The following is a 56,464-nucleotide window of genomic DNA, read 5'->3' on the forward strand; positions in this document are numbered from 1 at the left end:
CCAAAGGAAATCTTCAGTAGGCATCTATTGGCTATGGAAAACCAAAGCGTGTAGATTTTCGAACAGCGTTGCATTCAATCTGGAACTAGCATGCAAAGCTGGAATGTCCTGTTTCTGAAAAGCCAGCGTGCCGGGATCAGTTCGGCGGCCTACTGACCGGCCACACGGATGGCGAGCACCGCGCAAGCTTCCCGGGCTAAAGCCCTCTCAGCATTTGATTGATCCAACGGCGACGTGTCCAGACGCAAATTGACCCCATACCGACGAGCTGTATCAGTAAGAAGCGCATTTCGCTTTTGGACGAAGAGCGCCGACGACAGGTTCCACCACACATATCGGAAACAAGAGAATTCCGCTCGGCACGATGCGCGGTCCTGCCGGCGGGCAGATTGCCAGCATCCCGATTGCGGCTTCCAACAGACATACGAAGAGTAAGAACTTGACGGCAAGTCTCTCGCGTTTCAGCGTCACCAATGCCGATATCAACGAGGTCAGCGAGTTCTACGGGCGGACGATCGCGCCCGTGACCCTCCATGCCCCCTCGGCTGACGCTTCCGTTTCCGTCGATCGCCTGCACGTCAAGGCCGGTCCTTACGACCTCTGGAGCGACATCAACCGTCACGATCTCGAGGTTTCGTTTGTCGCACCGACGGAGTCGCTGTGCATCCTCACGCCTCTCACGGGCGCGCTCGCGGTGGCCGCCAGGGGCGTTCGATTGGCGGCCGTGCCCGGTTCGCTCGTCGCAACGGATTTCCAGCCGGCGGATTCGATCTTTCTCCAGGGTAACTGCGGGCACCTCGGCCTCGCCTTCGCCCGCTCCGCGGTGGTCCGTGAGTTGAGCGAGTTGCTGGATGCGCCCGTACTTCAGGATTTCGAAGTCGTCGGAGAGATCGACGCCGGCAAGGCACGCGACGTTATCAAGCTCGCCACCTTCATCTGGGCGCGACTGGCAGACCTTTCGACCGGCACCCCGCCCGATTCATTGATCAGAGGCCTTTTCCGTGCGGCACTCGTCACCCTCCTGGAGATATTCCCGCATCGATATTCCGACCAACTCGTGCGGCCAGTCTCGCCGGCGGCGCCAAGGCATGTGAAGCGAGCGATCGAATTCATGATGGCCAATATTTCGTCGCAGATGGGCATCGGCGAGATTGCCAGGAATGCCGGTACGAGCACCCGTTCGCTACAGGTCGCCTTCCAGAAGTTCAGGGGATGCTCCCCTCTTGAATACTTGCGGAAGGCTCGCCTGGAGGAAGTCAGGCGGGAGATTTCGGAAGCCTCCGACGGCAACACCATTGCCGCGATCGCCCGCAAATGGGGTTTCACCCACATGGGACGCTTCTCTTCTATCTATAGGGAAGCGTTCGGAGAGCTTCCGACTGAAACGTTGCAGGAGGCGAAGGCTGCGCGCGGACGCATCTCGTCTGTCCGCGACGATGGCCGTGGCGCGTAACCGCTGAAGACCCCTTCCCTGTCCGGCTTCCCCGGTCCGCGCGTCGGCGCCGCGAACATGTGTGCGCATCAGGTTGTGATCCGCGCCGGCGGACTGCTGCACTGACCTCCGGAAGGTGCGATCGATATCCACATAGGTATTTTCATATCCATTCTGCGAAGCCGTTTTGCGCTAGATCAATCCGATTAAGGATTTCTTCAGGGGGCTGGCGAAAATTGGACCACGCAAACTGTAGTAATAATTTGCAGAGCCTAATGTAAGTATTGAAGAAAATAGAAATTCCGTTCCGATTTTGAAATAACCTGAGCACTTTGTTCCGCTTCGTGGATCGGTCGGCAGATCGGCCGATCCACGAAGGGAACCCCAGCCGCCAACGTTGAGCACGCGAGATCCATCGCGGGCGTGGCATGATGCCGCCGGAGCCAGTTGCGCTCGTCGTCAACACAGATCCCGTGGCCTTTTCCCCCTTTATCGCCGGTGCTGCCGTCATTCAGACGGCATCGTTCGACCGTAACAACAATCTATGCGTGTATCTTCCAGAAGATAGCGCCCTTGGCCATTTGGATCGGCGACCTCATTCGCTGACCCACAAAGCATTGAAGAGAGCATGGAAAGCAAAGCAGAGCACTCGACTATCCCATCGCAGGAAACGGGCGAAGTGATCCCCCTTTCTGGCCGGCTTACACTGCGCGATGCCCGCGCCATCTGCGCGAGACTGCGCGAGGCCATGGCGGGCTCCAACCGCATAACGATCGATATCCAGGATTTGAAGAGCCTCGACGTCGCCGTCGTGCAGCTCCTGCTTGCGGCGCGCAAGAGCGCCGAACAGCAGCACAAGTCCCTGTCGATTTCCCCCCTCCCCTCCGAGGCGCTGCAGACGATCCTCATCGAATCCGGGCTGGCTGGTCACGGAGGCGACGACGGTGAACGACGCGATGCGTTCGGGTTGGCATCGAACTTCAAAGAAAGGCAGGACGCATGAGCAAGACCATCCTAACCATCGACGACTCCGCCTCCGTGAGACAGCTGGTCGAAATGACTCTGACAAGTGCCGGCTACAAGGTAATCGAGGCCGCTGACGGCGCCGATGGCTATGCCAAAGCGACGGCAAACCAGGTCGACGCCGTCGTCACCGACCTGAACATGCCGGTGATGAACGGCATCGACTTCATCCGCAAATACCGTGCCCATCCGGGCTCCGTCGGCGTCCCGGTCATCTTCCTGACGACGGAATCGGATGGAGAGCTCAAGCGGCAGGCCAAGGACGCCGGTGCGACAGGCTGGATCGTCAAGCCGTTCATGCCCGACCAACTCCTGTCGGTCATCCGAAAGGTTGCCGGCTGATGCTGTCCAACGATCCCGTCGAAACATTCCGCCAGGAGGCGCGCGACCTGCTTGAGCAGCTCGAGCAGTCCCTGCTCGACCTCGGTCAGTCGCCGAAGGATACCGACCTGGTCAACAGCGCCTTCCGCGCCCTGCATACGCTCAAAGGCTCGGGGGCCATGTTCGGGTTCACCGAAGTCGCAGGCTTCGTCCACGCCTTCGAAACCGCCTTCGATCGCGTCCGCAAGGGCGAGACCGCCATCACGGCCCCGCTGATCGCCGTCGCGCTCGCCGCGAAGGACCACGTCAGCGAGCTCATTGCCGAGCCCGGTCAACATGCAGCCAAGGGGTCTCCGATCTTGGCACGGCTGGAGGAAATCGTCAGCAACGTCCCGGCTGCGAACCGCAATGCCGCACAAACGGCTCTGATGGAGACGGAACCCTCTGCCTCCTCTTCCCTTCGCCTTTGGCACATCCGCTTCCGGCTGCCCGAGGATGCGCTTGCGCTCGGCGCCAATCCCCTCCTGCTGATCGACGAACTGCGTGGTCTCGGTGAATGCGTGGTGACCGCCAACGCCGACGCCGTTCCGCCGGTCGAGGTGATCGACCCGGAGGTCTGTTACCTCGCCTGGGATGTGAAACTGACCACCGCCGCCCCGCGGGACGCCATCGACGACGTCTTCATCTTCCTCAAGGATGGGATGGATCTGTCGATCGAGGCTCTCGGGGCCGATATGGAAAAGGCGAGCGACAAAGAAGAGGCGGCACCGGCGTCCGACGCGACCACGGCACCGCCGACTACAGCCGCGAAGGAGGTCGTCGCGCCTGCTGCCGCCAGATTAGCGCGCACGACGGAGGCTCGCGAAACAGCAAGCTCCTCGCTGCGCGTGCCCGCCGAACGTCTCGACGAGTTGATGGACCGTGTCGGCGAACTGGTGATCGCCCAGGCGCGGCTGTCGCAGCTCGCCGACGCCAGTAACGACGTCAACCTGAAGACCATCGCCGAGGAACTGGAACGGCTCTCGTCCGGCCTGCGCGACACGACGATGGGAATCCGGATGGTGCCGATCGGAACGCTGTTCGGCCGCTTCCGGCGGCTCGTCCACGATCTTTCGCGCGACCTTGGCAAGGAGGTGGAATTCCTCACCACGGGCGAGGAGACAGAGCTCGACAAGACGATGATCGAACGGCTTGCCGACCCGCTGGTTCACATCATCCGCAATGCGGTCGACCACGGCCTGGAAAGGCCCGACCGCCGCAGTGCGTCTGGCAAGCCGGCTGTCGGGCGGGTTCGCCTTGCCGCGAGCCACACCGGAGCGGAGGTCGCGATTTCGATCACCGACGACGGCGCGGGCCTGAATGCGGAACGCATCCGCGCCAAGGCCGAGGAAGCGGGTCTCCTTGCGCCGGACGCGAAACTTCCCGAACAGGATCTCTTCCGGTTCATCTTCCATCCCGGCTTTTCGACGGCGAGGGAGATCACCTCCGTGTCCGGCCGCGGCGTCGGCATGGACGTGGTGAAGCGGACGATCGACATGCTCCGCGGATCGATCGACGTCGCCTCGAAGCCGGGCGAGGGAACGACGGTCACGCTGAGGCTGCCGCTCACGCTCGCCATCATCGAAGGCATGCTGGTGCGTGTCGGCAACGGCCGCTACTGCATTCCCCTCTCTGCGGTCGAGGAATGCGTCGAACTGCCGATCACGGCGGAAACCGTCGGAAAGGGCCGAAGCCTTCTCAACATCCGCGGCTCGCTGGTTCCGTTCCTCAGACTGCGCGAGCTGTTCAGGACCGAGGCTCCGCCGGATCTTCACCAGAAGGTCGTCATCGTCGCCGTCGGAGAACAGCGGGTCGGTCTTGTCGTCGACCAGATCCTCGGCAACAACCAGACGGTCATCAAGTCGCTGTCGAAGCTGCACGCCGACGTCGAAACCTTCTCCGGCGCCACGATCCTCGGAGACGGCACGGTGGCCCTGATCCTCGACGTCACCCATCTCGTGCGGTTCGGCCAGAGCTTCGAGAACCGCCTCAGGGCAGCGCAAGCGGGGAGAGCGGCATGAAGAGTGCAGCTGTAAACGCCAGCGGCGAACGTTCGCGGATACCCACCACCTCGATGCAGGCGCTGACGCTCGGACTGCAGGGCGAGCTCTTCGCCATCGAAGCCGAGAGCGTGCGCGAGATCCTCGATGTCGTGCCGATCACCGAAGTGCCGAACGCACGACCCTTCGTCAGTGGACTGATCAACGTCCGCGGCCGCGTGGTCCCGCTCGCCGACCTCCGCGTCATGTTCGGCATGGATCGGCCGCCGCCGGACCTCGATACCCGCATCGTCGTCATCGAGATCAATCTCGACGGCGAACCGACCATCGCCGCCATCCTGGCCGACAGGGTGCATGACGTCACCGACATCGAGTCGGCCTCGATCGAGGAAGCGCCGAAGGTCGGCATGCGGTGGCGTCCCGAATACGTTCGGGGCATCGGCAAACGCGAGGACGAGTTCATCATCATCCCCGATATGGAAAGAATTTTTGGATCCGAGGGTCGCAAGGTCCTCGAACTCGAATTGGAAGAAGGAAAAACTCTATGAGATTGACACTGAAAGTTAAATTGGGTGCGGTATTTACTACCGTCGTCTTGTTGTCGGCCGGGGGTATGTTCCTGGGCATCAACAACCTCGCAACCCTTCGTGGCACCTATGACGGATTGATCGACAACCAAATTGCGCGCATCAGATTTGCCAACCAGATCGATGCGACCGCAGTGCGTATCGACAGGGACGAAAAGCAGCTCGTTCTCGCATCCGACAAGAGCGAAGTGGCAAAGCTGTCGGCGTCCATCGAGCAGAACAAGAAGACGCTCGATGAGCTCGTTGCCAAGATCTACGATCTGTCTGGCGCCGAGGGCAGGTCCAATATCGACTCCTTCAAGGAGCCATGGGCCAAGTTCCTCGAGGCTGATGTCAAGGTGCAGGAATTTGCCGCGCTTCAGTCCATCGAGCAGGCAAACAGTCTCTTGCAGGACGAAGCCCTCAAGGCCTACAATAACATGGTTAGCCAGGTGGATGAGCTGAGGCAGAGCCTTGAGAGCGCCGCGGCTGTGTCGACGGACAACATCGCGATGAACCGGTACATCGCTTTGACCGACATGTCTGACTTGATCTTGCGCATTCGTGCCAACACTCTGAAAGTCCTGACCGACCGGGCCGATCCTGAGGCCCAGAAAAACGACGCCGCTAAAGTGGACACCCGCATCGGTGACCTCGAGGCGCATATCGCCAAGGCCGATGGCTTGCTGGTCGGTGCGGACTACGCGGCGTTCCAGGATATCAAGACGAGCGTTGGAGCCTGGTTGCCCCTGGTCAAGGAAGCCGTATCGAAGGGCCTCGAAAACGGGGGCTATCAGGCCGCTGTGGCGAGTGCGCAGGGAGCTGACTCCCGGCGTGCGGCCATGGCCATCCTCAACGACATGACCACCCGGCTACGCGATGACGTCAATCAGGGCCAGGCCGATTCCGCGGCAGCCTATGAAACGGCGCGCATGACGCTGATCGGGGCGCTTGCTCTCATCACCCTGATCGCAGCGGCTTCAGCAACCTGGATCGTGCTCAACATTTCCCGCGGGGTCACCAGTGCAGTCAACCTTGCCCGTGCGGTCGCCGACGGTGATCTGAACGCGACGGCCACCGTCAAGTCGAACGACGAGATCAAGGACCTAGTCGACGCCCTCAACCAGATGGTCGGCAAGCTCAAGGAAGTGGTCGGCGAAGTGGTCTCCGCCACTCGCAACGTGGCTGCCGGCAGCCAGGAACTGTCGGCTGCGGCCGAGCAGTTGAGCCAGGGCGCGGTCGAACAGTCGTCCTCGACAGAGGAAGCTTCGGCATCCGTCGAACAGATGGCCGCCAACATCAAGCAGAACGCCGACAATGCCGGCCAGACGCAGGCGATCGCCCGCCAGGCTGCCGTCGACGCCGAGACCTCCGGCAAGGCCGTGGGCGAAGCCGTCAAGGCCATGGAAACGATCGCCGAGAAGATCCTGATCGTCCAGGAAATCGCTCGCCAGACCGACCTGCTCGCCCTCAACGCTGCCGTCGAGGCGGCCCGGGCCGGCGAACACGGTCGCGGCTTTGCAGTCGTCGCGTCCGAAGTCCGCAAGCTCGCCGAACGCAGCCAGGCTGCCGCCCAGGAAATCTCCGGCCTTTCCGGCGATACCGTCAAGGCGGCCCAGTCGGCAGGCGAGATGCTCTCGAAGCTGGTCCCCGACATCCAGAAGACCGCGGAACTCGTCGCAGAAATCTCGGCGGCCTCCAACGAACAGAACGCCGGCGCCAGCCAGATCAACGCAGCGATCCAGCAGCTCGACAAGGTGACCCAGCAGAACACCTCCGCCGCCGAGGAAATGTCCTCGACTTCGGAAGAGCTCGCCACCCAGGCCGAGCAGCTGCAGTCCTCGATCAGCTACTTCCGCCTCGATGAGACGGCAGGCTCCTCCGCCCGCGCCGTGCGCCAGATGCAGCATGCGGCTCCGGAACATTCGGTTGCCGGTCTGCAGAAGAAGGTGAAGGCAGCCGCCCCGCAGCTCGCCGCGACCCGGCAGTCGAAATCGAACGGCGGCTTCGCCTTCGATCTCGGGGACGCCGGAGACAAGCTCGACGCGGAATTCAAGCGCTCGGCCTGATCCGCTCCGCCACCTTTCCGCCCGATGCCGACGGCACGGGCGGCCGCCTCTCCCCCCTTCTTTGCCAGTCTTTGGGGGGAGAGGCCGGACCGACGAACGACTTACACGAAAGAAGCGTGCCCCATGGCTGACATACGGCAATACGTGACCCTCGGCATCGCCGGCGAACTTCTCGGTGTGCCGGTGGAGCGGGTCAGAGAGATCCTCGAAGTTCATCCGATTTCGCGACTTCCCCACGCTCCGCCTCATCTTCTCGGAATGATCGATGTGCGCGGCCAGGGTGTGCCGGTCGTCGACCTGCGCCTGAAGCTCGGCTTTGAGAAGAGCGACGACACGCCCGACACCCGCATCATCGTGCTCAACGTTCCGGTCGGCGAGCGCGAACTTACCTTCGGCCTCAAGACGGACCGGGTCTTCGAGGTCAGCATTCTCGATGAAGAGCAGCTCGACGCCCCGCCGGAGATCGGCGTCAAATGGCGCTCCGAATTCATCGCCGGGATTGGCCGCCGAAACGGCAATTTCGTCACGGTTCTGGACCTCGGGCGCCTTTTCAGCTCGGGCGAGGCGATGCTGATTTCACCGCCCGCGCACGCCGCCTGAGGGCGTTTTCCCGCACCACTGGCCGCGAGCCGCTTGCGGCCGCCGCCGATCCCATCCCACTCCCACGAAATCGGACCTCCTGATGTCTCAAGCCTTACTTCGCGTTACAGAAACACCGGCCCGGACAGGACAGGACCGCCTCAGCGACGCCGATTTCAGCCGTATCGCGACGCTGATCGGCGGCCATGTCGGCATCAAGCTGCCGCCGGCCAAACGGCTGATGGTGGAGGGTCGCCTGCGCAAGCGCATGCGCAGCCTCAATTGCGCATCGCTCACCGACTACTGCCGGTACCTGTTCCACGAGAACGGCCTCGAAAACGAACTGGTTCACGTCATCGACGCCGTCACGACGAACAAGACCGACTTCTTTCGCGAAAACGAGCACTTCGTCCTGCTGCGACAGAAGCTGATACCGTCTCTGACGGCACGCCGCCCCGCGGGCGCGAAGCCGCGTCTGAAGCTGTGGAGCGCCGCAAGTTCAAACGGCGCGGAAGCCTATACCATCGCCATGGTACTGGCCGACATGGTCGAACGCGGCGACGATTTCCAGTTCGCCATTCTCGGCACGGACATCTCGACGGAAATGCTCGCGGCGGGTAGGCAGGCCACCTACCCTTCAGAGATGATCGCGCCCGTGCCGCTCGACATGCAGGAGCGCTATCTCATGCGCGGACGGACCACCTCCTGGCATGGGGAGGTCCGCATCGTTCCCGAGCTCCGGCGGCTCGTGCGCTTCCAGCGCCTCAACCTCATGGAAGAAACCTATCCCGTCGACCGCGACGTCGATGTGATATTCCTGCGTAATGTTTTGATCTATTTCGATAAACCAACGCAAGAAGCGGTGGTGTCGCGGCTTGTGGGCCATCTGCGCCCCGGCGGTTTCCTGATCCTCGGCCACTCCGAATCGATGATCGGCACGAACCTGCAGCTCAAGCAGTGGGCGCCGGGCGTCTTCGAAAACACGTCAGGACTGAGGTAACATTCCGTGCCCGGCTTATCCCCCAGCAACCCGGCGGCAAAGATCCGCGTGCTGATCGTGGACGACTCCGCCGCGGTACGCCAAGCCCTTGCCGACATCATCAGCAGTACGCCCGATCTCGAGGTGATGGCAACCGCATCCGATCCCTACGTGGCGGTCGAGCGCATGCGCCATCAGGTTCCCGACGTCATTTTCCTTGACGTCGAGATGCCGCGCATGGACGGGCTCACTTTCCTGCGCAAGATCATGAGCCAGCGGCCGATCCCCGTCGTCATCTGTTCGTCACTGACGGAGGAGGGCTCGGACACCCTCGTACAGGCGCTCGAAGCCGGAGCCGTCGACGTCATCACCAAGCCGCGATACGACACCGCTCATGCCCTTGCCGAGTCGCAGATGCGGATCTGCGACGTCGCGCGTGCCGCGGCGCACTCCCGCATCGGTAACCGCCGTCGCCCCGCCCCGCCCGTGAAGGCCGAGGCGAAGCTCAGCGCCGACGCCATTCTGCCCGCCATGGCTCCGGTGCGCGCGAACGGCGTGCTGACCGACAGGATCATCTGCATCGGAGCCTCGACCGGCGGGACCGAGGCGTTGCGGCAGCTGCTTGGCGAGCTCCCTGCCGATTCCCCGGGGATCGTCATCGTCCAGCACATGCCGGAAAAGTTCACGGCCGCCTTCGCGCGACGCCTCGACAGCCTTTGCGCCATCTCCGTCAAGGAGGCCGCCCATGGCGACGCTGTCGTCGCCGGCCAGGCGCTCATAGCGCCCGGTAATCGCCACATGCTGCTCGAGCGCGTCGGCAAGCACTATCGCGTGACGATCAAGGATGGCCCGCACGTCTCCCGCCACCGCCCCTCCGTCGACGTCCTTTTCCGCTCCGCCGCCCAGAGCGCCGGGGCGAACGCGACCGGTGTCCTTCTGACGGGCATGGGGGACGACGGCGCCCACGGGCTCCTGGAGATGCGGACCGCAGGTGCCCTGACCATCGCCCAGGACGAGGCGAGCTGTGTCGTCTTCGGCATGCCCAAGGAAGCAATCGCACTCGGCGGCGTCCAGCGGGTCCTGCCGCTCGACCGCATTGCCGACGACATCATCAACGGGACCCGTCCCAGATCCGCGGCAGGCGCAGCATGAGACATTACAATACCGCCATCGCACTCCGGCCAAAGCCGGACGAACCGGGTGCGGGCCACCTGGCGGGCCGGCTCATCGACCTCGCGCGTGAGCTCGCCGAGCCAAGAAAGGTGATCGAAAAGACCTTCCTCGAAATGGGCGAGCATCTAGGCACCTGCGCCGGCCTGCTGAACGAGATCTCGAACCTCCACCAGGCGATGCCGGCCGAACTCGAAAGCGCCGATTTTCTTGCCGCGGCAGCGAGTCTCGAAACGGTACGGGAGCAGCTGGGCGAACTCACCGCCTCACATGCGGACGAACAGGAGCAAATCGCGCAGCTCACGGCCATGGCGACCAGCCTGGACACGCCTGTCGCAGGGCTTCGCAATGCCGTTCGCGCGATCCGCTTCGTCGCCGTGAACGCGCGCATCGCCGCCGCCGGCATCTTGAGCGACCAGGTGGATCTCGGCGCCTTCACGATCGACATGGTCGAACTCGCGCAGAGCGTGGAAAGCGCGATCACGACGCTCGGCCAGGCGCACCGGAGATTTGCCGAGACGCTCTCGGAAGCGCATCTCGCGAACGCCGCACTCGCGCGGCGCCACGGCGCCACCACGGGCACCATCTCCGGCCGGATTCGCGAGCATCTGGCAACCATCGTCGAACACCGCACGAGCGCACAGGCGCGGGCACAGGAACATGCGTCGCTGACGCTGCAGATCAGAAGCCGGATCGGCGCGGCGATCGCCGGATTGCAGACGGGCGACGTCACTCGCCAGCGCATCGAGCATGTCGAGCAGGCGCTGGCCCTCCTTGCCGGACGTCTGCCCGATGTTCCTGGTGCGGACGCAACCTTCGCGGCGGTCTGCAATTTGCAGGTGAGCCAGCTTGACGAGACCATGGCGGATTTCTCCCAGAAGATCGGCGACATCATCCATTCGCTCCGGCAGCTTTCCCTCGATGCCTCGTCGGTGCTCCACTCCGGCAGCGAGGAAGCGGAGATACTTCTGTCGTCCGGCGGAACGGCGTTGCACGGCATGGTCGACGACCTGCGGGAAATCTCTTCCCTGTTCAGGGATTTCCGGGACACCCGCGACAAGACCGAGGCGGCCGTCAACCACGTCGCCGAGGCCCTCGAGGCCATGCTCGACCGCGTTCGCGCGATCACGGACATCGAGCACCAGATCCATCTTCTCAGTCTCAACACCGCCATCCAGTGCGGCAAGCTCGGAGCGGAAGGCCACGCGCTCCGCGTCATCACCCACGATCTCCGTGAACTGGCGGGGCAGACGGCGACCGCCGCGGGAACAATCGTCACCGCGCTCGACGGCGCAGGCGATATCGCGCGGGCCCTGATGACGGCCCGCTCAACGGGCCCGGCCGAGGGCATCGCGGCGATCGAGCAGGACGCCAACGCGGCGATTGGCCTCTTCGAAGCGGTCATCGAGCGCTTGAGCGAGCGGGCAACCGGCATGGCGGCAAGCGGTCCGCGAGCACTCCATGAACTCGGTGCCGCCGCCGAAAGCGCCGTCGAACGCCAGGACTTCGCCGACCGCTGGAGCAATGCACGCAAGGAACTGGCGGTGCTTGCGTCCTCGGCCGTCGCACAGGATGGGGGACAGGACCTTGACGCCGATTTCCTTTGCCAATTGCGCGCGAGCTACACGATGGAGGCGGAACGCCGGATCTATGACGGGCTCTTTGGCCATATCGCCGGAGAAAATCGTTGCGAACCGGCACAGGCGGAAGCGGCGGGTGAACTCGATGACATCCTGTTTTGAAGCGGCAGTCATCCATCCCGAAGGCGGATCGCAAGGCCGAAGCGGCAGGAGCGGCTCCGGCGCGATCTCTTCGAGATTACTGACGGCGATAGCCGGAAATTGACGGTCCGGTGCCGGGGGGAGCAAGCGTCATGACCAAATGCCAAACCATGTCCGCGAATGCCTGTGGGTGCGACACAGCCGCCGCCCCGCCGACGTGCAGGGACGTCAGCAGTCTCGCCAGATGCCTCGGCGACTACGCGCGCCTTCTGGGCGAGCGGACGCTGGAGCTGGACGCGGCATCCTGTCCGGGTCTTCCATTCCAGGAGCAGCTCGCCTCGTTGGCCGATATGATGTCGGCCGCCCTTTTCGCCGCCCGCATAGGGGACGACGGAGAGCTCTCCTGCGTCTACGCAAGCGAGAAGATCGCGGACGCCATCGGTCCCTTGCCGAAGGATGTCGGGCGGGTTGCCGAGCTCTTGTTCGCCCGGTGCCATCCGGACGATCAGCCGGTGATGCGGGCTTGCCTGACGGCATCCGCCCGCAGCCTCGATCCCTGCAGCACGGAAATACGCATCCTGCATCCCGGCAAGGGTGAGAGACAGCTCGAAATCAAGGCTGTCCCCCAACGCCAGCCCGACGGCACCGTTCTCTGGATCGGCATGATGCGTGACCTGACTGAAACCCGGAAGATCACACGGGAGCTGGATGAGACAAACGCCCGGCTCCTGAGCGTACTGCGCACCATTCCCGATATGGTCTGGCTGAAGGACAAGTCCGGGATGTACAAGATGTGCAATCACGCCTTCGAGCGACGAAGCTGCAAGACCGAGGCGGAAATCATCGGCAGGAGTGACTTCGATCTCTACGAACCGGAGCTCGCGGCTTCCTTCGTGCAGAAGGATCGGGAGGCGACCGAAGCCGGCAAGGTGTGCATAAATGAAGAGTGGGTGACCTATCCAGAAACCGGCGAGGAGAGGCTCATCGAGACCCGCAAGGTGCCGATCCTCGACTCGGTCGGAGCCGCGATTGGCGTGCTCGGCCTTGCCCGCGATGTTACTGAACGCAAGCGTATCGAGGAGATGCTCGCCAAGCGTGAGCAGGAATTCCGCACGCTCGTCGAACACTCTTCGGACCCGATCCTGCGCTACGGGCCCGACCTGCGCTGCCGGTACGCCAATCCCGCGGCCGGCGCCTTGCTCCGAAATCAGGCGGACGGCCTCCTTGGTCTCCGGCCTTCGCAACTGCTCGTCCGCGAGAACGGGGAAATCTTCGAACGGTTCCTTTCGGATGTGCTGACGACCGGCGGCGAGCAGGAATTCGAGGCCGTCTGGAAGGACGACGCGGGCAACCGTTTCTGCCATCTCGTCAAACTGACCCCCGAATTCAACACGGAGGGCAAGGTGACGAGCGTGCTCGCCGTCGGCCGCGACATCAGCGAGCTTCACACCTCCCGCCAGAAGATCCGGCAGATCGCCTATTACGATCAGCTCACGCGATTGCCCAATCGGGCACTGTTCAACGAACGCTTGCGCCGAATGATCTCGGATGCGGCGATCTCCGGGCAGATGGCCGGTGTGATGGTGATCGATCTCGACCGCTTCAAGGCGGTCAATGACACCATGGGGCATCCCGCGGGCGACGCCCTGCTGCACGAGGTGGCACAAAGGCTCTCCTCCTGTGTGCGCGCCGCCGACACGGTAGCCCGGTTGGGAGGAGACGAGTTCGCCATCCTCGTGCCGGATATCCGCTGCAGGGACGATCTCGAACAGATTGCCGAGCGCATCCTGCGCAAATGCGACAAGCGTTTCGTCGTGCAGGGGAAGGAAGTCTTCGTATCGTGCAGCGTCGGCATCGCGATGTCGCCCGACCACGGCACCGAACCGGACGAGCTGGTGCAGTATGCGGATACCGCCCTCTATTCGGCGAAGGGCAACGGCCGAAACGCCTTCCGTTTCTATACGAAGGACCTGACCGCCCACGCCCGCGAGCGCCTGATGCTGGAACTGGATCTCCGTCATGCCGTGCGGAGAGGCGAGATGTGCCTGCACTATCAGCCGAAGGTGTGCCTGAAGAACGGCCGGAGGTCCGGCGCCGAGGCTCTGTTGCGATGGAACCATCCCCGCCTCGGCATGATCTCACCGGACCGGTTCATGGCAGTGGCGGAAGACACCGGCCTCATCGTCGACATCGGCGCGTGGGTGCTCCGCGAGGCCTGCTTCGCGGCGGCGGAATGGAACGGACCCGACAGGCCGGTCCAGAAGGTGGCGGTCAATCTGTCAGTGCGGCAATTCCAGACCCGCGGGCTGCTGGCGCTGGCCGAAAGCGTTCTCGAGGAGACGCGTTGCCGCGCGGAATGGATCGAACTAGAGATCACCGAAAGCCTGCTGCTGGAGGAGCATGAGCACGTTCTGGAAACGCTGACCGCACTCAGGAAAATGGGGTTCACCATCGCCATCGACGATTTCGGTACGGGCTACTCGGCGCTCAGCTATCTCACCCGGTTCCCGATCGACGTCCTGAAGATCGACCGTTCGTTCGTCTCTCGCATGACGAGCGACGGGCGTTCGATGAACCTGTTGAAAGCCATTCTCTCCCTCGCCCACAGTCTCTATCTCGAGGTCGTGGCCGAAGGCGTCGAAACCTCTGAGCAGGCTGAGCTCCTCAGGAACTTCCACTGCCGGCTGGCGCAAGGTTACCTGTTCAGCCGTCCTGTATCGAAGGATGTGTTCGAAGCGCTCCCCGACGGCTTCCCGCTCGCGAAGTAGCCGGTACGGTCACAGACCTACCAGCGAAGAAGCCGCCGGCCGAGAAGCGCGCCTGCAAGGATGACGATCGCGATTGCCAGCATGTACCAGGTGGCGCCGAAGAGCGGGCTGTCGTCCGGGCAGTGCCAGGCATAGATCGCCGCCGCGATCGAGCCTGAGGCGAGGCCCGCAGCAGCACCCGCGAAGGTCGGATTGTCGGGCGCGCCCCGCTTGAGTGCGGCCATCAGGCCGACCAGCGGAGCGGCAGAAAGCACCGGGATGAAGAAGAGGCAGAAGGCGGCGTTCTCACCGATCAGTTTCCGGCCCCAGGTGCTCGCCGGCGATATGTAGAGCTCGGCGCCGACGGCGCCTGCGAGCAGGAAGAGAGGCAGAAGCAACGCCGACAGCTGCACGCCGAGCGAGGCGCCCGGCCGGCCGACGCGGAAGACGAGCACCGTCGAAAGGGCGGCGAGCAGCAAGGTCATGCCGATCTTGAAGGCGACCCGCGCGGTCTCGATCGCGGTTGCAATATCGTCGCGGAGACCGATCGTGGCGAGCATCAGCAGAAGCGAAACGCAGATCCCCGCGGCAACCGCCAGCCACACGGCGCGACCGAGCGGGCGGACGCTCGGCGCGTCCGCCGCGATCAGGGAGATGAGTTCACTCGTCTTCATCGACACCACTCCGGTATAGTTTCGCCAGCGTCTTGAGCGCCCGGTGGAGGGCGACGCGCACGGCCCCTTCCGACATATCGAGCCGGCCTGCCATCTCGCGGGCATCCTTCCCCTGGAGCGACAGGCGCACGATTTCGTCCTGGGGCGGCCGCAACCTGGCAATCAGCCGTTCCGCATCGCCGAGGTCGGTCGTTGCGTCGGCAGTCTCGTTTGCGGTCAGAATGTCCACCACGTGCTCGATCGGCACATTCGTTCGCCTGCCCCGCCGCCTCAGGGCGTCGATCAGCTTGTTGCGGACGATCGCCGAAAGCCACGGACCGATCGGCCGGTCCGGATCCCATGTGCCGCGCTTCAGGTGCACGGCGAGCAACACTTCCTGCACCACATCCTCCGCCTCGCCCTTCGGCGCGCCGAACCGGTCGCATCCGTTGAGCGCCAGCGCCCTGAGATGCGGGGTCACGCCCGTCAGGAACGCCTGATAGGCGCGGCCGTCGCCGGCGATCGCTGCCCGCATCCATTCGGCCCATTGCTCTTCTCTTGCTCTGGTCGACAAGCCTTCTCATTCCCCCTACGCAGCGGCTCGCGCCTTTATTACAGATCGGAAGAGAAAATTCGTCAAATTTCCTCTCGTCCCGGTCAACTTCCCGTGCTTCGCCGGAAAATTTCCTCCCTCACGAAAAAAACGGCACCCTCCTGTAACAATGCGACGAACCGCACCGTAGTCCCTTTCGCAGCCGATCCTCGGCAAGCACCCTCAAAGGAGACAGATCCATGAACAAGTCTATCGTAACACTTGCACTGACCGGCGCGATTGCCTCCGCCATCGCATCGATCGCCGTACCGGCCTCCGCCGCCGAAACCAAGGAGAAGTGCTACGGCGTTGCGCTCAAGGGCCAGAACGACTGCGCCGCCGGCAAGCACGACTGCGCCGGCCATCAGACGATCGACTACGACAAGGCATCCTTCAAGCTCGTGCCGGCCGGCACCTGCACGACGATCAAGACGCCCGCCGGCATGGGTTCCGTCACCCCGGCCTGATGAACGTCCCGACGTCTCCAACAATCTACGACAAGGAAGTCCCGATATGAATCTGCTTACCCCCACGCTTCTTGCAGCCTCCGTCGCCGCCGCCATTGCTGCCGCGTCCGCTGCACCGGCCGCGGCCGCCGCCGACGCGAAGGAGAAATGCTACGGCGTCGCCCTCAAGGGCCAGAACGACTGCGCCGCCGGCCCCGGCACCACCTGTGCCGGAACATCCAAGGTCGACTACCAGCAGAATGCCTGGAAGCTGGTGCCTGCCGGAACCTGCGAGACGATCAACACGCCCGGTGGTCACGGCACACTGACCCAGGGCCCTGCACCCGTCTGAGCCGAGCCTCCCTGTCCCTCGCCGTCATGCACGAAGGCACCGGCGAGGGACGGGTACCGTCGCTACAAAAGGAGACCGACCGATGCGAGCCTCACGACTACCGCCCCGCCCCGGCGTCGGCTTCAAGCCGGAGCACTTTCACGACATCGACGCCGCCCGGCAGCCTCTGGGCTTCTTCGAGGTCCATGCCGAGAACTACATGGGCGCCGGCGGGCCGCCGCATGCCCGCCTCGGCAAGCTCAGGGCCGATTACGCCCTGTCGATCCACGGCGTGGGCCTGTCGATCGGTGCAACGCAGCCGCTCGACCGCGATCACCTCGCACGGCTCACGACGCTCTGCGACCGCTACGAACCGGAGAGTTTCTCCGAACATCTCGCCTGGTCGAGCCACGGCGAGAATTTCTACAACGATCTCCTTCCCCTCCCCTACACGGACGCGACGCTCGCGACCGTCGCCGAACACGTCTCGCAGGTACAGGAAGCACTCGGGCGCCAGATGCTGCTCGAAAACCCGGCGACCTATCTTCTGTTCGAGGAGAGCACGATCGAGGAGACGGCGTTCCTCGCCGAAGTGGTCCGCCGCACGGGTTGCGGTCTCCTGCTCGACATCAACAACGTCTTCGTCGCCGCAACCAACCACAATCTCGATGCGCGGGACTACCTCGACCGATTTCCGCTCGCCCATGTGCGCGAGATTCATCTGAGCGGCCATTCCGCGACCGTCGACGACCATGGCGCCCCGCTGTTGATCGACAGCCACGACACGCCGGTCCATGACCCGGTCTGGGCCCTCTACGCGCGGACGATCGCCCGCACCGGACCCGTCGCGACCCTCATCGAATGGGACAACGACGTGCCGGACTGGGCAACCCTGCGCGCCGAAGCGGAAGCGGCGGGGTGCATCCTCGATCACGCCGCGCTCGCCAGAGCGTCGTGAGGTTGCCATGAGGTCACAAGCCATCTTCTCGGCCGCGCTGGTCTCGACCGATCCCTCCGCTCCCGACGGGCTGACGGCCTGGAACGGCGCGCCGGACCGCCGCTTCGGCGTCTACCGCAACAATGTCATGGTCGGATTGACCGCGGCCCTGCAGGGCCGGTTCCCGGTCGTGGAGAAGCTTGTCGGCGCGGATTTCTTCGCCGCCATGGCGCGCGCGTTCATCGCCGCTCATCCACCCCTGAGCCCGCTTCTGCTCGCCTACGGCGACGACTTGCCGGCCTTCATCGAAGATTTCGAACCGGCGGCATCGCTGCCCTATCTCGCCGATGTCGCGCGGCTGGAGATCGCCCGCTCCCGCGCCTATCACGCGGCGGATGCCGAGCCTCTCGATCCGGCCACACTGGCAGCAGTCCCGCCGGAAAGGCTGGTGTCACTGCGTTTCCGCCCTCACCCGTCGCTCGCGATCCTGCGCTCGTCCCATCCGGTCGTCACCATCTGGACGATGAACGTGGGAGAGGCCGAACCCGCGCCGATCACCGTCTGGCGTGGCGAGGATGCTGTCGTCGTCCGGCCGGAAATGCTCGTCGAAGTACGGCGATTGCCGCCCGGCGGCGCCGTCTTCCTGCAGAGCCTTGCCGACGGCGCCCCGCTCGGCGAAGCGGCGGTCCGGGCTCTGGAAGCAAGCGCTGATTTCGATCTTCCTGCCAATCTCGCCGGCCTCTTCGAAGCCGGTCTTTTCACGGCCATAGAGGCCCCGGAGGAATTGCCATGACATTCGTCGCATCTGCCGTCGCGCTCCATGCGCGGGCGGTCTCTCTCGCCGAGATGATCCCCCACTCCTTCCTTGCCCTCCTCGCCAGGGTCTCGATCGCTGCGGTCTTCTGGCAATCGGGCCAGACCAAGGTCGACGGCTGGATGGTCACCGACAGCGCCGTCTACCTCTTCGAGAACGAATACCGGCTGCCGCTGATCGACCCCTGGCTCGCCGCCCATCTTGCAGCGGCGGCGGAGCATTTCTTTCCCCTGCTCTTGGTCGTCGGCTTCCTCAGTCGTCTGTCGGCACTCGCGCTTCTCGCGATGACGACGGTCATCCAGATCTTCGTCTATCCCGGCGCCTGGCCGACGCATGGAACATGGGCGGTCTGCCTGCTGGTGATCGTCATCCGCGGCCCGGGCGTCGTTTCGCTGGACCACTTGCTCGGGCGATGGTGGCACGGAAGTGCCGTGCCGCCGGCGATGGCAGGCAATCGGCCTCACATGCGCTGAGAGCCAGGGACACGAGAAATGGATCGCCAGCTCACATGACGAGCAGGCGCAGACCTGCCGCCAGCAGGCCGATCCCCGCCACCCGCGAGAGCAGCCGCCCCGCCGGCATGAGCTTCTCCGCGAGGGCGAAGACGGCGAGCGCCGCGATCCACACGAGATTCATCACGCCGCCGACGAAGAGGAGAGCCATCAGCGCCCAGCAGCAGCCGAGGCAATAGACCCCGTGCGTGGCGCCCATCTTGAAGGCTCCGGTCGCGCCGCGGCGAAATCCGCCGAAACGCTGAATGAACAGCAGGGGCGACTGGCATTGCGACAGGCAGGCGTGCTTCAGCGGCAGCCACTGGTAAAGCCCGGCTGCGACCAGGATCACGCCGCCCAGAACGTTGTTCGTGCTCGCCATGTCCGGACTGAGCAGAGCCAGCCGTTCGAGCGCCCATTGGGCCGTCGTTGCCGCGAGAGCAAACCCGCTCCACACCGCCAGGTATCCGGTCACGAACCAGCCGGCTGCGGCAAAGGGCTTGGCAGACGCGGCGGCCATCCTGCCCGTGCGTGCGTAGATGAGGATCATCGGCGCCGCCGACGGCGTCATCATGCCGATCATCATCACCGTCCACATGGCGAACATCAAAGCGAAATCGCCGGCCGTCCACGCCTGCTGCGCGGGCGCCATCGCCATCTCGAAGCCGTTCGAGATCATGCGATAGCCCATCATGTCCATGCCGCCCATGGTCATGCCCGCGGCAAGCCGCAGGATATAGGCCCATGCGAGCACGGTAAGGGCGGCGATGGACGTCGCGATGATCAGTCCATCGCGCCGCAGCACGGCCTCGAGCGGCGTATCCGTCGTCGTGTTCAATGAACGACACCGCTTTCGGTCATGTTCAACCGCGAGAAGTGCGCGTGCGAGTCATTCAGCGAAAGCGCCACAGGTCCCTTTGTCTCGCCCCAGCCTCGCCCGACCTCGCACACATCGTACTCGAAGCCCTGCGGCAGGTTGATCCGCGCACGATGCGCGTCACCGGTGACAGGGTTGCGGATCGGTTCTCCGCGCGCCTCGACCCAGCCCGGAACGGCCACTCTCGCGGTGCGACCGTCGACGTCGATCTCGAAATCGATCTTCGCGAAAACAGGTTCGTGGACCTTTTCAAAAGTCGCCGAAAAGACCTGGAAAAAGGTGGCGCCGGGCTCGGTGTCCAGACCGCTCATGATGCGCAAAAGCGCTTCTCGCTGCTCGGGCGATGCGCGCTCGTCGACGATGGGCACGACCTGCCCCCTTCCCTCGTGAATGGCGCCGGGCCACGAGGCAATGATGCCGATCCTCAGTCCGCCGAGCTTCGTATTCCCGTGATATCCCTCTTCGATATCGACAAAGCCGACAGCGTCACAGCCGCCTTTGGTGGGACGAGAATTGAACTGGCACGGACACCCGTAATCACAGTTGCAGTGGATGAATTCGCGGCCTTTGATGGCCCATTTTGTCTCGGTCATTGTCGCCTCCCTTTCTTGATTTACATGTTCTGGCGGACCGCTCCCCTGCCGGTATGGTGTATGGCGTTGAACTGGCCATAGGTGTCCTTGAGATCCAATGGGATCGGATCGGACGCTGGTTCGTCGATCGTGCTCGACGGGACGCGCAACACGCTCCCACGCCGGTTGGCAGGTTTTTGCAGCAAACGAGAAGTCTACACCTTTCGCGGTGGTCGCAGAAGTCACCCGAAAGCATTAGCTAATATATGCTGCAATTGACTTCATGCTGCTGGCAAGCCGCCGTACCTGCTCCTGATCAGTGTGCGCACAATCCTGACTGCATCCACCCTCCCGCACCGGAAGCGTCGAACGTCACCAGTGATGCGGTGCTGCGACCGTGCCGCACCGCCGCTCGGGCTTGCCGGGAACCAGCATTCCGGCCTCACGGGCCGCGGTCATGAAGGAACAGCGCGCGAGGCCCGCCAGTTGCTCCGTTTCGAGCGATTGGCCGCACCAGAGCACGGCGCGGCGATAGGCAACGCCATGCCGTGTCGGCCATTCGGATTCGAGGAAGTCGAGAGCGTCGTAGGGGTGACGGAAGCTTCGTTTCAGCCCGCATTGCATTCTGATTTCGACGGGCTTCGTCCAGTAGAGATCGTAGATGCTCATCTTGTCCTCCGGTTCGCGAGGACTGTCGTGGAGGCAAAGACGAGTCGTCGCTTTGACCGCGATCAAACGCAAGCGCTCCGGCAAAAGACGTCGGGTGGCCCGTCAGGACTCGAAGGCCGGCATTTCGGGCATTTTGACACGCTCTGCGTCACGCCGCCGCAACCAGTCGGCAGTCGCGCGGCCCGCCTCGGACGCCGCCTGCCCTATCGTGTGGCCCAGCAGCAGATAGTGCAGGAGCGCGCCGCTGAAGCTGTCGCCGGCGCCGATGGTATCGGCCGTCGTCACCGCGTCGGTCAGGCGGACTTCGGTCGTCTGCCGCCCGTCGTGAATGGTGATGCTGTTCGGGCCGTCGGTCAGCAGCAGATTGTTCAGCCGTTCGCCGGCAATTCCCCGCGCCCGCTCCCAGATCGCGTCGAGGCGCTCGCCCGGGAAGTCCGCGATCGAGCCGACCATGACGTCCGCAGGACGCGGCGTCACTGAGCGCAGCGGAAACTGCGACACGACGAGCGGCGCCTGCCTAAGCGCGGTGATCAGGGTGTCCGGCAATTGCGTCCCGTTGACGTAGAAGGCATCCCCCGGGAGCGGTTCGGAGAGCTCGACGGTCCGCGCCGCCTTGTGGACGCTTCCGAGGATCGTGCGCTCGCCCGCCGGATCGAGGAGGATTTCGGCGAACTCGGTCCTGCCTTCCGTCAACGTCACGTGATCGGTGACGAAGCCGAGTGCCGCGAGCTCCCGCAGCGCATCGAGGCCGTGCGCGTCACGCGCAAGCGAGGCGACCAGCGTCACCCGGTGCCCGAACTCGATCAGCCGCCGTCCGGTATAATAGCCGCCGCCCCCGAGGCGCAGGCTGCGGTCGCTGAAGGAAATCCGCCCGCCGGGGCGCAACGGCTCAGTGATCCGCCAGATGTGGTCGTGGTTCACGTTGCCGACGACGACGATGTCCATCAGGCGTTCCTCGGTCTTGTCGATTCCCGCAGGATGAGCTCGACCGGCCAGAGTTCGTGGATGTCGGTCGCCTCCCGCCCGCCGAGCATCTGAAGCAGGAGATCGGCGACCCGCGTGCCCGCCGCCCGGATCGATGAGCGGGTGGTCGAGAGCGACGGCGCCATGTTGTCGGCGGTGAGATAGGGAAAGACGTCGTCGTGGGCGATGACGGAGATGTCCTCGCCGACCCTCAGGTTCAGCGAGCGTGCGGCACGATAGACGCCGAGCGCCGTCATCATCGAGCCGGCGACGAAGGCGGTCGGGCGCGGCGTCTGCTCGAGCGCGGAGCGGGCGAAGCGGAAGCCGACTTCGTCGGTGAAGATGCCGTGCGACACGAGCTTGGGATCGAAGGCGATCCCCCGCGCCTCGAGCGCCTTTCGGTAGCCGGCGTCACGGTGGATCGTGAAGGTAAGGCCCTCGCGACCGTTGATCATGGCGATCCGCCGGTGCCCGAGGTCGAGCAGGTGCTCGGTCGCCCGGCGCACGGCCCCCTCGTTGTCGATGTCGAGCCAGGCGTGCGGCACGGTCGTTTCCGACCGGCCATGCACGATGAAGGGCATCTGCATCTTGTGCAGCAGGGCGATGCGCTCGTCCTTTGGCCGCGGCGCGTGGACGATCACCGCGTCGACACGCCGGCTTTCCGCCAGCCGCCGGAAGACCTGCAGCTCGCTCTGCAGGTCCTGTTCGGCCATCGGCGTCACCAGGATGTCGATATCCTCGTCGCTCAGCCGTTCCGCGATCCCGCTCATGAATTCGGTGAACTGGTATTCGCCTGTCTTGCTCATGACGACGCCGATCGCGCCAACCCTGCCCGTGGCAAGCCTGACGGCGTTGATGTTGGGGCGGTAGCCGAGCCGGGCCGCCTCCTCGACGACGCGGGCGCGGGTTTCCTCGTTCACCTCCGGATAGCCGCCGAGCGCCCGGCTGACGGTGGTCGGCGAAAGCCCTATGTGTTCGGCAAATTCCTTGAGCTTCATTCCGCGGCGGGTTCCTCCGGAGATATCGGGTCGGCGCCGCTCGCATCGGCGTCCGTGAAAGGGCTTATCCCACGCTCCCGCGGCCCCATGCAAGATGGCGGCAGCAAGGAATCGAAAGCGGTTACAAAAACCCATACAAATAGAAGGGGATGGACTTTTGCATCGCATCGCCCATGGACGACGCCATACTTCTCTGAGCGAGTAAATCCGCCTAAAATCAATTGTTTGACACTCCGATGCAGCAACAGCGCTTCCCTCATTTGACTCCAGTCATGTTTTTTGCCACAGTCGCGAGACCAAAGCGCTTTCAATTTTGCTGAGATACAGCCTTGGCATCTGGTTTTTCTGGGAGGAGAAACGCATGAAGAAGCTGTTGAGTGCCGCCGTGGTTGCAGCCATGGCGCTATGCGGTGCCGCGCAGGCCGCCGACGTCACGGTTGCGGCCCATTCCACCGGCAAGAATCTCGATTTCCTGCAGAAGCTCTTCGGGGAGTTCGAGCAGCAGACCGGCCACAAGGTCACGCTGGTGACCATGCCGCCCTCGAGTTCGGAACAGTTCGCGCAGTTCCGCCTGTGGCTCGCCGCCGGCAACTCCGACGTCGACGTCTACCAGACCGACGTCGTCTGGGCGCCACAGCTCGCTGACCAGTTCATCGACCTCAAGCCGGCGGCGAGCGACATTGTCGACCAGTTCTTCCCGTCGATCATCGCCTCGCAGACCGTCGATGGCCGGCTCGTCGCCATGCCGATGTTTACCGACGCGCCGGCGCTCTACTACCGCAAGGACCTTCTGGAGAAATACGGGAAGGCCGTTCCGAAGACCTGGGAGGAACTCGCCGCCACCGCGAAGGAAATCCAGGACAAGGAACGCGCGGCGGGCCGGAAGGACATGTGGGGCTTCGTCTTCCAGGCGAATGCCTATGAAGGCCTCACCTGCGATGCGCTCGAATGGATCAAGTCCTCCGGCGGCGGCCAGATCGTCGAGCCGGACGGCACGATTTCCGTCAACAACGAGAGGGCGGCGGCCGCACTCGAACAGGCGAAATCGTGGATCGGCACCATTTCGCCGCCCGGCGTCCTCTCCTACCAGGAGGAGGAGGCCCGTGGCGTCTGGCAGACCGGCAATGCGGTCTTCATGCGCAACTGGCCCTACGCCTACGCCCTCGGCAACGGCGACGACAGCGCGGTGAAGGGCAAGTTCGACGTTGCCCCGCTGCCGGTGGCAGCCGTCGGTGACAAGCCCTCCTCCACCCTCGGCGGCTGGAACCTCGCCGTCTCGAAATATTCCCACGAACAGGAGGCGGCGATTGCGCTCGTCAAGTTCCTGACCTCGGCGGAGGTGCAGAAGCGCCGCGCGGTCGAGAATTCGTTTCTTCCGACCTTGAAGGCCCTTTACGACGACCCGGACATCGCGGCGGCCCAGCCCTTCATGCCGAACTGGAAGCCGATCTTCCAGGATGCCGTGCCGCGGCCGTCGGCGGCCACCAAGATGAAGTACAACGAAGTCTCCTCGCGGTTCTGGAGCGCGGTCCACAACACGTTGTCGGGATCGGGCTCGGCGGCCGAAAATCTCGAATTGCTCGAGGTCGAACTGACGGAACTGAAGGGCAGTTCCTGGTGATCCGCGGGCTGGGCGGCCGTCCCCGCCGCCCAGCCTGACTTTGGCTGTTCCCGAGGATCGCTCATGACCAATCTCACGCTCGACCGCCCCGCGCTGCATCGACCCGCCAGGGCTGCCGCCGGTTCCGATCTCAGCGCCCAGCGCATCCGTTCCGCATGGACCTTTCTTGCGCCGACGCTTCTGGTGCTTGCCCTCGTCGCTGGCTGGCCGCTGATCCGGACCATTTCCTTCAGCTTCACCAATGCCACCCTGACCAATCTCGGCGCGGCGGAATTCGTCGGCTTCGACAATTACCTGAGCTGGACCACCCTGAAGAGCGGTCGCACCATCTATCGCGGACTGCTCGTCGATCCCGCATGGTGGGGCGCGGTCTGGAACACGTTGCGCTTCACGCTGATCTCCGTCACCGTCGAAACGATGCTCGGCCTCGTCGTCGCCCTCGTCCTCAACGCGCGCTTTCCCGGACGCGGGATCGTCCGCGCGGCCATCCTCATTCCCTGGGCCATCCCGACGATCGTCTCGGCGAAGATGTGGGCCTGGATGCTCAACGACCAGTTCGGCATTCTCAACGAGATCTTCCTGAGCCTCGGCCTGATCAGCCAGAAGATCGCCTGGACCGCCGATCCGCAGACGGCCATGGTCGCCGTGCTGATCGTCGACGTCTGGAAGACGACGCCGTTCATGGCGCTCCTCATTCTCGCCGGCCTGCAGATGGTGCCGCAGGACATCTACGAGGCCGCGAAGATCGACGGCGTTCATCCGGTCAAGGTGTTCTGGCGCATCACGCTACCGCTCATCCGCCCCGCGCTGATGGTCGCCGTCATCTTCCGCATGCTCGACGCGATGCGGATCTTCGACCTCATCTACGTGCTGACGCCGAACAACGCCCGCACCAAGACCATGTCGGTCATGGCGCGCGAGAACCTCTTCGAGTTCGACAAGTTCGCCTACGGCGCGGCCGCCTCGACCATGCTCTTCCTGATCATCGCGACGATCACCGTGCTCTACATCCGTTTCGGTCGCGTCAATCTGTCGGGAGGTGAACGCTGATGCCCACCATCGTCCGGCAATCCGCCTTCTATGCCCTCGTCGCGATCATCGTCGTGGTCTCGGTCTTTCCGTTCTACTATGCCGTCATCACCAGCCTCAAACCCGGCAGTTCCCTCTTCGACGTCAGCTACTGGCCGCGATCCATCACGTTGTCCAACTATGTCGCCGTGCTGTCGCGCGGCAGCTTCCTGCGCAATCTCGGCAATTCGCTGCTGCTCTCGACACTGGTGGTGATGATCTCGCTGCTGCTCGCCATCACCGCGGCCTACGCGCTTGCGAGGGTGCGGTTCCGTGGGCGCGGCCTGCTTCTGCTGACCATCCTCGGCGTTTCGATGTTCCCGCAGATCGCCGTACTCGCCGGTCTCTTCGAGCTCGTCCGCTGGTTCGGGGTGTTCAACACGCCGATCGCGCTCATCTTCTCCTACATGATCTTCACCCTGCCCTTCACGGTCTGGGTGCTCACCACCTTCATGCGGGAACTGCCGATCGAGATCGAGGAGGCTGCGATCGTCGACGGCGCCTCGTCATGGGTGATCGTCACGCAGGTCTTCATGCCGCTGATGTGGCCGGCCCTTGTTACCACCGGCCTTCTCGCCTTCATCGCGGCCTGGAACGAATTCCTGTTCGCTTTGACCTTCACCTCGTCCGACAGCCAGCGCACCGTCCCGGTCGCCATCGCGATGCTGTCGGGCGACAGCCAGTTCGAAATTCCCTGGGGCAGCATCATGGCCGCCTCGGTCATCGTCACCCTGCCGCTGGTCGTTCTCGTGCTGATCTTCCAGCGGCGGATCATATCCGGCCTCACCGCCGGCGGCGTCAAGGGATAGGAGGAGAACCCATGGCCCACATCCAGCTTGCCGATGTCCGCAAGTCCTTCGGCGCGCTCGAAGTCATCAAAGGTGTCGACCTGGAGGTCCGCTCCGGCGAATTCATGGTCTTCGTCGGCCCCTCTGGCTGCGGCAAGTCCACCCTGCTGCGCCTGATCGCCGGGCTCGAGGATATCAGCTCGGGCACACTCGCCTTCGACGGCGAGGAGATGAACCGCCTGCCGCCGGCCAGACGCGGCATCGCCATGGTCTTCCAGTCCTACGCGCTCTATCCGCACATGACCGTGTTCGACAACATGGCATTCGGCATGAAGCTCGCCGGCCAGGACAAGGCCGAGCGGGACCGGAGGGTGCGCGACGCCGCCGAGATGCTGCAGCTGACGCCCTATCTCGAGCGGCTGCCACGCCAGCTTTCCGGCGGTCAGCGCCAGCGAGTGGCGATCGGCCGGGCGATCGTGCGCGATCCCCGCGTCTTCCTGTTCGACGAGCCGCTCTCCAATCTCGATGCGGCGTTGCGGGTCGCAACCCGCCTCGAAATCGCCAAGCTCCATCGTAGTATGCACGGCACGACGATGATCTACGTCACCCACGACCAGGTGGAAGCGATGACGCTCGCCGACCGCATCTGCGTGCTGCGCGACGGCGTGGTCGAACAGATCGGCACGCCGCTCGAACTCTACGAGAGACCGAATTCGCTCTTCGTCGCCGGCTTCATCGGCTCGCCGAAGATGAACTTCCTTTCGGGGCCTCTTTCGGAGGACTTCGGCGTCCACACGATCGGCATCCGCGCGGAGCACCTGTCCCTCGGCGAAGAGGGCCGCTGGCGGGGATCGGTCGTCCATTCGGAGATGCTCGGTTCCGACAGCTATGTCTATGTCGACATTGGCGCCGCCGAGCCGCTGGTCGTGCGGCAGGAGGGCACCCTCACCCCGAAACCGGGCGAGACCGTCGCGGTATCGCCGCAGGAGACCGAGTTGCACCGGTTCGACAGCAACGGTCGCGCCCTTCACCGCAACCTCATGAAGGGTGCCGCCTGAACGGCAGATAGAGCAATGCGGGGCGCCGTGGCGGTGTTCCGGGAACAAGGAGAAGTCACGTGACGATCAGGACAGTTGTCTGGGGAGAGAATATCCATGAGCGCGTCAACGAGGTGGTGCGCTCGATCTACCCGGACGGAATGCATACGACCATTGCCGCGGCGCTGAACGCGGACGACGCGATCACCGCGTCCACGGCGACCCTGCAGGAACCAGAGCACGGGCTGACCGAGGCGCGGCTTGAGGAAACGGACGTGCTCGTCTGGTGGGGGCACAAGGATCACGGCGCGGTGGAGGACGAAGTGGTCGAGCGCGTTGCCAGGCGCGTATGGGAAGGCATGGGGCTCATCGTCCTGCATTCCGGACACTTTTCCAAGCCGTTCAAGCGGCTGATGGGCACGCCCTGCGCCCTGAAATGGCGCGAAGCAGGCGAGCGCGAGCGCATCTGGACGGTCAATCCGGGCCATCCGATCGCCGCCGGCGTCCCGGAAAACTTCGTGCTGGAGAACGAGGAGATGTACGGCGAGTTCTTCTCCGTGCCGGAGCCGCTGGAAACGGTCTTCATCTCGTGGTTCGCCGGCGGCGAGGTCTTCCGTTCGGGTCTCACCTGGCGGCGCGGTGCCGGCAACATCTTCTACTTCCGGCCCGGTCACGAAACCTACCCCACCTATCACGACGCGACGGTGCAGAAGGTGATTCAAAACGCCGTCCGCTGGGCCTACAATCCGCAGCCGGCGTTCGCCGGTATCCACGAGGCGCCGAACGTGCCGGTCGACAAGGCGCTCGAACCGATCACCGAACGCGGCCCGAAGCTCCACAAGGCCGACGAGGAAGGATACCGCTGATGGCGCCCGTTCGTCTCCTCGTCCTCGGAACCGGCGGCATGGCCAATACCCACGCCATGAACTTCGCGACGATCCCGGATGTCCAGCTCGTCGCCGCGGTCGACGTCGATCTCGCGAAGGCGCGTGCCTTCGCCGCCCGCCACGACATCCCGAACACCTTCACCTCGCTGGAGGAAGCCCTTGCCTGGGGCGAGTTCGATGCCGTGACCAACGTCACGCCGGATCGCGCCCACTATCCGACGACGCTTCCCCTGATTGCCGCCGGCAAGCACGTGATGTGCGAAAAGCCGCTCGCCGAGACCTACGGCAAGGCCGACGAGATGGCGACGGCCGCCGAACGCGCCAGCCTCGTCAACGTCGTGAACCTCACCTACCGCAACGTCGCGCAGGTGCAGAAGGCACGCCAGATGGTGCTCGCCGGCGAGATCGGCAAGGTGCGCCACATCGAGGCCTCCTATCTCCAGAGCTGGCTCGTCTCCAAGGCCTGGGGCGACTGGTCGACGGAGAGCCAGTGGCTCTGGCGTCTCTCGACGAAGCACGGCTCCAACGGCGTGCTCGGCGATGTCGGCATCCACATCCTCGATTTCGCCGGTTACGGTGCAGCGACCGATATCGACCACATCTTCGCGCGGCTGAAGACCTTCGAGAAGGCGCCCGGCAACAGGATCGGCGAATACGATCTCGACGCCAATGACAGCTTCACGATGACGGCCGAGTTCACCAATGGTGCGATGGGCGTGATCCACGCAAGCCGCTGGGCGACGGGCCACCTCAACGAATTGAGGCTGCGCATTCACGGCGACAAGGGCGCGCTCGAGGTCATCCACCGGCCGGATCGTTCGGTTCTGCGGGCCTGCCTGCAGGAGGATGTCGAACTCGCGGTGTGGAAGGAGATCGCGGTCGATCCGGTCGCCACCAACTACCAGAAGTTCATCGCGGCGATCCAGGAGGGGCGCGGTCAGGAGCCGAATTTCCGCCACGCCGCCAACCTGCAGAAGATCCTCGATCTCGCCATGGTGACCGAGCTCGAACGGCGCGAACTGACCGTCTGAAGCATCCCTTCTCCCAAGGTTACGGCACGCCCCCTGCCGCGGACCTTCGGGGCGAGACCCCGCGGCTCTCTCCTGCCGCGGGGTCTTTTCGTCTGTGCCGCGGAGGCAGTCGGCGCCGGCTACGGCGCGAGGCTCTGCCCGCCCGGAGCCGGACGGCCGATGAACTGTGAAACCGAAGGCGGGAAACCGGAGACGGTGGAGGCTGCGCCTTCCGGCACGTGATGCTCGATCGCCCGCGCGAAGGCCTTCAAGGCCGCGTTCGACCGGCCGGCGGTCTGGCGAAGCACGATCTCGACCATGCCGAGTTCGGCCAGTTCCACCTCGCCGAGCCTCTGCAGCCGCAGAAGCCCTCCCCCCTCGACCTGGCTCTCCGCGAGTGCGGTGATGCCGAAGCCGGCCCGGACGGCGGCGAGCACATTCGCATAGCTCTGGCCTTCGTAGACCACCTGCGAGCGGATGCCCTCGTCCTCGAGGCTCTCCAAAAGGTGGCGGCGGTAGGCGCATCCCTCGTGGAAGACGACGAGCGGCAGGAGCTGTTCCGGGTCGGGGCGGAACCCGGGACCGGCGGCCCAGACCAGCGCCTCCCGCCGCAGAACGCCCGCGGACGGAACGGCGTCGGCCTGGACGAGCTGCTTGATGAGCGCGATGTCGACCTCACCGTTTTCGAGACGCCGTTCCAGCCGGGCGGAGAAGTCCGAGATCGCGCGGACGTCGCAGTCGGGATGGCTCGCCTTGAACCGGCTGACGAGCTCGTTCAGCCAGCCGACGTCGATATCATCCATGATGCCGACCCGGATGCTGCCGGAGACGGAGGGGCGTTGCAGGTTCGTCCAGGCGTCGTCCACGGTGGCAAGGATCTTCAGCGCGAAGGGCAGAAGCCGCTGGCCGGCGTCGGTCAGCCCTTCGACATGGCCACGCGAACGCTTGAGCAGGCGCTCGCCGAGCGCGTCCTCCATGCTCCTGATCTGCCGCGTGAGCGCCGTCTGCGTGCGCATCCGCGATCGTGCGGCATTCGTGAAGCTTTGGTGTTCGGCCACCGCGACGAAAGCCCTTATCTGTTCGAGCGTCAGCCTGCGCAAATCGATCATCGTAATGCCTCTTTCGCATATTGGCGCAGCATAATTCATTTTCGTCATGCTGCAATGCGCAATACCCTTCATGCGGGAGGATGGTTTCGATCGCACCACCGAACGTTACATAGCCAAGGAGCCCATCATGGGAATGACATTTCCGGCTGGCCACAAGCCGCGTTTCTCGAACTTCAGCATTGACGGCGTGCTCGACGAGACCCTGCGCGAAGGGGCTGAACGCTGCATGTTCTCCATCCCGACCATCGACAAGCTGCCGTTGATCCGCAGCATCATGAAGTCCGGCGTGCGGGATCTGGTCTTCGGGAGCGGTCCCGACGATCCGGACGATCTCGCCGCCGTCTTGGCAAGGCTCGAAGGAGAGCATACGATAGACGGGCAGAAGTTCTCCTTCATCCTGCTGCTCAACTGCTTCGAACCGCTGATGGTGCAGTTCGAGCGGTTTCCCGAGGCGCTGCGCCGGCACGTCACCATCAGCTTCGGCATGATCACCCATGACAGCGAGCACGACCTGTTCGAGAAAACGGTCGACCGGTTCCGCCGCCTCGGCTTCGACAGCCTCCGCGTCTCCCTCCTCAACAATTTCGGCGGCGAGATCGGCGAAGCGGCATACGCCAACATCACGCGGCAGATCGACCGGTCGCGGGCACTGGGGATCGAGACCGTTCGGATCAACGATTCCCTCGGGACGATCTATCCCGAGGCGATGGCGGTGCTCGCGGCGAACCTGCGCCACGACTACCCGGAAACCAATTTCTGCCTGCATGCCCACAACGACCGCGGTTTCGGCCTCCAGAACGCGCTCGCCTCGATCTACCACGGCTTCAACCTGATCGAGGGCGGGTTCGCCGAGTTCGGTAACCGGTCCGGCCTGCCGGCCATCGAGCTTCTGTGCAAGATCTTCGCCGAGAAGAACATCCACATCACCGGCGGCGACCTGAACGACGAGACCGTTTCGGAAACGGCGCGGCTCGCCGAGGAGACTTTCCTTCTGGTGCCGAGCCTCTTCCGTCCGGCGAGCGGCCATATCGTCGACTGCGAAAACATGGGGGTCACCAATATTCCCGACTATCTCGGCGCGAGCAGCGCGTCGCGCTACTTCCTGAACCGCATCGGCCTGCACATGCCGACGCTCGAGCGGCTCTTCCATGACCTCGGCGTCAACGACCAGGGCAGCATTTCGGAGATGGCCACCGGTTTCCGCGACCATCTCGAAGGGCTGATGCACGAGGTCACCGTGAGGAAGGCCTTCGAGTACCGCGCGCTGCGCCGGATGGTCGAGACCTTCTATGACGACGACGTGCTGTTCTCCGACCGGGTCTACACCATGGCCCGACAGTTCCTCGACGGCCGCGGCGCCCGGCCGGTCGCCGCCTGACCGCCCGCTTCATCCGGCCGTCGCGTTATCGCGGCGGCCGGTTTCCGACGAACCAAAAAAGGCATGAGTTGCATGATTGAGATCGTCATCCCGGTCTTCCTCGTCATCCTGGTCGGCTATCTCTTCGGTCGCCGGAACCAGTTCAGCGCGGAAGCCGAAAAGCTGATCAACGAGTACGTCCTCTACATCGCCCTTCCGGCGCTGCTCTTCCTCGCGGTCGCGCGTGCCGATCCGAACGACCTCGCGCAGTGGCGCTTCGTGCTCGCCACCCTCGCTGGCATCGCCGCGGCCTATGTCGCCGGCAACGTGCTTGCCTGGACGCGCGGTGTCCGCTCGCCGCAATCCTCGCTCGTCGGCATGGCGTCGTGCTACGGAACGACCGGCTACATGGGCATTCCGATCCTCGTCGCCGCCTTCGGCCCGCAGGCGGCGGTGCCGGCGGCGATTGCCACCATCCTCCACAACATCCCGGCGATCATGACCGTCATCGTCACCCACGACATCGCCGGCCGGACGAATGTCGGACTGCTCTCCAGCCTGAAGCGTGCCCTGACGACGACGCTCAAGAATCCGCTCACGCTGGCGGTGCTCGCGGGCGCGGCCTTTGCGCTCCTGCGCATTCCCCTGCCGGGTGTCGCCGTGTCGTTCACCCAGTTCCTCGCGAATGCCGCCGGGTCGACCGCGCTTTTCGCCCTCGGTCTCGGGCTCGCCCGCATCCCGATCTCCAGGAAGGCGCTTTCCGCCAAGTTCGGATGGGTCGGCCCGACCGCCCTGATCAAGATCGTCCTGCAGCCGGTTGTCACGCTGGCGGTCCTGCTTGCACTGGTCGGAACCGGCGTCGACATCTGGTTTGCGACCGCGGTCGTCATGGCGGCCCAGCCGATCGGCGCGGGCGCCTATGTGTTCGCCAGCCGCTACGGCTATTTCGGTGAGGAGACCTCCGTCGCGATCATCCTTTCGCTGCTGGTAACGGTGCTGACGCTGACCGTCATCCTGCAGATCTTCGGGACTCAACTCGGCACCTGACCCACGCCGGGCAGGTGAGGAGCCTCTTTTCCGGGCACCCTCCACCCATGCCTGCAGGGAAAAATCCTCATGTCCCGGCAACGGGTTGACCGATCCGTGCGGCACTGCAGCATGGAATCTGCATTGACATTTCTCGTCACCAAAGTGAGTATTTGCCCATCAACAGCGCAAATGCTCATTTTGGGAGGAAGACATGACATTGAAGACCTTGTTGCTGGGCGCCTGCTCGGCCCTTGCTCTCGCCGGGATCGCCTCGGCCGAGACGCTGACGATCGCGACCGTGAACAACGGCGACATGATCCGCATGCAGGGGCTGACGGACGACTTCACCAGCAAGAACCCCGACATTAAGGTCGAGTGGGTCACGCTCGAGGAAAACGTGCTGCGCGAGCGCGTGACGACCGACATCGCTACCAAGGGCGGCCAGTACGACATCATGACCATCGGCACCTACGAGGTTCCGATCTGGGCCAAGCAGGGCTGGCTGCTGCCGCTCGACAATCTCGGCGCCGACTATGACGTCAACGACCTGCTGCCGGCGATCCGCTCGGGTCTCACCGGCGACGACGGCAAGCTCTATGCTGCACCCTTCTACGGCGAAAGCTCGATGGTCATGTACCGCAAGGATCTGATGGAGAAGGCCGGGCTCACTATGCCGGACGCCCCGACCTGGGACTTCGTGGCCGATGCGGCGCGCAAGATGACCTACCGTGAGAACGGCATCAACGGCATCTGCCTGCGCGGCAAGGCCGGCTGGGGCGAGAACATGGCTTTCCTGACGGCGACCGCCAACGCCTTCGGCGCCCGCTGGTTCGACGAAAACTGGAAGCCGCAGTTCGACCAGCCGGAATGGAAGAACACGCTCGACTTCTACGTCAAGCTGATGAACGACGCCGGCCCGCAGGGCGCCTCCTCGAACGGCTTCAACGAGAACCTCGCCCTCTTCCAGCAGGGCAAGTGCGGCATGTGGATCGACGCCACGGTGGCTGCGTCCTTCGTCACCAATCCGAAGGATTCGACCGTCGCCGACAAGGTCGGCTTCGCCCTCGCCCCGGATACCGGTCTCGGCAAGCGCGGCAACTGGCTTTGGGCCTGGAACCTCGCGATCCCGGCAGGCTCGCAGAAGGCGGAAGCCGCGGAAAAGTTCATCGCCTGGGCGACCGGCAAGGGCTATCTCGATCTCGTCGCTTCCAAGGAAGGCTGGGCGAACGTTCCTCCCGGCACCCGCACCTCGCTCTACGAGAACCCGGAATACCAGAAGGCGGCGCCCTTCGCGAAGATGACGCTCGACTCCATCAACGCGGCCGACCCGAAGAACCCGAGCGTCAAGCCGGTGCCCTATGTCGGCGTCCAGTTCGTGGCGATCCCCGAGTTCCAGAGCCTCGGCACCTCGGTCGGCCAGCTCTTCTCGGCAGCACTCGCCGGCCAGATGTCGGTGGATGATGCGCTTGCCCAGGCGCAGAGCCTCACCGAGCGCGAAATGACCCGCGCCGGTTACATCAAGTAATTCGACCTCCCGAAAGCAACGCCGCCCGGATTGCGGTCCGGGCGGCGCGGACATCGGCACCGTTCTCCCCCGCTCGCGGGGGAGAACAGCCCGATCGAGGATCAACGAACCGACGGACAGGGCCTGCCCTCTCCCTCGGAATTCAGGGTGGCTGCGCCATGGCAACGGAAAACACACGAGGATTGGCGCGCATGATGATGGCGCCGTCAGTCGGGCTCCTGCTGATCTGGATGATCGTGCCGCTGGCGATGACGCTCTGGTTCTCGTTCCAGAACTACAATCTCCTGAACCCGGCCAATGTCAGCTTCGCGGGTCTCTTCAACTACCGCTATTTCTATACCGACCCGGCCTTCTTCCAGTCACTCTGGAACACGCTTCTGATCGTCGGCGGTGTGCTCCTCGTCACCGTCATCGGCGGGATCGCGGTGGCGCTTCTGCTCGACCAGCCGATCTTCGGCCAGGGACTGGTGCGGATCATGGTCATTTCGCCGTTCTTCGTGATGCCGCCAGTCGCCGCCCTCGTCTGGAAGAACATGATCATGCATCCGGGCTACGGCGTGCTCGCCGACATCAACCGGGCGCTCGGGCTCACGCCGGTCGACTGGTTCGCGCAGTATCCGCTGGTGTCGATCGTCATCATCGTCGCCTGGCAGTGGCTGCCCTTCGCCACCCTCATCCTGCTCACCGCGCTCCAGTCGATGGATACCGAGCAGAAGGAGGCCGCCGAAATGGACGGCGCAAATGCGCTGAACCAGTTCATCTATCTGACGCTGCCGCATCTCGCCCGCGCGATCACCGTGGTCATCCTGATCCAGACGATCTTCCTGCTCGGGGTTTACGCGGAAATCCTGGTCACGACGAACGGCGGTCCGGGCTACGCTTCCACCAATCTCGCCTTCCTGATCTACCGCACCGCGCTCCTCGGCTACGACGTCGGCGGCGCCTCGGCCGGGGGCATCATCGCCGTCGTACTCGCCAACGTCGTCGCCTTCTTCCTGATGCGCGCCGTCGGCAAGAATCTCGACCGCTGAGGAGACGACCATGGCACGCAGTATCACCACTCGCCGCAAGATCGCCGTCACTGCCCTCGCCTGGGTCGTCGCGCTGCTGATCTTCTTTCCGATCCTCTACACGATCATCACCAGCCTGAAGACCGAGACCGAGGCGATCCAGGGTTTCGACCTCGTGCCCTCCTTCACGCTCGAAAGCTACGTGACGGTCCAGACCCAGCGCGACTACCTGAAGCCCTTCATGAACTCGGTCGTGCTCTCGGTCGGCTCGACGCTGCTTGCCCTTCTCGTCGGCATTCCCGCCGCCTGGGCGATGGCCTTCTCGCCGACGAAACGGACGAAGGACATCCTGATGTGGATGCTCTCCACCAAGATGATGCCGGCCGTCGCAGTCCTCGTCCCGATCTATCTCCTCTTCCGGGATTTCGGTCTGCTCGACACCCGCATCGGTCTCACGATCATGCTGATGCTGATCAACCTGCCGATCGTCGTCTGGATGCTCTACACCTATTTCCGGGAAATCCCCGGCGAGATCCTCGAGGCGGCCCGCATGGACGGGGCGACGCTCTTCGGCGAGATCGTCTACGTGCTGACGCCGATGGCGGTTCCCGGCATCGCCTCGACGCTGCTCCTCAACATCATTCTCGCCTGGAACGAGTCCTTCTGGACCATCCGGCTGACCACCACCAACGCCGCGCCGCTCACCGCCTTCATCGCCTCCTTCTCGAGCCCGCAAGGCCTGTTCTGGGCCAAGCTCTCGGCCGCGTCGACGCTCGCCATCGCGCCGATCGTCATTCTCGGCTGGTTCAGTCAAAGGCAACTGGTACGCGGGCTGACCTTCGGCGCCGTCAAGTAAGGAACGACCATCATGGGAAGCATCAGACTGGAACAGCTCTCCAAATCCTTCGGCGAGCACGCGGTCATCCCCTCGATCGATCTCGAAATCAACGACGGCGAGTTCGTCGTCTTCGTGGGCCCCTCGGGCTGCGGCAAGTCCACGCTGCTGCGGCTGATCGCCGGGCTCGAGGATGCGAGCGGCGGCAGGATCATCATCGACGGCAAGGACGAGACGGCGACAGCGCCGGCACGGCGCGGGCTCGCCATGGTCTTCCAGTCCTACGCCCTCTACCCGCATATGAGCGTGCGCTCCAATATCGGCTTCCCGCTGAAGATGGCGAACGTCGACAAGGCCGAAATCGACCGCAAGGTCGAGGAAGCCGCCCGCATCCTCAACCTCGGGGACTACCTCGACCGCAAGCCCCGCGCCCTTTCCGGCGGCCAGCGCCAGCGTGTCGCGATCGGCCGTGCGATCGTCCGTTCGCCGCGCTGCTTCCTTTTCGACGAGCCGCTCTCCAACCTCGATGCCGCGCTGCGTGTCGCCATGCGCCTCGAAATCACCGAACTCCACCACAAGCTTGGCGCCACCTCGATCTACGTCACCCACGACCAGGTCGAGGCGATGACCATGGCCGACAAGATCGTCGTGCTCAACAAGGGCCGCATCGAACAGGTCGGCTCTCCGCTCGACCTCTATCGCCGGCCTGCCAATATCTTCGTCGCCGGCTTCATCGGCTCTCCGAAGATGAACCTGATCTCCGGCCGGACGGCGACCGACGAAGGCGCACATACGGTCGGCATCCGCCCGGAGCACCTCACCCTTTCGACCGAGACAGGTCGCTGGAAGGGCAAGGTCACGGTGGCCGAGCATCTCGGCTCCGACACTTTCCTGCACGTCGACGTTCCGGGCATCGGCACGCTCACCACCCGCACCGGCGGCGACGTGCCAGTCCGACATGGCGACGAGGTCTTCGTCACCCCCGAGCCCGGCCATCTCCACAAGTTCGATGCGAAGGGACTTGCCCTATGACGGGACGACTTCAAGGCAAGTCGGCCCTGATCACCGGCTCGGCCCGCGGCATCGGCCGTGCCTTCGCAGAGGCCTATGTCCGCGAAGGGGCAACGGTCGCAATCGCCGACATCGACCTCGATCGTGCGACACGCACCGCCGAAGAGATCGGCCCTGCCGCCTATGCCGTCCGCCTCGATGTGACCGACCAGGCCTCCATCGATGCCGCGGTGAAGGCCGTCGAGGATCGCGCCGGCGGACTCGACATTCTCGTCAACAACGCCGCCCTTTTCGACCTTGCGCCGATCGTCGAGATCAGCCGCGAAAGCTTCGACCGACTCTTATCGATCAACGTCGCCGGCACGCTCTTCATGCTGCAGGCGGCGGCGAAGTCGATGATCGCCAGAGGAAAGGGCGGCAAGATCATCAACATGGCAAGCCAGGCGGGCCGCCGTGGCGAGGCGCTCGTCGCCGTCTACTGTGCCACCAAGGCCGCGGTCATCTCGCTGACGCAGTCGGCCGGGCTCGACCTCATCAAGCACGGCATCAACGTCAACGCGATCGCCCCCGGCGTCGTCGACGGCGAGCACTGGGACGGCGTCGACGCCCTCTTTGCGAAATACGAGAACCGCTCGCGGGGCGAGAAGAAGAAGCTGGTCGGAGAGGCCGTCCCCTTCGGGCGGATGGGGAGGGCCGAAGACCTGACCGGCATGGCGGTCTTCCTCGCCACTCCCGAGGCCGACTACATCGTCGCCCAGACCTACAATGTCGACGGCGGCAACTGGATGAGCTGAACGCTTGGCCGGCACGTCAATTCGAGGACTTCCCCATGACCTTCAAACTCTCGCTCGCCAACCTGTCCGCCATTTCAGCGAGGGCCTCCGTTCCCGCCTATGACAGGGCGAGCCTGAAGGCCGGCATCGTGCATTTCGGCGTGGGCAACTTCCACCGTGCCCACATGGCCGTCTACCTTCACGAGCTCTTCAATCGCGGGCGCGATCTCGACTGGGCGATCATCGGCGCCGGCGTAATGCCGTCGGACCGGAAGATGCGGGATACGTTGAAGGCGCAGGATTTCCTGACCACCGTCGTTGAACAGGATGTCGCCCGCTCCGCCGCGACCGTCACCGGCCCGATGGTGGACATCATCACGGCGCCCGATTTCGACCGGATCGTCGCGACGCTGGCCGACCCGGCAATCCGCATCGTCTCCATGACGATCACCGAGGGCGGCTACTTCATCGACCCGGCGACCGGCAAGTTCGACCCCACCCATCCGGCGATCACCGCCGATGCGGCCGATCCCGACCATCCGAAGACCGTGTTCGGCCTCATCATCGCGGGGCTGAAAGCCCGCCGCGCCGCGGGTCTTCCGCCGTTCACCGTCATGTGCTGCGACAACATCCCCGGCAATGGCGAGGTGACGGAGGCGACCGTCTGCGGACTCGCCAGGCTCTCCGACGCCGACTTTGCCCACTGGATCCATCAAAACGTCGCCTTCCCGAATGCGATGGTCGACCGGATCACGCCGGCGACCGGCGAACGGGAGATTGCGATCGCCCGCGACACCTACGGCATCGAGGACGGCTGGCCGGTCTTCTGCGAGGAGTTCAAGCAGTGGGTGCTGGAGGACAGGTTCCCGCTCGGCCGCCCGGCGCTCGAAGAGGTGGGCGTCACCTTCGTGCCGGACGTCGCGCCCTACGAGCTGATGAAGCTTCGCATCCTGAACGGCGGACACGCGGCGATCGCCTACCCGGCGGCGCTGATGGATATCCACTACGTCCACGAGGCGATGGAGAACCCGCTGATCCGCGGCTTCCTCGCCAAGCTCGAAAACGAGGAGATCATCCCCGTCGTACCACCGGTTCCGGGCACCAGCCTTGCCGACTACTACGCGCTGATCGAGCGTCGCTTCGCCAATCCGAAGATCGGCGACACGATCCCGCGGCTCGCCCAGGACGGATCGAACCGCCAGCCGAAATTCATCCTTCCCTCGACCGCCGACCGCCTGGCCAAGGGGCTCGACGTCGTCGGCCTCGCCCTCGTCTCGGCCCTCTGGTGTCGGTATTTCGAAGGTGTTTCAGACAGTGGCAAGGCGATCATCTTCAACGACGTCAATGCCGACCGGCTCCAGGCGGCCGCGCTCGCCGCCCGGCAGGATCCGAAGGCCTTCCTCGCCCTCGGCGACATCTTCGGCGACGTCGGGACAAATCCGCGTTTCGTCCTGCGCTTCACCGGAGCGCTCGCGAGCCTGCGGGAAGATGGAACGGCGGCAACCCTGCAGAAATATCTCGACGATAAGCTCGCCTGAACGGAAGAGGGAGATCCGATGATGGAGGCGAAGAGGCTCGTCATCTTCGATTGCGACGGCGTCCTCGTCGACAGCGAGCCGATTTCGATCGAGGTGCTCGTCGCCTCCTTCGCACGCGCCGGCGTGCTGATCGACGAGGCCGGCGCCTATCGCCGGTTTCTCGGGCGGAGCCTCTCCACCGTCATTGCCGCCGCCCGTCAGGAGTTCGGCCTCGACATGGACGAGGCCTTCCTCGAACGGCTGCGCCAGGACCTCTTTGCCCGTTTCAGGGCGGATCTTCGCCCGATCCCCGGCATCGCAGAAACGTTAGAGGCGCTGGAGGCCCATGGCATCGGCTGGTGCGTCGCCTCGTCGAGCCACATGGAACGCATCCGCCTGTCGCTCACGGTCACCGGGCTCCTCGACCGCTTCGCCCCGAACATCTTCAGCGCGGCGATGGTCGCCCGTGGCAAGCCCGCGCCCGACCTCTTCCTCTATGCCGCCGGACAGATGGGGCGCCGACCGTCCGACTGCATCGTGATCGAGGACAGCCCGGCGGGCATCGAGGCTGCCAAGGCGGCCGGCATGACGGTCTTCGCCTTCACCGGCGGCTCGCACGCGCATTTCGCGTCCCATCGGGGGGCACTCGAAGCACTGGCACCCGACGCCACGTTTGACGCCATGGCCGATTTGATCCACCTTGTCGCAAAAGAATAGGGACGGAAACAGGCCAGAATGCGCGATCACGTGATTGCGGTCGATGTGGGGACCGCCAGCGCGCGGGCCGGCGTCTTCGATGCGGCGGGAAACCTGCTGGCGCGGCGCGAATGCCCGATCCTGCTCCGCCGGCCGGGTGCCGAGCGTGGGGAACACGATTCCGAAGACATCTGGCAGGCGAGCTGCAAGGCGGTAGCCGGGGCGCTCGCCGCCTCCGGCATAACGGCCGGGCAGGTTGCGTCGGTCGGCTTCGACGCCACCTGTTCGTTGGTGCTGCGCGCGGAAAACGGTTCGAAGATCGCGCTGGCCGAGGAAGACGGCATCGTTTTTGATACCATGTCCTGGCTCGATCACCGTGCCTCGGCGGAGGCGGAAGAATGCACCCGCACCAGCCATCCGGCGCTTGCCCATTGCGGCGAGGTCATGTCGCCGGAAATGCAGGTGCCGAAGCTCATGTGGCTGAAACGGCAGAGGCCGGATCTCTGGGCGAGCGCCGGGCTCTTCTTCGACCTCGCGGACTTCCTCACCTGGCGCGCGACCGGCTCCCCTGCCCGCTCGCTATGTACGCTGACGGCCAAATGGAACTATCTCGCCCACGAGGGAAAGGGTTGGAAGCCGGACTTTTTCTCGGCGATCGGCCTTGATGATCTCGTCGCCCGCGGAGGGTTGCCGGAGCAAGGCGTTGCCGTCGGCCGCCCGGTCGGCGTGCTGTCGCCCTGGGCGGCGGCTGAAATGGGTCTCGATCCCGGCATCGCGGTCGCCGCCGGCATGGTGGACGCCTATGCCGGCGCCTTGGGTGTCCTCGGCCCGGTGGCAGCTGATCCCGGCGATCTGTCGCGGCAGGCCGCGCTGATTGCCGGCACGTCGAGCTGCCTCGTCGCCTTTGCACCCGAGCCACGGTTCGGGCGTAGCATTTGGGGGCCTTTCTTCGAGGCGATCTTTCCGGGCCAGTGGCTGGTCGAGGCGGGGCAATCGGCGACGGGCGGGCTCCTCGGCCATCTGTTGCTCGCCCATGCCGAGGGCGGCGGTGCGACGACGGCCGCCCACCAGCGGGTGATCGCGCGCATCATGGAGATGCGCGCGGAAGAAGGTGCGCGCTTCGGCGAGCGGATCAACATTCTTCCCGACTTTCACGGAAACCGGTCGCCGTTTGCGGACGACCGGCTGACGGGCACGATCGCCGGATTGACCCTCGATGCCTCGTTCGACGGTTTGTGCCGGATCTACTGGCGGGCATGCGTGTCGATCGCGCTCGGCCTGCGCCAGATCCTGGAGACGCTGGAAACGAGCGGCTTCAGGCCGGAACGGCTGCACCTGACCGGCGGGCATGTCAGGAATCCGCTTCTCGTCGAACTTTATGCCGATGTCACTCGGCTCGAGATCGCCGTTACCCGCGGCGAGGACGCCGTCCTTCTCGGCACGGCGATGAATGCCGCGACCGCCGCCGGCCTTTTTTCCACGCTGGCGGAAGCGGGTGTGGCCATGGCGCGGCCCGTCACTGTCATACGTCCCAATCCGGCGACGAGATCGCTTTATGATCGCGACTTCGCCCGCTTCCTGGCAATGCAAAGGCACCGCGCCGAACTCGACGCGCTCTGAGAAGCACCCTCCGCAGGCGCGAGACGCTCCGGGCTCACCGGTATTTCGGCGGGCGAGCCACGGCGTTCATCGTCAGCTCCTGGTGGGTCGCGAACTGGCCGAGCGCCTTCACAAGCTTGCGGGCTTCGGCCTTGTCGATGCCGTTGCGCCGGCAATATTCGGAGACGTCATAGACTGGCTTCTTGCCGGGTACGCGTACCTGGCGATTGTCGACGTGATAGGCCATTTTCTCCTCCCGCAATACCGAACAGACGGCGCTCACAATTTCGAAATCTGAACGTATTTTAGCGTACCCTGAAATTCAGAACGGTACAATCGCCGAAAGCGATCACCCGGGCCGGCAGGACAACCCGGGCGCTGGAGCATTTCCGGCCAATTCGGAGTCGTTCTGACGGAGCGATTTTGCCGCAGGACCAAGCGAAGACGCGAAGAGCATATCCAGCGATCCGGTCTTGCCCGATGGCGGGCATCGCGCCGCGACCGGCTCACCACCGGATCGCACGCACCAATCGAGAAACAGAACCGACCCCGAATTAGTCGGAAATGCTCTGGAGACTGGCCCTCGGGACTCGCTACGCGGAGTCTGGCCTGTCAGGATTCCTCGAGATAGACCCTCGCCTCGAACCCGTCCTCCCGGCCGCTTGCCGGCGACAGCAGTTCGAGCCGGGCGCCGGCGCCGGCGGCGATGGATTCGGCAATCGCCAGGCCGAGCCCGGTTCCGTCGGCCGAGGTTTCACCGCGCGCGAAGCGCCGCGTCAGGGTCTTCAGCACCTCGGGTGCGACCGACGGCCCGGCATTGCTGACGGAAAACACCCGTCCGGACGTCAGGGAGACCTCGACCCGGGTGTCTGCGGGGGCGTGCTTCAGGCCGTTCTCGATGAGGTTGCGTGCAAGGATCGCGAAGACATCCGCATCCATGCGCGACATCACCGGCTCCTTCGGCAGATGAAGGTCGAGCCGGTCCGCGGTCGCCGCGGCACGGGTGAAATCGTTGGCGACGAGCGAGAGAATGGGCACCAGATTGTGAGGCTTGGCGGCGATGAGCCCGCCGCCCTCCGCCTTGGCGAGCTGCATCAGCTTTTCCCCGAGACGCGCGAGCGAATGCAGTGCCCCCTCGATGTCCCTGGCCCGGTCCTGCAGCGGGCCCCGCGGCGCCTCGGCGACCAGCCGCTGGGTCTGCGCAAGGGCTGCGGCGATCGGCGTGCGCAGCTCGTGCGCGCTGTTGGCGGTGAAGGTCCGCTCCGCTTCGAGCGCCCGCCTCAGCCGTTCCATCAGCCGGTTGACGCCGTCCGCGATCGGGGTGATCTCGCGCGGCAGCGAGGCCGTGTCGACGGGGGTCAGATCGCCGCTGCCGCGCCGCTCGATCTGGTCGCCGAAGACATGGACGGGCCGCATGTTGCGCCTGACCAGCCACCATACACCGACGAAGCTTGCCGGGATCAGGGCGCCGAGCGGCAGGGCGAGCGCCATCGCCGCATCGAGCGTTGCCTTGAGCCGGTCGCCGAGCGGTTCGGCGATGGTGATGGTGACGGTGCCGCGCACGGCCGCTTCCGAGTACAGCCGGTGCGTTTCGGTGGTCGAGAAGCCGGTCTTTTCGAAGGGCGGGAAGATGTTGAGCTCGGCATCGTGCGATCGCATCAGGACATTGCCGTTCTCGTCGCGCACGACATAGTTCAGGTGCTCGTCGTGATGGCGGATAGAGAGTATCCGTTGCGGCGGGCGTTCGTCGCCCTGGCCGATGATGTCGATCACCGCGAGCGGCAGGAGCCGCTGGGCGGTCTCCTGCATGGCGCTGTCGAAGACCTCGTCGAGTTCCGCACGCACGATGAGCGCCGCCGCCGCTGTCGCGGCGATCCACATCACGCTCACGCCGATCGCGAGCCCGAGCGAGAGATGTCGTTGAAGGCTCGCCCGCTTCCTCATGACTGGCGCAACCGGTAGCCCATGCCGCGCACGGTCTCGACCACGTCATGCCCCAGCTTGCGGCGAAGCCGGCTCACATAAACCTCGATGGCATTGCTTTCGATCTCGTCGTCGAAGGAATAGAGCCGCTCTTCGAGCTGCGGCTTGGACAGCAGCATGCCCGGATGCTGGAGGAAGGCCTCGAAGAGTACCCATTCGCGGGCCGTCAGCGGCACGGGCTTGCCTTTGCGGGTCACGCTGCGGGCGGCGAGGTCGACCTGCAGCTCGCCGACGGCGACGAGCGGATTGGGGTTGCCGGTATAGCGGCGGGCAACCGCCTTCACGCGGGCGGAGAGCTCGCTGAGGTCGAAGGGTTTCACGAGATAGTCGTCAGCGCCGGCGTCAAGCCCCTCGATACGGTCGGAGATCTGGTCGAGCGCGGTCAGGATGATGACCGGCGTCGTATCGCCGCCACCCCGCCGCATGCGCAGGAAGGGAATGCCCCGGCCGTCCGGCAGCATCAGGTCGAGCAGGACGAGGTCGTAGCCGGTCGTGCGCAGGTAGTCCTCCGCAAGATCGAGACGCCGCGCCCAGTCGACGACATGTCCGTCGGCAGCAATCTGGTCGCGCACCGCCGCACCCAGCCCACCGTCATCCTCTATCAGCAGCACGCGCACGATTCCCGGCCCTCTTCCACCTTGGCATTTACATGAACGCGCTATCAGCCAAAGCTGACAGCAAGCTGAAAGAAAAAGTTTCCGCCTTTCAGGTCGCTGTCAGGATGACGATGCATGTTCCAGCCAGACAATAGTCAGAGGACACCGAGAATGAAATATCACGCCCTTGCAGCCGTCCTGTTTTGTGCCGGTCTCGGCGGCGGCATCGCGTTTGCCGAAGAAGACTGCGACGTGCCCATGGCAGACTGGCAGCCGCGAAACGTCATCCAGAAGATGGCGGAAGAGCGCGGCTGGACCGTCCGCAAGATCCGCACCGACGACGGTTGCTACCAGATCTTCGCAACCGACGCCTCCGGCAGGCAGATCGAGGTGAAGGTCAATCCTTCGAGCCTCGAGATCGTGGAAATGGAAAACGAAAGCCTCCGCGACCACAAGCGCGAGAGCCATGACGGCGATCGCGAAGAGGAGGAGGACGAAGATCACGTCGGCCTCCGCGGCGCTGCCGCCAGCGAGGCGGTTCCGACCCCGATCAAGGCAACGCCCCCGGCAAACGGCCTCTTCAAGACCGGGGCTACGCCGAAAGTGATCATCCAGTAACGAGCCGCTCCCCTTTTCTACCTCTTCGGCCGGCGGGCCACCTCGGTGGTCCGCGGAACGGGCATCCCCTGCCCGCGGCCATCACACGCCATCACCCCTTCACGATCCATCACTGGAGACAAGACATGAACAAGATTGCATCCGCGCTTGCCCTCGCCGCCGTCGTCGCGACCCCCGCCATGGCGGAGGCCCGCCAGGTCACCTTCAAGACGCAGCTCAAGAGCTATGGCGGCAACGGCGCCTATGTCGTCATCTACGTGACCGACGCTTCCGGAAAGTATGCCGGCACGCTGTGGATGGCCGGCGGCAAGTCCAAGTACTACCGCCACCTGACCGACTGGCGCCGGCTGAGCGGCGGCAACCGCTCCGAGATCGACGGCATCACCGGTGCCAGCGTCGGCAGCGGACAGACGCTCGGGATCACGCTCGACCTCGCCGACACGCTGATCGACGCCGGCTACGAGATCCACATCGATACCGCCGTCGAGGACATGCGCGAGAACCCCTCCGACGTGACCGTGCCGCTGACCTCCGCCGGGGCCGGCAAGCCCGTCAAGGGCCGCGGCTACGTGAAAGCCTTCACCTACAACATGTAACAGACCGGGACCTCTCGCAATGCTCCGTCACCTCCATTCCATTCCGGGCCTGATCGTCGCCCTCGTCGTCACCGTCATCGCAGCGACGGGCGCAATGCTGGCCGTCCTTCCCGCATGGGAACATGCCCGGTCGGCCGGGTCCTCGTCCGCGATCAGCGTCGCCGGTCTGGCCGAGGCGGTGGCGGAGAAGTATCCGGGCGTCGAGCGCATCGAGCGCAAGCCCTCCGGCGCCGTCGTGGTCTACTATTTCGAAGGCGACGTTCCGGGTGCCGATGTCGTCGATCCCCGGACGGGCGACAAGATCGAGCCTTACGAGCCCTCGGGCTTCGCCCGGACCGTGACGCAGCTGCACCGCAGCTTCTTCGCGGGCAATGCCGGCCGCGTGACCGCCGGCGTCGGTGCCGCGGCGATGCTGCTGCTCAGCATCACCGGCATCATGCTGCTTGCTAGCCGGCTCGGCGGCTGGCGCAAGCTCTTCTCGCCGATCCGCGGCGACGGCATCAGGCGCTGGCACGCCGAACTCGGGCGCCTCGCGCTCCCCGGCCTCACCGTGTCCGCCCTGACCGGCCTCTACATGTCGCTCGCGACCTTCGGCATGATCTCCGACGGTTCGGACGCGGAACCCGACTTTCCCGACGCCGTCGCCGGCACGGAAGCCATGGCGATCAGCGACATCGCTCCGCTCAAGGCGACGAGCATCGACAATCTCCGGGAGCTGCGCTTTCCCTATCAGGGCGACCTCAACGACGCCTTCACGCTGACGACGGCCGACGGCATGGGCTATGTCGACCAGGCGACCGGCGAACTTCTGAACTACATGCCGAACGGCATGGTGAAGACGGTCTACGAGACCATCTTCATGCTGCATACGGGCCAGGGCCTGTGGTGGTTCGCCCTCCTCCTCGGTCCGTCGGCGCTCGCAGTTCCCTTCTTTGCCGCGACGGGCGTGCTGATCTGGTGGCGGCGGCGTGCCGCAACCCCGAAGATCGCCGATAATCACGGCGCGCAGTCCGCCGACACGGTGATCCTGGTCGGCAGCGAGGGCAACACGACCTGGGGCTTCGCCAAGACCCTGCACGAGGCGCTCACCGCCGCCGGTCACAAGGTCCACACCGGCGCCATGAACGACCTTGCCAAGTCCTACAAGCATGCCGAACGGATGTTCGTGCTGGCCGCCACCTATGGCGACGGCGCCGCTCCCGCCTCGGCCCGCCAGTTCCTCGACAAGCTCGAGGCGATTACGACGGCTCCGGCGTTTCCCGTCGCCGTCCTCGGCTTCGGCGACCGCCAGTTCCCCCGTTTCTGCGGCTTCGCCCGCGACGTCGAGGAAACCCTCGTCGCCAAAGGCTGGCGTCAGCTCGCGCCGATCGCCACGATCGACCGCCAGTCGGCGCAGGAATTCGCCCGCTGGGGTGATGAAATCGGCCAGCGCATCGACACGCCGCTTTCGCTCGTCCACGTCGCCGCCCGCCCGAAGACGGCCCGCATGGTCCTCGTCGAGCGCATCGACTACGGCACTGAAGTGCAGGCTCCGACCTCGGTGCTCCGCTTTGCCGCGGCCCAAGGAGAGAGAAAGGGCCTTCTCGCCCGACTCTTCCGCCGGTCCCTGCCGCGCTTTCATGCCGGCGACCTGGTCGGCATCCTGCCGCCCGGAAGCGACCTGCCGCGCTTCTATTCGCTCGCCAGCTCCGCACGGGACGGCGTTCTGGAAATCTGCGTGCGCAAGCAGCCCGGCGGCCTCTGCTCCGGCTACCTTCACGGCCTGCGGCCCGGCGACGCGATCGAGGCCTTCGTCAAGCCGAACCCCGCCTTCCGTCCGCGCCGCGGCAAGGAACCGCTGATCCTGATCGGGGCCGGCACCGGCATCGGCCCGCTCACCGGCTTTATTCGCAACAACAGCGGCCGGCGTCCGATCCACCTCTACTTCGGCGGACGCAGCCCGAATTCCGACTTCCTCTACCGCGAGGATCTCAGGATGTGGCTCACCGACCGCCGCCTCTCCGGTGTTCGGACCGCCTTCTCCCGCAGCGAAGAACGCGCCTACGTACAGCACAAGCTCGCGGCCGATGCCGACGTGCTGCGCCACATGATCTCCCGTGGTGCGCAGGTCATGGTCTGCGGCGGCAGGGACATGGCCCAGGGCGTCGTCGCGGCACTGGAAAAGGTTCTCCACCCCCTCGGCCTCGACGTCGGAACCCTCAAGGAGCAAGGCCTCTATGTCGAAGACGTCTACTGACACTATCGCGGCGGACGCCCCCCGCCGCCACGTGCTGAACGGCACGACGATGGGCACGCGCTATTCGGCGATCTTCTACGGCCCGGACCGCGTCGATCCCGCCCTGCCCGCGGCGCTGTTTGCCGCCGTCGACACCGTGGACCGGCAGATGTCGAACTGGAAGTCGGAGTCCGACCTCTCCCGCCTCAACCGCGCACCCGTCGGCGCATGGGTCGAGGTGCCGCAGGAAATGTTCGAGGTCCTGAAGACGGCGCTGCACATCGGCAAGCTCTCCGGCGGCGCCTTCGACATCGGCGTCGGCGATGCCGTCAACGCCTGGGGTTTCGGCCCCGGCGGACGGCAGGCGACCGATGCGGTCTCGGCACCGGCCTCCGGCGGCCGGCCGGGTTCCGGCGATGTGCTGGAACTCGATGTCGCCGCCTCGCGTGTGCGCAAGCACATGCCTCTCACGCTCGATCTCTGCGGCATCGCCAAGGGCTTCGGCGTCGACGAGATGGCGCGCTGTCTCGACCGTTTCGGCATCACCTCCTACCTCGTCGGCATCGACGGCGAGATGCGGGCGCGTGGCGAAAAGCCGGGGCGCGAGCCCTGGGCGGTCGCCGTCGAACGACCCGACCGGGAGCACCGCGATGTCCTCGGCGTCATGACGCTGGAGGACGGCGCGATTGCAACCTCCGGGGATTACCGGCACTTCGCCGAGGTGAACGGCGAGATGGTCTCGCACACCATCGATCCGTCGGAAGGCCGGCCGGTGAAGAACCCGGTCGCCTCCGTCACCGTGCTTGCCCGCACCTGCATGGAGGCCGACGCGCTTGCAACCGCGCTGATGGTGCTCGGCGAGAAGAAGGGCGTCGCATTCGCGCTTTCCCGTCAGCTCGACGCGCTCTTCGTCCTGAGGAAGGACGGCAAGCTCTCCGAGATCGGCCTCGGCCGCTTCGGCGGCGCCTGAGGAGCGGAGACCTCCGCCCTCACCCCCGCGTCTCGTAGGTGCCCATCACGCTCGCCTCGGCGAGCGCGTGCTTCTTCGCCTCCCGCCAGAGCTCGCCCACCTTCGCCGAACTCATCGGCGACAGCGTCGGCACGTCGAGCGCCGCAAGCCGGAAGAAATAGCGGTGGACGCCGTGGCCCGCCGGCGGCTGCGGCCCGTCATAGCGGGCGTGGCCGAAGTCGTTGGCGACAAAACGCGGCCGCCCGCCGGGCGCGGTATCGGCGCTCTCCTGCAGGGAGACCCAGTCGGCCGGAATGTTGAACATGCCGAGATGATGGAACGTGCCGTTCGGCGCGTCGGGGTCTTCGATGACCAGCACAAAGCTGCGGGTTCCTTGCGGCACCCCGCTCCACTTCAGCGGCGGCATGATGTTTTCGCCGCGGCGCGCATGCTTGTCGGGGATTTTCTCGCCGTCGGCGAAGGCGGGGCTGATCAGGGTGAGAGGCATGTGAACACTCCTTTTCATCCATTTGCAGGGTTCCGCCGGTCCGCCAGACACCGCGGAGCCGCCGGTGCTCACCGGGCAGAACAACGTGCCGCCCGGCCATGTTCCCGTATCCGAGGCCCGGCTTCGGCTTCGTCAGCCGCCCCGGCCGATCTGCCGCGTGAGCTCGTGGAAGCTCGGAACCTCACCGCGCGCCGTGCACTTGCTTGCGAGAAGCAGAAAATGGATCGGAAAGGCGATTGCCTTGCGGCGGGATTCGGTATCTCCGTCGACATGGCTCTCGGCGACGGCGGTCCGTTCCGCCTTCTGCAAGGCGTCGTGCAATTCCTCGCGTTCGACCACGCCCTTGTCGACCAGCAGATCACAAAGCGCCGACAAGGCGAGGTAGAGGCCTTCGAGCTGCGGATTGGCGGTGTTCATCCTGTTTCCCCTTTTCGTCTCCGGGCCGGGCAGCGGGCCCGGGCGGCATGTCGCCGCCCGCATCGCGACAACGCCGGGGTTGGCCCGTTTCGGTCGCCGAAATGATACGTATACCATGAAAACGCGCGAGTTGATCCTCGCACTCTCCCTTGCTGCCGGGGTCTTTGTCCGGGAACGACGTTACAGGCGTGGAGGCGCCGAAAGGCAGCGACTGGAGGCAACCTGTGTTCCGAGGACGGGGCGTTCTCTCGAAACACTGCGGCCTCCAGCCGCCGGGAGGAAGCGAGGGCCAAAGGTGGGGGAAGGACCGCAAGCTTCCAGCACGCGCCGCCTTGCGTTGCGCCCGCAAAGCGACGCAACGGGTTAGTTGACAGCCGGCTCCCGCACGACGCGCCAGTTCGGACGGCCGAGGTCATACGGCCAGGGGTGGACCTCCTTGTCGTTGAAGTAGACGACAGCCTCGAGCCTCGGGAATTCCGGACGCTTGACGGTCGCATCCTGCATCCACGAGCGCAGATAGTTGTCTCCGCCCTCGTAACCGAACTCGGCGATCCATACCGGCTTGCCGTAGCCCTGAACGAGATCGTAGCCCTGCTTCACGCTTTCCGGGACGGTGCGTGGCGCTCCGTAGGCACGCTCGTCGTACCCCTCCAGCCCGAAGACCGAAAGACCGATATAGTCGGCGTAGTCGTCACCGGGATAGTAGTTCTTGAGATTGGGCAAGCCCTTCGGCGACCACATGATCTTCGCCTGCGGAGCCTCCTTGCGGACGATGTCCATCATCCGGTGATAGGCGGTGAGATAGGACTGCGGGTCCCATCCGGCCCAGGAGAAGCGACCGGAGGTATCCTCCATCTCCTGCCCCCAGCGGACGATCACCGGGCTCTTCATCTGGCCGATGATCGCGGCGATCGTGCGCATGTTGACGTCATAATCGCCGTTCAGCACCTTCATCCGCAGTTGATTTGCGGTGAGCCGCCAATTGACGTCCCACGACCACGGTTCGATGGTGATCAGCAGCGTACGGTTTCTCGCCAGCGCGTATCCGTCAGCCGCCCTCAACGATTCCAGGTCGACGTCTTCCCAGGGCAGGAAGAGACCCTCGATGCCGAGGTCCTTCTGCTCGGCGAAGTCGCCGTGGGGATCATAGGCACCGAAGGTCAGCCCGCCGGGGTGAACGACCGGCCGCTTGTCCATGATGGACTGTACGGCGTTGCCCGCCATCCCGCCGGCATTCTGCGCCTGGCTCATCGGAACGGATGCGCCGGCCAGCAGCAGCACCATGGCGGTTGCTGCGAGTGCTTTCTGTTTCAGCGTTTTCATCGTGTTGTCCTTTCTCGTTCATCTCGTCGCGGCGAGTGTCTTCTTCAGGCGGGCGGCCTTTGGGCCGACCGTGTCTGCATCGACGAGCTTGCGGAACTCGTCGCTCGCGCGCGGCTTGGCATGACGGAAGACGTACCAGTTGCCGAACGGGTGACGTCGCTGGTAGATGGTGGCGCCGACCTTGGCGTGGCCGAAGCAGGTGGCGGCGCGGCCAGCGCCGTCGGCGGCAGTCCACTTGGCGAAGATGCAGAGCTTGCCGTTGTCGTCGACGGCCCAGCGGCCCTCGCCGAAGGACGGCTTGTTCTTCTCGTTCGTCCAGGCGACGAAACCGTGTTGCCTGCCGTTGAAGCGGCCACCGCCGGTGTTCCAGGTCCAGGTCTTGTCACCATAGATCTGTGTGAGCTCGCGCGCGGTCAACGGCTCGACCTTCATCTTCGGCGCCCGCTCTCCCGCCGACACGGCGAAAGGCGAGACGAGGCCGAGCAACAGGCACGCGGCCGTTGCGGTTTTGAAGAATCCTTTCATTTGCACCCTCCTTTGAACACGACACACGGAGCGGCATTGCCCGGTGCTACACATCGGATTTCTCTGCGCCCGCAGCGCGCACGGCTTCGAAGCCGTGCCAGCGGATGCGCAAGCGCGTTACGGTTGTCTTGCCGGCGAAACCGGCTCCGGCGACGGTGAAACGGGTTTCCGTGAAGCTGACGACGTCCTGCCCGGAGGCAAGCGCCTCGATCGAGCCGACGCCGTGCCGACCGAGTTCCGCACCGCCGACGACGACGGCGAACACGGTGCTCGCGAGTGTCGCGGCAAGCCCGCGGGAAACCGGAATGGCCGCAAGCCCGTTCTCGATTGCGTGGCGCACCACGACCATCAGTCCGAGCAGCGCGTAGAGCGCGACGTTGATCCCGACGAAGAGATAGAAGCCCGCGGCAGAATTCTGCTGTGGCGCGAGTGCGATCGCCGCTGCGGATGCCACCGTCAGCACGGCATACGGCGTAATGACACGGACCGGCAGCAGGGCGCGCTCCTGCTTTCCTTTCGGCGTGATGCGGAAGTCGACGAAACTCCTGGCGATCGCATCGCGGACGGCGGCGATGACGCCCGCCAGCGACCACGGCCAGCGCAGAAGGATGAAGGCAATCCCCTCCCAGCCGAAGAGTTTGGCGTCGTGCGGGCGGTAGGTCTCGGTCCGCCTCCAGAAGAAGGCGAGCACGATCAGCACCATCGACAGCGGCGCGAAATGCAGGAGGAAGGCCGGATAGGTGACGTTGACGAAGACGCGTCCATCGACGAGCGCGACGAGCGGCAGCAGGAACATCAGCGCCATCATGCCCGAAAAGAGCGGATACCAGAGCTGCGAGAACAGGAACTGGAACTTGAGCCGCAGCGGCAGGCGCCGGACGAGCGGACGGGAATACTGCAACAGGATGGTGACGAGGCTTCGCGACCACTGGAATTCCTGGACGGCGAGGTCGGCGAAGGTCGCCGGCCCGTCGCCGTGGGCGATCGCGTCGAGCGCGTGCACGCCGCGCCAGCCGGCGGCATTCATCATCAGCGTGGTCGAATGGTCTTCGGCGAGTTCCGGGCCGAGGCCGCCGATCTCCTTCAGCGCCGCCGTGCGCACCGCGTAATGCGAGCCGATGCAGAGCGGCGCCCAGCCGTTGTTGTAGCCGGCCTGCAGCGAGCCGTGCAGGCTCGCTTCGGCATAGAGGCGCCCGCGCGCAGCCCAGCTTTGCGCAGCGTTGGCGTCGCAGATGCTCGGCGCCGAGACATAACCGACCCGCGGGTCGGAAAAAGGTCGGATCACCTCCCGCAGGTACGTGGGATCGGGCACGTGATCGGCATCGAACTGGGCGACGAATTCGTAGGCATCATAGCCGTACTGATCGTAGAAATAGGCGAGATTGCCTTCCTTGCAGCGCGTGCGGCGCGGCCATTCGCTGCGGTGATAGGCCTCGACGCCCTTGCGGCTCGAAATCCGGATGCCGTGCTCCGCGCACCAGCGCCGGGTCTCCTCGTCGGGATCTTCGTCCGCCAGCCACACATCGAAGGACAGTCCCTCCTGTGCCAGCATGGCGAGCAGGGTCTTCTGGACGACCTCGAAGGGTTCGGAGGGCGCCTTGGTGGCGACCATCGCCACCCGCCCCTGCGGTAGCGGTGCCGTCCTGCTCACCCGTCGGGCGCCGAGAAAGATGAAGATGAAATAGGCCGGCAGCAGCGTCACCCAGGCGACGACCAGCGTGACGATGAGCCAGGCGCCCCATCCGATCACATGGGCGGGATCGAGCCACCACGTCCAGAAGAAACCGAGCGCGACGAGCCAGGCGAGAATGCCCATCCAGTAGCCGAACCGGCGTCGGCCGGTGAAGATCGGCTCCAGGATCGCTGGCGCCGCCGGCGCCTCCCTCTTGGTTCTCGTCAGGCTCTCGCTCATATCCGTGCCTCCAGGCCGAAGGTCGGGCAGGCGGTCCGTATGATCGTGTCGATGTCGGAGAGCTGCGGCCGGAAGCCCAGGCGTTCGCTCGCCCGGCCGGTTTCGGCAAAGAGGATCGGCGGGTCGCCCGGACGGCGCGGCCCGTATTCGACGGGCACGTTGCGGCCGGTGATGCGGCCGATCGCCTCGATGATCTCGCCGACGGACGTCCCTCGACCGGAGCCGAGGTTGAGACGCAGCGTCTCTCCTCCGAAGAGAAGGTGATCCACCGCCGCGACATGCGCTTCGGCGAGATCGCTCACATGGATGAAGTCGCGCACGCAAGTGCCGTCCGACGTCGGATAGTCGCGGCCGAAGACCTCGAAGTGCGGCAGGTGCCCGACGGCGGCGAGCAATGCCCGCGGAATGATGTGGGTCTCCGGATCGTGGCGCTCGCGAAGCTCGCCGTCCGGATCGGCGCCGGCGGCATTGAAGTAGCGAAGCGCGACGAAGCGGACGCCGTGCGCGGCGGCGAAATCCTCGAGCATCATCTCGAAGACCAGCTTGGTGCGGCCATAGGGGTTGATCGGCACCTGCGGGCTTTCCTCGTCGATCGGCAGGCGCTCGGGCACACCGTAGGTCGCGCAGCTGCTCGAGAAGACGATGTTCGTCAGCCCCATGTCGAGGGCGGTCTCGAGCAGGGTGAGACCGCCGCCGACATTATTGGCGTAGTATTTGCGCGGGTTCTGGACGGACTCGCCGACATAGGCATTGGCCGCGCAATGGACGATGCAGGCCGGGGCGAATTCCTCGATCGCCCGGCGAAGGGTTCTGGCGTCGGCGACGTCGCCGACCACCAGGGGCCCCCATCTGACCGCATCGGCGTGACCGGTGGAGAGATTGTCGTAGACGACGGGCTGGTAGGCGGCCCTGAAGAGCGCCTTGCTGATGTGGCTGCCGATGAAGCCAGCCCCTCCGGTGACGAGAACGGTGCGTGACATGTCAGACGGCCTCCATCGCCTTTCGGGCGTCCGCTTCGGTGCGTGAGAGCAGTGCGTCGAAGTAGCGGATCGTCTTCGCGAGCCCGGCTGTCAGCGGCACGCGTGGCGCCCAGCCGAGTTCTTCCGCCGCGAGGCTGATGTCGGGGCGCCGCTGCTTCGGATCGTCGACGACGGCCGGCAGATGCACGATCCGCGACCGCGATCCGGTGAGCTCGCGCACCATCTCGGCCAGGTGAATGACCGGGATTTCCGTCGGATTGCCGAGATTGATCGGACCGGTTGAGCGGCCGTCGGCGCGGGCGAACCGCATGAAGGCTTCGACGAGATCGTCGACATAGCAGAGCGAGCGCGTCTGCCGCCCGTCGCCGTAGACGGTCATGTCCTTGTTCTGCAGCGCCTGGACGATGAAGTTCGACACCACGCGGCCGTCGTCGAGGCGCATGCGCGGGCCGTAGGTGTTGAAGATGCGGCCGACACGGATGTCGACGCCGTATTTGCGATTGTAGTCGAAGAACAGCGTTTCGGCGCAGCGTTTGCCTTCGTCGTAGCAAGCGCGCGGGCCGATCGGATTGACGTTGCCGAGATAGCTCTCCCGCTGCGGATGCTGGAGCGGATCGCCATAGACCTCGGAGGTCGACGACTGCACGACGGTCGCGCCGGTGCGGCGTGCGAGATCAAGGGCGTTGACCGCGCCGATCACGCTGGTGAGCAGCGTCCCGACCGGATCGCGCTGGTAGTCGGGCGGGGAAGCCGGTGACGCGAAGTTGAAGATCAGCGAGACATCGAAGTCATAGGGATTACGCACGTCCTGTTCGACGACGCGAAAACGGCTGTCTGCCATCAGATGCGCGACATTCTCGCGACGGCCGGTGAGGAAGTTGTCGGCACAGATCACGGTGTCGCCGGCGGCGAGCAGCCGTTCGCAGAGGTGAGAGCCCAGGAAACCGGCCCCACCATTGACCAGGACCACGCGCGGAACGGCCTGGGAGGCCATATCGAGCGACGGGGAAATACTCGGAAACAACTTGCGCATTGCACACACTCCCTCCGCCTGCGCTCTCGATGAGAGCGCAGCGTGAAAACAACATCTTTGGAAAGGAAAGGAACTGGCAGAATTTTCGCGAGATCAGCTTGTGCCGTCCACGCAAAACTCTTTGGCCGCCTCTCGTTTCATAGCAATTACGCGTCAATTTTAATAAATCGTCAATCTTTTTTAAGCATAAAGTACGAATTGATTACGGGTATTACTTAAGGATTATACTTGGTTGCTAACCCGCCTAACCCCCAGGCCCCTCCATCGACGCAGGGGGTTATCCACAGAATTTTCTAATATAGCGATATTCGGTAACCTTTGAGTGGGATAGTTAATCCGAAAGGGACATCATCAGCGTCGGAGGAATGAGGTGACGACGAATTTCTGGACCATCCTGAAGAGCCGCGCCCGCGGCACAGGGCTCATCGCTACGGTATGTGTGAGCGTGACCGTACCGACATCCTGCGCCTTCGTGGCGGGTGAGGACGCCCCACGCGCGCCGTTGGCACAACGCGGGGGAGTAATCCCCGGCACGACGCCGGTGGCAAAGGCCAGCTATGGCTATAGTGAGACCGTTCCGCTGGGACGCACGGCCGAAGCGCCGAGAAAGCCGGCTCTGGCCAAGGCCCAGATGACGAGCTATCTCGGATCCGCTCCCTATATCTGTTCGGCGAGCGGTTTCGGACGGAAGTCGCGCTGTTTCTTGCGCTAGCGACGCCGGATTTCCCGGCTAGTTCTGTCGTACGGCACCGCCGATACGGCCGGCGCCGAAGAAATAAGAGGCTGCCTCGGTGCGGTTCCGAACCTTCATCTTCTTGTAGATGTTCCGGACGTGCACCTTGACGGTGTTTTCGGAGAGCCCGAGACGGCCGGCGATGATCTTGTTCTGCGTGCCGTCGCAGATGAGGTCGAGGATCTGCACCTCGCGGGTGGTGAGCGCAGACGTAC

Annotated in this window: 56 protein-coding genes (1 of these 56 cut by a window edge); 37 read left to right on the forward strand and 19 right to left on the reverse strand. The window is 64.6% G+C overall.

What is annotated here, in order from left to right; translation table 11 throughout:
* Window positions 1-439 precede the first annotated feature (439 nt).
* The 11 genes from DFR48_RS17820 (at window position 440) to DFR48_RS17870 (ending at window position 14,667) form a co-directional block, all read left to right on the forward strand.
* A complete protein-coding gene (locus DFR48_RS17820; protein WP_170141921.1) occupies window positions 440-1,453 on the forward strand; it encodes an AraC family transcriptional regulator in 1,014 nt (337 codons plus the stop codon).
* 607 nt (window positions 1,454-2,060) lie between these two features.
* Window positions 2,061-2,435 (forward strand): STAS domain-containing protein, encoded by a 375-nt coding sequence (locus tag DFR48_RS17825; protein WP_114364573.1) that lies wholly within the window; start codon window positions 2,061-2,063, stop codon window positions 2,433-2,435.
* Window positions 2,432-2,797: a response regulator gene (locus DFR48_RS17830; RefSeq protein ID WP_114364574.1), complete on the forward strand. Its 366-nt coding sequence runs from the start codon at window positions 2,432-2,434 to the stop codon at window positions 2,795-2,797. Before DFR48_RS17825 ends, DFR48_RS17830 begins: the two co-directional genes overlap by 4 nt.
* Complete coding sequence (locus DFR48_RS17835; protein ID WP_114364575.1) at window positions 2,797-4,836, forward strand: chemotaxis protein CheA; 2,040 nt, start codon at window positions 2,797-2,799, stop codon at window positions 4,834-4,836. The genes DFR48_RS17830 and DFR48_RS17835 overlap by 1 nt, the downstream gene beginning before the upstream one ends.
* Entirely contained in the window at window positions 4,833-5,363 is a 531-nt protein-coding gene (locus tag DFR48_RS17840) for a chemotaxis protein CheW (RefSeq protein WP_245415649.1), read from the forward strand. Before DFR48_RS17835 ends, DFR48_RS17840 begins: the two co-directional genes overlap by 4 nt.
* Before the next feature lie 2 nt (window positions 5,364-5,365).
* Entirely contained in the window at window positions 5,366-7,450 is a 2,085-nt protein-coding gene (locus DFR48_RS17845; protein ID WP_245415650.1) for a HAMP domain-containing methyl-accepting chemotaxis protein, read from the forward strand.
* A 123-nt stretch (window positions 7,451-7,573) separates the two neighbouring features.
* The gene (locus DFR48_RS17850) at window positions 7,574-8,050 is read left to right on the forward strand and encodes a chemotaxis protein CheW (RefSeq protein ID WP_114364577.1); all 477 of its coding nucleotides are present in this window, start codon (window positions 7,574-7,576) and stop codon (window positions 8,048-8,050) included.
* Between the two features lie 82 nt (window positions 8,051-8,132).
* Window positions 8,133-9,029 (forward strand): CheR family methyltransferase, encoded by an 897-nt coding sequence (locus tag DFR48_RS17855; protein ID WP_114364578.1) that lies wholly within the window; start codon window positions 8,133-8,135, stop codon window positions 9,027-9,029.
* Between the two features lie 6 nt (window positions 9,030-9,035).
* Window positions 9,036-10,160: a protein-glutamate methylesterase/protein-glutamine glutaminase gene (locus tag DFR48_RS17860; protein WP_114364579.1), complete on the forward strand. Its 1,125-nt coding sequence runs from the start codon at window positions 9,036-9,038 to the stop codon at window positions 10,158-10,160.
* Entirely contained in the window at window positions 10,157-11,920 is a 1,764-nt protein-coding gene (locus tag DFR48_RS17865) for a methyl-accepting chemotaxis protein (protein ID WP_114364580.1), read from the forward strand. Before DFR48_RS17860 ends, DFR48_RS17865 begins: the two co-directional genes overlap by 4 nt.
* A 131-nt stretch (window positions 11,921-12,051) precedes the next feature.
* A complete protein-coding gene (locus DFR48_RS17870; RefSeq protein ID WP_114364581.1) occupies window positions 12,052-14,667 on the forward strand; it encodes a sensor domain-containing protein in 2,616 nt (871 codons plus the stop codon).
* Between the two features lie 17 nt (window positions 14,668-14,684).
* On the opposite strand, the gene DFR48_RS17875 is transcribed toward DFR48_RS17870, so the two are convergent.
* The gene (locus tag DFR48_RS17875; RefSeq protein ID WP_114364582.1) at window positions 14,685-15,320 is read right to left on the reverse strand and encodes an NrsF family protein; all 636 of its coding nucleotides are present in this window, start codon (window positions 15,318-15,320) and stop codon (window positions 14,685-14,687) included.
* A complete protein-coding gene (locus tag DFR48_RS17880) occupies window positions 15,307-15,873 on the reverse strand; it encodes a sigma-70 family RNA polymerase sigma factor (RefSeq protein ID WP_114364583.1) in 567 nt (188 codons plus the stop codon). Before DFR48_RS17880 ends, DFR48_RS17875 begins: the two co-directional genes overlap by 14 nt.
* Window positions 15,874-16,091: 218 nt before the next feature.
* On the opposite strand from DFR48_RS17880, the gene DFR48_RS17885 reads away from it, so the two are divergent.
* The 5 genes from DFR48_RS17885 (at window position 16,092) to DFR48_RS17905 (ending at window position 18,892) form a co-directional block, all read left to right on the forward strand.
* Window positions 16,092-16,358, forward strand: coding sequence for a BufA1 family periplasmic bufferin-type metallophore (locus DFR48_RS17885; protein ID WP_114364584.1), 267 nt, complete (start codon window positions 16,092-16,094; stop codon window positions 16,356-16,358).
* Window positions 16,359-16,404: 46 nt separating this feature from the next.
* Entirely contained in the window at window positions 16,405-16,689 is a 285-nt protein-coding gene (locus DFR48_RS17890; RefSeq protein WP_114364585.1) for a BufA1 family periplasmic bufferin-type metallophore, read from the forward strand.
* A gap of 82 nt (window positions 16,690-16,771) precedes the next feature.
* Complete coding sequence (gene bufB / locus DFR48_RS17895; RefSeq protein WP_114364586.1) at window positions 16,772-17,626, forward strand: MNIO family bufferin maturase; 855 nt, start codon at window positions 16,772-16,774, stop codon at window positions 17,624-17,626.
* Between the two features lie 7 nt (window positions 17,627-17,633).
* On the forward strand, window positions 17,634-18,398 hold the full coding sequence (locus DFR48_RS17900; protein ID WP_114364587.1) for an HvfC/BufC N-terminal domain-containing protein: 765 nt from the start codon (window positions 17,634-17,636) through the stop codon (window positions 18,396-18,398).
* The gene (locus DFR48_RS17905; RefSeq protein WP_114364588.1) at window positions 18,395-18,892 is read left to right on the forward strand and encodes a DoxX family protein; all 498 of its coding nucleotides are present in this window, start codon (window positions 18,395-18,397) and stop codon (window positions 18,890-18,892) included. Before DFR48_RS17900 ends, DFR48_RS17905 begins: the two co-directional genes overlap by 4 nt.
* 31 nt (window positions 18,893-18,923) lie before the next feature.
* On the opposite strand, the gene DFR48_RS17910 is transcribed toward DFR48_RS17905, so the two are convergent.
* The 5 genes from DFR48_RS17910 to DFR48_RS17930 all read right to left on the reverse strand — a co-directional run bounded on the left by DFR48_RS17910 (window position 18,924) and on the right by DFR48_RS17930 (window position 22,989).
* A complete protein-coding gene (locus DFR48_RS17910) occupies window positions 18,924-19,748 on the reverse strand; it encodes a DUF2182 domain-containing protein (RefSeq protein ID WP_245415651.1) in 825 nt (274 codons plus the stop codon).
* Window positions 19,745-20,380, reverse strand: coding sequence for a DUF1326 domain-containing protein (locus DFR48_RS17915; RefSeq protein WP_114364589.1), 636 nt, complete (start codon window positions 20,378-20,380; stop codon window positions 19,745-19,747). The genes DFR48_RS17910 and DFR48_RS17915 overlap by 4 nt, the downstream gene beginning before the upstream one ends.
* Before the next feature lie 351 nt (window positions 20,381-20,731).
* Window positions 20,732-21,028, reverse strand: coding sequence for a DUF982 domain-containing protein (locus tag DFR48_RS17920; RefSeq protein WP_114364590.1), 297 nt, complete (start codon window positions 21,026-21,028; stop codon window positions 20,732-20,734).
* Window positions 21,029-21,130: 102 nt separating this feature from the next.
* Entirely contained in the window at window positions 21,131-21,973 is an 843-nt protein-coding gene (locus tag DFR48_RS17925) for a PfkB family carbohydrate kinase (RefSeq protein WP_114364591.1), read from the reverse strand.
* Entirely contained in the window at window positions 21,973-22,989 is a 1,017-nt protein-coding gene (locus tag DFR48_RS17930) for a substrate-binding domain-containing protein (RefSeq protein ID WP_114364592.1), read from the reverse strand. The genes DFR48_RS17925 and DFR48_RS17930 overlap by 1 nt, the downstream gene beginning before the upstream one ends.
* A gap of 361 nt (window positions 22,990-23,350) precedes the next feature.
* Between DFR48_RS17930 and DFR48_RS17935 the strand changes: the two genes are divergently transcribed.
* The 6 genes from DFR48_RS17935 (at window position 23,351) to DFR48_RS17960 (ending at window position 29,421) form a co-directional block, all read left to right on the forward strand.
* A complete protein-coding gene (locus DFR48_RS17935) occupies window positions 23,351-24,610 on the forward strand; it encodes an ABC transporter substrate-binding protein (RefSeq protein WP_114364593.1) in 1,260 nt (419 codons plus the stop codon).
* A 63-nt stretch (window positions 24,611-24,673) separates the two neighbouring features.
* Window positions 24,674-25,660 (forward strand): carbohydrate ABC transporter permease, encoded by a 987-nt coding sequence (locus DFR48_RS17940; protein ID WP_114364594.1) that lies wholly within the window; start codon window positions 24,674-24,676, stop codon window positions 25,658-25,660.
* Window positions 25,660-26,487, forward strand: a complete 828-nt coding sequence (locus tag DFR48_RS17945; RefSeq protein WP_210206011.1) for a carbohydrate ABC transporter permease — start codon at window positions 25,660-25,662, stop codon at window positions 26,485-26,487. The genes DFR48_RS17940 and DFR48_RS17945 overlap by 1 nt, the downstream gene beginning before the upstream one ends.
* An 11-nt stretch (window positions 26,488-26,498) precedes the next feature.
* Window positions 26,499-27,524: an ABC transporter ATP-binding protein gene (locus DFR48_RS17950; RefSeq protein ID WP_114364596.1), complete on the forward strand. Its 1,026-nt coding sequence runs from the start codon at window positions 26,499-26,501 to the stop codon at window positions 27,522-27,524.
* A gap of 59 nt (window positions 27,525-27,583) precedes the next feature.
* Entirely contained in the window at window positions 27,584-28,369 is a 786-nt protein-coding gene (locus DFR48_RS17955) for a ThuA domain-containing protein (RefSeq protein ID WP_114364597.1), read from the forward strand.
* A complete protein-coding gene (locus DFR48_RS17960) occupies window positions 28,369-29,421 on the forward strand; it encodes a Gfo/Idh/MocA family protein (RefSeq protein ID WP_114364598.1) in 1,053 nt (350 codons plus the stop codon). The genes DFR48_RS17955 and DFR48_RS17960 overlap by 1 nt, the downstream gene beginning before the upstream one ends.
* 119 nt (window positions 29,422-29,540) lie before the next feature.
* Here DFR48_RS17960 and DFR48_RS17965 read toward each other — a convergent pair whose 3' ends face one another.
* Window positions 29,541-30,509 carry a LysR family transcriptional regulator gene (locus DFR48_RS17965; protein ID WP_170141922.1) on the reverse strand — a complete coding sequence of 323 codons (969 nt, stop codon included), beginning with the start codon at window positions 30,507-30,509 and terminating at the stop codon, window positions 29,541-29,543.
* A 127-nt stretch (window positions 30,510-30,636) separates the two neighbouring features.
* Between DFR48_RS17965 and DFR48_RS17970 the strand changes: the two genes are divergently transcribed.
* From DFR48_RS17970 to DFR48_RS18020, 10 genes are all read left to right on the forward strand, one after another.
* Complete coding sequence (locus DFR48_RS17970; RefSeq protein ID WP_210206012.1) at window positions 30,637-31,887, forward strand: beta/alpha barrel domain-containing protein; 1,251 nt, start codon at window positions 30,637-30,639, stop codon at window positions 31,885-31,887.
* A 72-nt stretch (window positions 31,888-31,959) separates the two neighbouring features.
* Window positions 31,960-32,913 carry an AEC family transporter gene (locus DFR48_RS17980; RefSeq protein ID WP_114364700.1) on the forward strand — a complete coding sequence of 318 codons (954 nt, stop codon included), beginning with the start codon at window positions 31,960-31,962 and terminating at the stop codon, window positions 32,911-32,913.
* Between the two features lie 193 nt (window positions 32,914-33,106).
* On the forward strand, window positions 33,107-34,420 hold the full coding sequence (locus DFR48_RS17985; RefSeq protein ID WP_114364600.1) for an ABC transporter substrate-binding protein: 1,314 nt from the start codon (window positions 33,107-33,109) through the stop codon (window positions 34,418-34,420).
* A gap of 158 nt (window positions 34,421-34,578) precedes the next feature.
* A complete protein-coding gene (locus DFR48_RS17990) occupies window positions 34,579-35,451 on the forward strand; it encodes a carbohydrate ABC transporter permease (protein ID WP_114364601.1) in 873 nt (290 codons plus the stop codon).
* Between the two features lie 10 nt (window positions 35,452-35,461).
* Window positions 35,462-36,286 carry a carbohydrate ABC transporter permease gene (locus DFR48_RS17995; protein ID WP_114364602.1) on the forward strand — a complete coding sequence of 275 codons (825 nt, stop codon included), beginning with the start codon at window positions 35,462-35,464 and terminating at the stop codon, window positions 36,284-36,286.
* Window positions 36,287-36,298: 12 nt separating this feature from the next.
* The gene (locus DFR48_RS18000) at window positions 36,299-37,297 is read left to right on the forward strand and encodes an ABC transporter ATP-binding protein (RefSeq protein WP_114364603.1); all 999 of its coding nucleotides are present in this window, start codon (window positions 36,299-36,301) and stop codon (window positions 37,295-37,297) included.
* Window positions 37,294-38,070 carry an L-iditol 2-dehydrogenase gene (locus DFR48_RS18005; protein WP_114364604.1) on the forward strand — a complete coding sequence of 259 codons (777 nt, stop codon included), beginning with the start codon at window positions 37,294-37,296 and terminating at the stop codon, window positions 38,068-38,070. Before DFR48_RS18000 ends, DFR48_RS18005 begins: the two co-directional genes overlap by 4 nt.
* A gap of 35 nt (window positions 38,071-38,105) precedes the next feature.
* Window positions 38,106-39,587, forward strand: coding sequence for a mannitol dehydrogenase family protein (locus DFR48_RS18010; protein WP_114364605.1), 1,482 nt, complete (start codon window positions 38,106-38,108; stop codon window positions 39,585-39,587).
* 21 nt (window positions 39,588-39,608) lie between these two features.
* The gene (locus DFR48_RS18015) at window positions 39,609-40,283 is read left to right on the forward strand and encodes an HAD family hydrolase (protein WP_425359269.1); all 675 of its coding nucleotides are present in this window, start codon (window positions 39,609-39,611) and stop codon (window positions 40,281-40,283) included.
* A gap of 18 nt (window positions 40,284-40,301) precedes the next feature.
* A complete protein-coding gene (locus DFR48_RS18020) occupies window positions 40,302-41,882 on the forward strand; it encodes an FGGY-family carbohydrate kinase (RefSeq protein WP_114364607.1) in 1,581 nt (526 codons plus the stop codon).
* Between the two features lie 34 nt (window positions 41,883-41,916).
* Here the strand turns inward: DFR48_RS18020 and DFR48_RS18025 are convergent, their stop codons facing one another.
* The 3 genes from DFR48_RS18025 to DFR48_RS18035 form a co-directional block, all read right to left on the reverse strand.
* Window positions 41,917-42,108, reverse strand: a complete 192-nt coding sequence (locus DFR48_RS18025; RefSeq protein WP_114364608.1) for a hypothetical protein — start codon at window positions 42,106-42,108, stop codon at window positions 41,917-41,919.
* A 365-nt stretch (window positions 42,109-42,473) separates the two neighbouring features.
* The gene (locus tag DFR48_RS18030) at window positions 42,474-43,805 is read right to left on the reverse strand and encodes an ATP-binding protein (protein WP_114364609.1); all 1,332 of its coding nucleotides are present in this window, start codon (window positions 43,803-43,805) and stop codon (window positions 42,474-42,476) included.
* Entirely contained in the window at window positions 43,802-44,461 is a 660-nt protein-coding gene (locus DFR48_RS18035; protein WP_114364610.1) for a response regulator transcription factor, read from the reverse strand. The genes DFR48_RS18030 and DFR48_RS18035 overlap by 4 nt, the downstream gene beginning before the upstream one ends.
* Window positions 44,462-44,611: 150 nt before the next feature.
* Between DFR48_RS18035 and DFR48_RS18040 the strand changes: the two genes are divergently transcribed.
* The 4 genes from DFR48_RS18040 to DFR48_RS18055 all read left to right on the forward strand — a co-directional run bounded on the left by DFR48_RS18040 (window position 44,612) and on the right by DFR48_RS18055 (window position 48,839).
* Window positions 44,612-45,058, forward strand: a complete 447-nt coding sequence (locus DFR48_RS18040; protein WP_114364611.1) for a PepSY domain-containing protein — start codon at window positions 44,612-44,614, stop codon at window positions 45,056-45,058.
* Window positions 45,059-45,183: 125 nt separating this feature from the next.
* Window positions 45,184-45,654: a DUF2271 domain-containing protein gene (locus DFR48_RS18045; RefSeq protein ID WP_114364612.1), complete on the forward strand. Its 471-nt coding sequence runs from the start codon at window positions 45,184-45,186 to the stop codon at window positions 45,652-45,654.
* Between the two features lie 19 nt (window positions 45,655-45,673).
* Entirely contained in the window at window positions 45,674-47,890 is a 2,217-nt protein-coding gene (locus DFR48_RS18050; RefSeq protein WP_114364613.1) for a PepSY domain-containing protein, read from the forward strand.
* The gene (locus DFR48_RS18055) at window positions 47,871-48,839 is read left to right on the forward strand and encodes an FAD:protein FMN transferase (RefSeq protein ID WP_210206013.1); all 969 of its coding nucleotides are present in this window, start codon (window positions 47,871-47,873) and stop codon (window positions 48,837-48,839) included. Before DFR48_RS18050 ends, DFR48_RS18055 begins: the two co-directional genes overlap by 20 nt.
* 19 nt (window positions 48,840-48,858) lie before the next feature.
* On the opposite strand, the gene DFR48_RS18060 is transcribed toward DFR48_RS18055, so the two are convergent.
* From DFR48_RS18060 to DFR48_RS18090, 7 genes are all read right to left on the reverse strand, one after another.
* Window positions 48,859-49,326, reverse strand: coding sequence for a YbhB/YbcL family Raf kinase inhibitor-like protein (locus DFR48_RS18060; RefSeq protein WP_114364614.1), 468 nt, complete (start codon window positions 49,324-49,326; stop codon window positions 48,859-48,861).
* Between the two features lie 132 nt (window positions 49,327-49,458).
* The gene (locus DFR48_RS18065; RefSeq protein ID WP_114364615.1) at window positions 49,459-49,743 is read right to left on the reverse strand and encodes a hypothetical protein; all 285 of its coding nucleotides are present in this window, start codon (window positions 49,741-49,743) and stop codon (window positions 49,459-49,461) included.
* Between the two features lie 363 nt (window positions 49,744-50,106).
* On the reverse strand, window positions 50,107-51,066 hold the full coding sequence (locus DFR48_RS18070; RefSeq protein WP_114364616.1) for a glycoside hydrolase family 26 protein: 960 nt from the start codon (window positions 51,064-51,066) through the stop codon (window positions 50,107-50,109).
* An 18-nt stretch (window positions 51,067-51,084) separates the two neighbouring features.
* Entirely contained in the window at window positions 51,085-51,591 is a 507-nt protein-coding gene (locus DFR48_RS18075) for a DUF995 domain-containing protein (protein WP_114364617.1), read from the reverse strand.
* A gap of 46 nt (window positions 51,592-51,637) precedes the next feature.
* Window positions 51,638-53,503, reverse strand: a complete 1,866-nt coding sequence (locus DFR48_RS18080; RefSeq protein ID WP_114364618.1) for a glycosyltransferase family 2 protein — start codon at window positions 53,501-53,503, stop codon at window positions 51,638-51,640.
* On the reverse strand, window positions 53,500-54,483 hold the full coding sequence (gene galE / locus DFR48_RS18085; protein ID WP_114364619.1) for a UDP-glucose 4-epimerase GalE: 984 nt from the start codon (window positions 54,481-54,483) through the stop codon (window positions 53,500-53,502). The genes DFR48_RS18080 and galE overlap by 4 nt, the downstream gene beginning before the upstream one ends.
* 1 nt (window position 54,484) lies before the next feature.
* Window positions 54,485-55,477 (reverse strand): UDP-glucuronic acid decarboxylase family protein, encoded by a 993-nt coding sequence (locus DFR48_RS18090; protein WP_245415657.1) that lies wholly within the window; start codon window positions 55,475-55,477, stop codon window positions 54,485-54,487.
* A 409-nt stretch (window positions 55,478-55,886) separates the two neighbouring features.
* On the opposite strand from DFR48_RS18090, the gene DFR48_RS22115 reads away from it, so the two are divergent.
* Entirely contained in the window at window positions 55,887-56,228 is a 342-nt protein-coding gene (locus tag DFR48_RS22115) for a hypothetical protein (protein ID WP_147273556.1), read from the forward strand.
* A gap of 18 nt (window positions 56,229-56,246) precedes the next feature.
* Here the strand turns inward: DFR48_RS22115 and DFR48_RS18095 are convergent, their stop codons facing one another.
* Window positions 56,247-56,464, reverse strand: partial view of a response regulator transcription factor gene (locus tag DFR48_RS18095; RefSeq protein ID WP_374591103.1) — the 3' portion only. It continues 553 nt past the right edge of the window; 218 of the gene's 771 nt are visible here — the last part of the coding sequence; its start codon lies beyond the right edge, outside the window; the stop codon is at window positions 56,247-56,249.

It is taken from the genome of Ciceribacter lividus (assembly GCF_003337715.1).
GTDB lineage: Bacteria > Pseudomonadota > Alphaproteobacteria > Rhizobiales > Rhizobiaceae > Allorhizobium > Allorhizobium lividum.

Excerpts from the sequence above, each read along its gene's own strand:
- DFR48_RS17825 (WP_114364573.1), top strand. The coding sequence starts at position 2,061 with ATGGAAAGCAAAGCAGAGCACTCGACTATCCCATCGCAGGAAACGGGC.
- DFR48_RS17830 (WP_114364574.1), top strand. The coding sequence starts at position 2,432 with ATGAGCAAGACCATCCTAACCATCGACGACTCCGCCTCCGTGAGACAG.
- DFR48_RS17835 (WP_114364575.1), top strand. The coding sequence starts at position 2,797 with ATGCTGTCCAACGATCCCGTCGAAACATTCCGCCAGGAGGCGCGCGAC.
- DFR48_RS17840 (WP_245415649.1), top strand. The coding sequence starts at position 4,833 with ATGAAGAGTGCAGCTGTAAACGCCAGCGGCGAACGTTCGCGGATACCC.
- DFR48_RS17850 (WP_114364577.1), top strand. The coding sequence starts at position 7,574 with ATGGCTGACATACGGCAATACGTGACCCTCGGCATCGCCGGCGAACTT.
- DFR48_RS17855 (WP_114364578.1), top strand. The coding sequence starts at position 8,133 with ATGTCTCAAGCCTTACTTCGCGTTACAGAAACACCGGCCCGGACAGGA.
- DFR48_RS17865 (WP_114364580.1), top strand. The coding sequence starts at position 10,157 with ATGAGACATTACAATACCGCCATCGCACTCCGGCCAAAGCCGGACGAA.
- DFR48_RS17870 (WP_114364581.1), top strand. The coding sequence starts at position 12,052 with ATGACCAAATGCCAAACCATGTCCGCGAATGCCTGTGGGTGCGACACA.
- DFR48_RS17875 (WP_114364582.1), bottom strand. The coding sequence starts at position 15,320 with ATGAAGACGAGTGAACTCATCTCCCTGATCGCGGCGGACGCGCCGAGC.
- DFR48_RS17885 (WP_114364584.1), top strand. The coding sequence starts at position 16,092 with ATGAACAAGTCTATCGTAACACTTGCACTGACCGGCGCGATTGCCTCC.
- DFR48_RS17890 (WP_114364585.1), top strand. The coding sequence starts at position 16,405 with ATGAATCTGCTTACCCCCACGCTTCTTGCAGCCTCCGTCGCCGCCGCC.
- bufB (WP_114364586.1), top strand. The coding sequence starts at position 16,772 with ATGCGAGCCTCACGACTACCGCCCCGCCCCGGCGTCGGCTTCAAGCCG.
- DFR48_RS17900 (WP_114364587.1), top strand. The coding sequence starts at position 17,634 with ATGAGGTCACAAGCCATCTTCTCGGCCGCGCTGGTCTCGACCGATCCC.
- DFR48_RS17905 (WP_114364588.1), top strand. The coding sequence starts at position 18,395 with ATGACATTCGTCGCATCTGCCGTCGCGCTCCATGCGCGGGCGGTCTCT.
- DFR48_RS17915 (WP_114364589.1), bottom strand. The coding sequence starts at position 20,380 with ATGACCGAGACAAAATGGGCCATCAAAGGCCGCGAATTCATCCACTGC.
- DFR48_RS17920 (WP_114364590.1), bottom strand. The coding sequence starts at position 21,028 with ATGAGCATCTACGATCTCTACTGGACGAAGCCCGTCGAAATCAGAATG.
- DFR48_RS17925 (WP_114364591.1), bottom strand. The coding sequence starts at position 21,973 with ATGGACATCGTCGTCGTCGGCAACGTGAACCACGACCACATCTGGCGG.
- DFR48_RS17930 (WP_114364592.1), bottom strand. The coding sequence starts at position 22,989 with ATGAAGCTCAAGGAATTTGCCGAACACATAGGGCTTTCGCCGACCACC.
- DFR48_RS17935 (WP_114364593.1), top strand. The coding sequence starts at position 23,351 with ATGAAGAAGCTGTTGAGTGCCGCCGTGGTTGCAGCCATGGCGCTATGC.
- DFR48_RS17940 (WP_114364594.1), top strand. The coding sequence starts at position 24,674 with ATGACCAATCTCACGCTCGACCGCCCCGCGCTGCATCGACCCGCCAGG.
- DFR48_RS17945 (WP_210206011.1), top strand. The coding sequence starts at position 25,660 with ATGCCCACCATCGTCCGGCAATCCGCCTTCTATGCCCTCGTCGCGATC.
- DFR48_RS17950 (WP_114364596.1), top strand. The coding sequence starts at position 26,499 with ATGGCCCACATCCAGCTTGCCGATGTCCGCAAGTCCTTCGGCGCGCTC.
- DFR48_RS17960 (WP_114364598.1), top strand. The coding sequence starts at position 28,369 with ATGGCGCCCGTTCGTCTCCTCGTCCTCGGAACCGGCGGCATGGCCAAT.
- DFR48_RS17965 (WP_170141922.1), bottom strand. The coding sequence starts at position 30,509 with ATGATCGATTTGCGCAGGCTGACGCTCGAACAGATAAGGGCTTTCGTC.
- DFR48_RS17970 (WP_210206012.1), top strand. The coding sequence starts at position 30,637 with ATGGGAATGACATTTCCGGCTGGCCACAAGCCGCGTTTCTCGAACTTC.
- DFR48_RS17980 (WP_114364700.1), top strand. The coding sequence starts at position 31,960 with ATGATTGAGATCGTCATCCCGGTCTTCCTCGTCATCCTGGTCGGCTAT.
- DFR48_RS17985 (WP_114364600.1), top strand. The coding sequence starts at position 33,107 with ATGACATTGAAGACCTTGTTGCTGGGCGCCTGCTCGGCCCTTGCTCTC.
- DFR48_RS17990 (WP_114364601.1), top strand. The coding sequence starts at position 34,579 with ATGGCAACGGAAAACACACGAGGATTGGCGCGCATGATGATGGCGCCG.
- DFR48_RS17995 (WP_114364602.1), top strand. The coding sequence starts at position 35,462 with ATGGCACGCAGTATCACCACTCGCCGCAAGATCGCCGTCACTGCCCTC.
- DFR48_RS18000 (WP_114364603.1), top strand. The coding sequence starts at position 36,299 with ATGGGAAGCATCAGACTGGAACAGCTCTCCAAATCCTTCGGCGAGCAC.
- DFR48_RS18005 (WP_114364604.1), top strand. The coding sequence starts at position 37,294 with ATGACGGGACGACTTCAAGGCAAGTCGGCCCTGATCACCGGCTCGGCC.
- DFR48_RS18010 (WP_114364605.1), top strand. The coding sequence starts at position 38,106 with ATGACCTTCAAACTCTCGCTCGCCAACCTGTCCGCCATTTCAGCGAGG.
- DFR48_RS18015 (WP_425359269.1), top strand. The coding sequence starts at position 39,609 with ATGGAGGCGAAGAGGCTCGTCATCTTCGATTGCGACGGCGTCCTCGTC.
- DFR48_RS18020 (WP_114364607.1), top strand. The coding sequence starts at position 40,302 with ATGCGCGATCACGTGATTGCGGTCGATGTGGGGACCGCCAGCGCGCGG.
- DFR48_RS18025 (WP_114364608.1), bottom strand. The coding sequence starts at position 42,108 with ATGGCCTATCACGTCGACAATCGCCAGGTACGCGTACCCGGCAAGAAG.
- DFR48_RS18030 (WP_114364609.1), bottom strand. The coding sequence starts at position 43,805 with ATGAGGAAGCGGGCGAGCCTTCAACGACATCTCTCGCTCGGGCTCGCG.
- DFR48_RS18040 (WP_114364611.1), top strand. The coding sequence starts at position 44,612 with ATGAAATATCACGCCCTTGCAGCCGTCCTGTTTTGTGCCGGTCTCGGC.
- DFR48_RS18045 (WP_114364612.1), top strand. The coding sequence starts at position 45,184 with ATGAACAAGATTGCATCCGCGCTTGCCCTCGCCGCCGTCGTCGCGACC.
- DFR48_RS18050 (WP_114364613.1), top strand. The coding sequence starts at position 45,674 with ATGCTCCGTCACCTCCATTCCATTCCGGGCCTGATCGTCGCCCTCGTC.
- DFR48_RS18055 (WP_210206013.1), top strand. The coding sequence starts at position 47,871 with ATGTCGAAGACGTCTACTGACACTATCGCGGCGGACGCCCCCCGCCGC.
- DFR48_RS18060 (WP_114364614.1), bottom strand. The coding sequence starts at position 49,326 with ATGCCTCTCACCCTGATCAGCCCCGCCTTCGCCGACGGCGAGAAAATC.
- DFR48_RS18065 (WP_114364615.1), bottom strand. The coding sequence starts at position 49,743 with ATGAACACCGCCAATCCGCAGCTCGAAGGCCTCTACCTCGCCTTGTCG.
- DFR48_RS18070 (WP_114364616.1), bottom strand. The coding sequence starts at position 51,066 with ATGAAAACGCTGAAACAGAAAGCACTCGCAGCAACCGCCATGGTGCTG.
- DFR48_RS18075 (WP_114364617.1), bottom strand. The coding sequence starts at position 51,591 with ATGAAAGGATTCTTCAAAACCGCAACGGCCGCGTGCCTGTTGCTCGGC.
- DFR48_RS18080 (WP_114364618.1), bottom strand. The coding sequence starts at position 53,503 with ATGAGCGAGAGCCTGACGAGAACCAAGAGGGAGGCGCCGGCGGCGCCA.
- galE (WP_114364619.1), bottom strand. The coding sequence starts at position 54,483 with ATGTCACGCACCGTTCTCGTCACCGGAGGGGCTGGCTTCATCGGCAGC.
- DFR48_RS18090 (WP_245415657.1), bottom strand. The coding sequence starts at position 55,477 with ATGGCCTCCCAGGCCGTTCCGCGCGTGGTCCTGGTCAATGGTGGGGCC.